This is a genomic window from Allosphingosinicella sp., assembly GCF_036403745.1.
In the GTDB taxonomy this organism is placed as follows: Bacteria; Pseudomonadota; Alphaproteobacteria; order Sphingomonadales; family Sphingomonadaceae; genus Allosphingosinicella.
On sequence record NZ_DASWQI010000083.1, the window covers coordinates 1 to 54,259 of the forward strand.

Here is a 54,259-nt window from a genome sequence, read left to right on the forward strand (position 1 = left end):
CGCCGCGCTCAAGATCGCCCACGCGTCGGCGCTTCGGCTGCTCGAATCGCGATTCTCGGGAAACCCGGTGCTGGGGAGCTGGCAGGCGGTGATCGACTATCTGCGCGCCGACATGGCCTATCTTGCGGTCGAGCGGGTGCGGGTCCTCTACCTCAATTCGAAGAACATGCTGATCCGCAACGAGCCGCTCTCCGAAGGTTCGGTCGACGAAGCGGCGGTCTATGTGCGCGAAGTGATCCGCCGCGCCTTGGACCACGGCGCCACCGCGATGATCCTCGTCCACAACCACCCCAGCGGCGACCCGCAGCCGAGCGCCCAGGACATCAAGCTCACCCGTGAGATCGCCGACGCGGCGCGGCCGCTGCACATCTCGGTCCACGACCATGTCATCATCGGCGCCCGCGGCGAATGCTCGATGCGCTCGATGGGGCTGCTCTAGGACGGCGCGAGGGCGACGTCCGGCGCGGACCTGGATACCCTGTGCATCGCCCAGCGCACCGCGACGCCGATCACCAGCAGGACTAGGCACCACAAGTCCGCCTCGAGGCCCGAGCCGTAGATCGCGAACAGGATGAAGAGGAAGGCGACGACGAGGGCGGCGCGCGATCCCACCGACCTGCTGAGCCGCCACGCCGACAGGACCCCGGCGAGGTAGACCACCAGCACCGCCGCGGTCGACAGCAGGATGATGAAGCTGAACAAAGTCTCGCTCGCCCGGCTGCTGTTGGCGAGGATCAGCAGGATGCTGAGGACCGCTGCCACCAGCTGCGACCCTATTGGCGTGCCGGCGCCCCGCGTCCACGTCATGAACGCCGGTAGGTCGCGCCGCAGGCCCATTGCGTAGCCGAGCTCGCCGGTCGCGAGGATGACGCCGTTGAGGCTGCCGAAGGCGGCGACGGCGATGGCGAGCGCGGCAATTGAAGCGATGCCGCCGCCCCATTGCAGCGAAATCGCATCCGCGAACGGCGCCGGCGACGCTGCGACCAGCTTTGCCGGCAGGAGCAGCTGGATGCTGGTGCTGGCGACCAGGTAGAGGAGCGCGACGAACAAGGTCCCCCACAGGATCGCGCGCGGGATCGTCCGCTCCGGATCGCGCACCTTACCGACCGGCGTCGTCGCGTTCTCGAACCCGGTGAGGGCGAAGAAAGTCAGCGCCACCGCGCTGCCGAGGTTGGCGACGTTGAACGGCGCCGGCGCGAGCGGCTGGAACGGCTTTCCCGCGCCACCCTGCAGGGCAAGGATCAGCCCGACCCCGACGAGTGGCACCAGCTTGATCGCTACCGTCAGGATCGACATGCCACCGGACGCCCGCGCGCCCATGGCGTTGACGCCGGTGAGCAGGACGACGCTCCCGATGGCCACCGGGATGACGAACCCGGGGCCCGAATAAGAGGGGTTCACCCAGGACAAAGCCGAGGCGCCGGCGATGGCGATCGCGGCCTGCGCCACCCAATTGGAGACCCAGAAGGCCCAGGCGGCGAGATAGGCGGGCGCGCGGCCCAGCTCGCGCTCTATGTTCGCCTGGATGCCGTCCCCGCCGAGGCGCGACAGGCGGGCGAGCGCGAAGGCGATGCACAAGGCGCCGGCGCTGCTCAGCAGCCAGGCGGGTATCGCATTGGCGCCAAGCGGCGCGAGGCTGACCGGGAGCATGAAGATTCCCGAGCCGATCATCGTGCCGACGACGAGCGCGCTTGTCATCCACAAGCCCATCCGGCGGTCGGCTGTGTCCCCCATCGGCATCGAAGGTGTCACGAAAGCGGCGCCGTGGCAACCGCGCCGCGCCCCGGCCGCCACCGTTCAGCCTTGCCCCCTTCCCGTCCCGCTCCGGGACTGGTGAAACACGCCGCTTGCGCGGGCTGATCCAGAGGGCGAGAGCGGCGTTGTCGCGCTGCAGCGTCCCTTCCGGGCGCTCATTCTGGGACAGGGACCATGGGCCGCAAGCCGTTCTTCTACGCCGCTTTGTTCGCGATGCTGCTGCAGACCGCGCCGGCGCCGGTGCCGGCCGAGGCGCAGCAGGCGCGCACACCCTCCCCTGCCCCTGCCGTCGGCCCGAGCGCCACTCCGGAGCGCGACGAAGCCCTCATTCCTGCTCCGCAGCCCGTCGCCGTCGCCGGGCCGACGACCGTTGCCGACGTGCACGTGGTGCGCGAGCTTCCCGTCCCCGGCTGGCTGGAGACCGGCCGCTTCGTCTGGAACGACGACGGCGTGCCGGCGGGACCGACGGTCATTGTCGTCAACATCCGCGGCCGCATGCTCTCGGCCTATCGGGGCGGCATTGAGGTCGGCCGCTCGAGCCTCATCTACGGCGCCGACGACAAGCCGACGCCGATCGGCGCCTTCAACGTGCTGATGAAGGACGCGCATCACGTGTCGCGGACCTATGGCAACGCGCCGATGCCCTACACGCTGCGGCTGACCAATGACGGCGTCTCGATCCACGGCTCCGCCATGGCCGACGACCTCGCCACCCACGGCTGCATCGGCCTGCCCATGCCCTTCGCGGCGAAGCTGTTCGCCTCCGCCCACATCGGCGACCGCGTCCTCATCTGGCAAGGCTGAACGGGGGCAGCCGCCAGGGCCGCCCCCCTCCAGAGGCCTTAGCGGCCGCGGCGGGCGTGGCTCCGGCCGCCGCGCTGCATGCAATTGTCGCGGACGGTGCGCGAGCAGGCCGGGTAGGACCGGCCGCCTTCATTGCCCATCGCCGGGCCGCCCTGACCCGTATAGCCGGCGCTGCCGCTGTTCCAGGTGGCGGTGCCGTTGGCGCTGGTCCCCGCGCCCATCGACGAGGCGGTGCTGCTGGTCGATCCGGTCGTGCCCCAGCCGCTGTCGGCGCTAGAGCCCGCGGTGGTCGAGGATGTGCCGGTGCCGCTCTGGCCCATCGTCTGGCCCATCGAGGTGCTGCTGCCGGTGGTGTTCGACATGCTGCTGCCGGGCTTGTTCATGTCGGCGTTCGATGTGCCGCTGGTCTGCGCGAGGGCCGGAGCGGCGATCATCATCGCGGCGCCGAGCATCAGGGACTTCAACATCGTGTCTCTCCTTGGGTTCTGTTCCACGGCCGCATCCTGAAAAGGCGCGCGGCGATAAGCTGACAACGAAGCGTCGGGAGGGCCCGTTCCTGTCCTTCGTCGCGCCGGAAGGGCGATGCGCCTGCGGCATCCCAATGCAGGTTAGCCGGCGGCGGCGGGCGGCATAACGGAGGTGAAGGAACCGCCGCGGCGTGTTACGCTCGCACCATGTCTTCCCTCGACCGCAGAAGCCTCCTCCTCGGCGCCGGCGCGAGCCTCGGCCTCGCCTGCTGCGGCCGCAGCGACTCGCGCCCGGCACCCGGATCGACCGGCAAGACGGGACGGCTGATCGCCGCCGCCCGCGCCCAGATCGGAATCACCACCCGCTACGACCCCGCCTACACCGTGATCGCCTTTCCCGGCGGCGACGTGCCGCGCGGCCGCGGCACCTGCACCGACGTCGTCGTCCGCGCCTATCGCGACGCCTTGGGGCTCGACCTCCAGGCGCTGGTCAACGCCGACATGCGCGCCGCCTTCGCCGCTTACCCGCACGGCTGGGGCCTGAAGGGACCGGACCGCAATATCGACCACCGCCGGGTCCCGAACCTCAGGACCTGGCTCCGCCGCCACGGCGCCGCCCTTCCCGTTCCGGCCGATGCTTCCGGCTGGCGCCCCGGCGACATCTTCACCTCGCTGGTCGGCGGCACCGGCACCCATATCGGCCTCGTCTCGGACCGGCGCGGACGGGCCGGGTGGCAGATCATCCACAATATCGGCGCCGGCACCCGCGAGGAGGACGCGCTCCTCGCCTGGCCGATCACCGGCCGCTACCGCTGGGCGCTCGACTGAGCTATCGCCCCGCCGGCAATCCCCCCGCGAAAGGCCGCCGATGATCCCCCGCTATTCCCGCCCGGAAATGGCCGCCCTCTGGACGCCGGAGTCGCGCTTCCGCATCTGGTTCGAGATCGAGGCCCACGCGCTCGACGCCATGGCCGAGCTCGGCATCGTGCCCAAGGAGGCAGCGGAGACCGTCTGGTCCGCCGACCGCAACTCGCCGCCGTTCGACATCGACCGCATCGACGCCATCGAGGCGGAGACGAAGCACGACGTCATCGCCTTTCTGACCCACGTCGCGGAGCGGACCGGGCCGGAGGCGCGCTTCCTCCACCAGGGGATGACCAGCTCGGACGTGCTCGACACCTGCCTCGCCGTCCAGCTCGCCCGCGCCGCCGACCTGCTCATCGCCGACCTGGACGGCCTCCTCGCCGTGCTCAGGCGCCGCGCCTACGAACACAAGCAGACGCCAACCATCGGCCGCAGCCACGGCATCCACGCCGAGCCGGTCACCTTCGGCCTGAAGCTTGCCACCTATCATGCTGAATTCGCCCGCAACCGCGCCCGGCTCGTTGCGGCGCGGGAGGAGGTCGCCACGGCTGCAATCTCCGGCGCCGTCGGCACCTTCGCCAACATCGACCCGCGGGTCGAAGCGCATGTCGCCGCCAAGATGGGCCTCGCGATCGAGCCGATTTCGACCCAGATCATCCCGCGCGACCGGCACGCCATGTTCTTCGCCACCTTGGGCGTCGTCGCCGCCTCGGTCGAGCGGCTCGCGACCGAGATCCGCCACCTGCAGCGTACCGAAGTCCTGGAGGCGGAGGAGTATTTCTCGCCCGGGCAGAAGGGCTCCTCGGCGATGCCGCACAAGCGCAACCCGGTGCTGAGCGAGAACCTCACCGGCCTCGCCCGAATGGTCCGCGCCTATGTGACGCCGGCGCTGGAGAATGTCGCTTTGTGGCACGAGCGCGACATCAGCCACTCGTCCGTCGAGCGCTATGTCGGCCCGGACGCCACCATCACCCTCGACTTCGCCCTCGCCCGCCTCACCGGATTGATGGACAAGCTCCTCGTCTATCCGGAGCGGATGCAGGCCAATCTCGACCGCATGGGCGGCCTCGTCCACTCGCAGCGAGTCCTCCTCGCTTTGACCCAGGCCGGCGCCAGCCGCGAGGATTCCTACCGCCTCGTCCAGCGCAGCGCGATGAAGGTCTGGGAATCGGACGGCCGCCTCTCCCTCCTCGACCTGCTCAAGGCAGACCCGGAGGTGACGGCGCTTGTCCCGCCGGACCAGCTCGAGGAAAGCTTCGACCTCGCCTACCACCTCCGCCATGTCGACACGATCTTCGCGCGCGTGTTCGGCGGCGAGGGCTGATCAGCGCATCCTGCTCTCTTCCGGCGGCAGGGATCGGTCGCAGCGAACCCCGACGACGTGTGACGCGTTTCTCCTCGGACCAGGACTTTCCATAACTAAGCTCAGCGCGACAAGTCCGAGAGCGGGTGTTCGGACCGGACGCCTGGTGCCGGGCCGTTATGGACACGCATGCGAAGCGGCGGAAGGTTCGGGCCTTCGCGCCGCCGCGCCCGTAACGAAGGACTTCAGCCTCGCTCGCGCTTTTTCATCGGGCAAAGCATCTTTGTGTAATGCCAGCTGATGTGCGTCAGCCGGGTCCCCTGCATGCAGGTGCTGGGCCCGGTAAACGGCGTACCCGTCCCGGCGATCGCCCGGTCGACCGCTGGGCGCGGACGCGCTGGGGTGATGTCGTAGACACGGGCGCCGTCGCGAACGACAAGGCAGCCGCCCTCGACGCCGCGCGCCGTGCACCCGGAGAATTGCACCGTCTTCGCCTCCGCCGCGGAAACTCCGACCAACGAAACAGCCGCCGCGGCGGCCAATGCCCACTTCCTCCTAGTCATCGGCTAACCCTCCATGTACCGGCCGGAGGGCGGTCATCGCGACGATAGCACGGTGGGGGGGACGGGGCCGCAAAGGTTGCATCCGCAACGGCGGGCAAAACGGTGACTGCGGGAGTGACGCGCACCTACGGACCGCGACGATGATCCGAGCGTTACCCCGTCGATCAGATCGAAAAGGGGACCGTCATGACCAAGCTCAGCACCAAGCAGCGCGACAAGCTCGGCGACGGCGCCTTTGCTTTCCCCAAGGAGCGCAAGGAGCCGCTGGAGAATGCCAGCCACGTCCGCAACGCCATCGCGCGCTTCAATCAGGTGACGGGCGTGAGCGACGACGAACGGGACGCGGCGTGGGAGCGGATCAAGGCGGCGGCGAAAAAATTCGGGGTCGAGGTCAGCGAGACGAGCTGGCGGGAGATTGGGAAAAGTTAGAGCTGGGCCCGGGAAGGCTCAGGTCAGCTCTCCCGCAGGGAAGCGAGTCCCTCCCGCGTTGCGACAGCCGCCGGCGTCAGCTTCGCTGCGTCCGCCCCGGCCTCGCCCATCAGGTGAAAGACCTCACGCCCCACTGCCATCAGGTAATCGGCAAGCGGATGTCATCACCTGATCGACGCCGCCGACGCAGAGCAGGACGGCCAATCGGTCAATCGTGCCGGTGGAGTGGCCGATCGTGGAGATTGGCGAGGGGGGCATTCAGCGGCTCCTTCGGCGCGGCTGTAATCCCTCACCCTGGCGCTTCGCGCCCGTCCCTCTCCCCTGCATGGAGAGGAATTAGCAAAGGCGGTGAGGGCCGTCATGGGGCTAAACCCCATGACGTCGGACGGGTCCGCCGAGCGACCCGCCGGCCGGCTTTGGCCGTCTCTTCACGCAGCTCCGGCGGCGCGGCTCGCGCCGGCGTCGCCGCGTTCGGCGGCCTCAGCCTACGCCGCTTTGGCCTGCTGCGTGCTGTCTTCATCCCCAGGGATCGGCCTCTTGTCGAACACCGCATCGACCAGGCCGAATTCCTTGGCTTCGTTGGCACCGAAGAAGCGGTCGCGCTCGACGGCCTTTTCGATCTCCTCGATCGGCTGGCCCGTATACTTGGCCATCAGCTCGTTCATCCGGTGCCGGATGCGGAGGATCTCCTTGGCCTGGATCTCGATGTCGGAGGCCATGCCCTGGGCGCCGCCCGAAGGCTGGTGGATCATGATGCGGGCGTTGGTGAGCGCGACGCGCATGCCCGGCTCGCCGGCGCAAAGGAGGAAGGCGCCCATGCTCGCCGCCTGGCCGATGCAGACGGTGCCGACGCGGGGGCGGATGTACTGCATCGTGTCATGGATCGCCATGCCCGCCGTGACGACCCCGCCCGGCGAGTTGATGTACATGAAGATGTCCTTCTTCGGATTCTCACTCTCCAGGTACAGAAGCTGCGCCGTGATCAGCGTCGCCATATGGTCCTCGACGCCGCCGGTGACGAAGACGATCCGCTCCCGCAGCAGCCGCGAATAGATGTCGAAGCTGCGCTCGCCCCGGTTCGACTGCTCGATGACGATGGGAACGAGGCCGGCGATGATGTCTGCGTGATCGGGCATGGGGGGACGCGTCCTGTTGAGAGATTGGATAGAGCGAACATCGGCGCTCCCGCGGGAACGTTCAAGGGCCCTCGCGGGTCGGCGCTTTCCCCAAGGCCATGTTCACGCTTCCCTTACCCGTCGCTGCCATAGCAGCCGCCGAAGCAAGACACGGGCGATGACGATGAGCGGATTGGGGAATTTCCTGGCGGCGGGGGCGGAGGCGGGCCGCGGCGGCGGGCATTCGGCGGTCGGCGCGATCCTAGATGCGGTGCGGCAGCATCTCGGCATGGAGATCGCCTTTGCATCCCGGTATGTCGGCGACGAGCGCGAGTTCACGCATCTCAGCGCCGACATCCCCCTGCCGAGCGCGCCCGGCGATCGTGAGCCGGTCGATCAATCCTATTGCTGGCACATTCTCAACGGCCGGCTTCCCGAGCTCATCCACGACGCGGCCGACTTTCCCTTCGCGCAGACGCTGCCGATCAGCGCCGCGCTTCCCGTGGGGGCACATATCAGCGTGCCGCTCCGCCTCGCCGACGGCAGCGTCTACGGCAGCTTCTGCTGCCTCAGCCGCAGCCCGGACCGCTCGCTGACCGAACGCGACCTCGCCACGGTGCGCGCCTTCGCCGACCTCGCCGCGGCGCAGATCGCGCTCGGCGAGGACGAGGCGCGGCGGCGCGCGGCGATCGTCGCGCGGACCCGCACGGCGATCACCGGCGGCGAGCCGACCATCCACCTGCAGCCGATCCACCGGCTCGACGCCGGCGCGACGGTGGGCGCCGAGGCGCTCGCGCGCTTTCCGGACTGGCGCGACCGGCCGCCGAACCTGTGGTTCGAGGAGGCGTTCGACGTCGGTCTCGGCGTGGCGCTGGAACTGGCGGCGGCGGAGCGGGCGCTGGCGGCCCTGCCGTTCGTCCCCAAGGGCCAGTATCTGTCGGTCAACGTCTCGCCGGCGACGTTGCTTTCCGGGCAGCTCGAGGCGCTGGTGAAGTCGCATCGCCGGGACCGGCTGGTGATCGAGATCACCGAGCATGCCCGGGTGGCGGACCATGACGCGCTGCGGCGGGCGCTGGCGCCACTGCGCGACCATGCCCGCATCGCGATCGACGATGTTGGGGCGGGTTATGCCGGCCTGCAGACGATCATCGCGTTTGCGCCCGACATATTGAAGCTCGACATGAGCCTGACCCGCGGCATCGACGGTGACCCCGCCAAGCGGGCGCTGGCGGTGGCACTGGTCCGCTTCGCCTCCGAGATCGGCAGCACGATCGTCGCCGAGGGGATCGAGCGGGAGGCGGAGCGCGACGTGCTGCTCGGCCTCGGCGTCGCCTACGGTCAGGGCTGGGCGTTCAGCAAGGCGATGCCGGTGGTGTCGGCCCAGCAAAGGATGCTCGGCTTGGACCTGACGAGGGCACAGGACGTAGCCGATCCCGCCGCGCCCCCCGAAGCGCTCCTGAAGCGCGCTGGCCGCTGCTGAGCCGATCCTCGGCTACGGCCCTTCGTGCAAGGGATCGGTGCCGGGCGGCGGGATGTCGTCGAGCTTGTCCCGATTCTCCTGCGCTTCCCGCTCGATCTCCTCGTCGTCCGAGGGTAGGTCCTGCTGCTCGCGGCCCATTGTTCTTCTCCTTCTGCCGCTTCCAACGCGCGCCGACGGAACCCGCTCCGGGAAAGGCCGGTTCAGAGGAACATGGCGCTTTCGGCACGGCAGGCCCACGACGCGGCGGGGCAAGGCGAGGAGACCATCGGCTGGACCCTCGAGCGGGGGCAAAGGAAGGAGCTGCTCCAGCAATTCCCGCCGGCCTACGAAAAGGTGATCGCCGACCATGTCACCCTGCGCTCCAAGGCGTCGTCAGGCGCGGCGCTGCCGGTGGAGAACTTGGGAGAAATCGTCGGGCGGGCCGACGACGGCGCCGGCGTGGAGGCGCTGGTGGTGGCGATCGGCGGCGGCGTGGACCGGCCGGACGGAAGCACCTACCATATCACCTGGTCTCTCGGCGAAGGGCGCGAGGCGAAGGAGTCGAACGATGTCATCCGCGACCATGGCTGGACGCCAATCGACCTGCCGATGCCGGTGAAGCTGCGCCCCGCGCGCCTGCGCTAAGTGGAACGCCAGCTTTACCTGGACTGCGACGGCGTCCTCGCCGATTTCGAAAAGGGCGCAACCGCCATCCTCGGCCTGCCGCCGCGCGCCTTCGAGAAACGCTACGGCGCCGGACGGTTCTGGGCGAAGCTCGCCACGGCGCCGGATTTCTATTTCAGCCTGCCGCTGCTGCCGGACGCGACGCGGCTGTTCGAGGCGGTGCGGCACCTCGATCCCGTCATCCTCACGGGGCTCCCCGGCGGCAATTGGGCGGCGGACCAGAAGGTCAGGTGGGCGGCGCAGCATTTCCCCGGCACCCGCATCGTCACCACGCTGGCCCGCAACAAGCGCGACCATGGCAAGCCGGGCGACGTCCTCGTCGACGACATGCTCCGCCACGCGCATCTGTGGGAGGAGATGGGCGGCGTCTTCGTCCATCACCGCAGCGTCGACGAGACGCTGGAGCGGCTGAAGGCGTATTTCCCGATCGCGGCTTGAGGGTCCCCGGCAGCCACATCTGATTTGCATCAAGCCGCGGCGCGCGCTATGCCGCCGACCGGCGCCGCCGTAGCGGAAGAAGCGCCATATTTTCAGATAGTTGGAGAGAGAGCCTCGTGAACAAGAGCCTTGCCTTCGCCGCCTCGGTCTTCGCGCTCGCCGCCGCGGGCCCTGCCCTCGCCCACGAGCCGCACGAGTGCCTCAACGAGGATTGCACCATCCAGTCGTTGATCGCCCCGGCCCAGCAAGGCGGGAAGGCGACGGAAGCGAATATCGATCCCACGAAAGAGGTCCATTACGGCACCTGGGGCTTCGACGTCGCCGGCATGGACCGCAATGTGAAGCCGGGCGACGACTGGTTCCGCTTCGTCAACGGTACCTGGGCGGCGCACACCACCATCCCCGCCGACCGCACCTCCTGGGGCGGGTTCGCCATCCTGCGCGACATTTCCGAGGCGCGGATCAGGAAGCTACTCGAAGGCTACAGCCCCGCCGACAAGGCCCACCCCGACCGCGCCAAGGCCGCGATCCTCTATCGCAACTTCATGGACGAGGGCGCGATCGAGCGCGCCGACGCGGCGCCGCTCCTCCAGCGCCTGGCGCCGATCCAGGCGGCGCGCTCGCGCGACGACATCGCCCGCATCATGGGACAGTCGGTCGGCGGCTTCGGCGGCAGCTTCTTCGGCCCTGGCGTCTCGGACGACGCCAAGCAGCCGGACATCTATTCGCTCTACCTGCGCCAGGGCGGCCTCGGCCTGGGCGACCGCGACCAGTATCTCGACCCCAAGTTCAAGCCGCAGGTCGAGCGCTATCGCGCCTATGTCGCGCAGATGCTGGGCATGGCGAACTGGCCCGACGCCGACAAGGCCGCGGCCAACGTCGTCGCGCTCGAGACGCGGCTCGCCGAGGCGCATTGGAGCCGCGCGCAGAACCGCGACCGGGACAAGACCTACAACATCATGACGCTGCGGGAGCTGCAGGAAAAGGCGCCGGGCTTCCCCTGGGCGACCTGGTGGCAGTCGGCTGGAATCGGCAAGGCCGAGCGCGCGATCATCTCCCAGAACACCGCCTTCCCGAAGATTGCCGCCGTGTTCGCGGACACCGACGTAGACACGCTCAAGGCGTGGGAAGCGTTCCGGATGAGCGACGAGCTCGCACCGATGCTCTCCAAGCGCTTCGTCGACGCGCGCTTCGCCTTCCGCAACAGGTTCATGAACGGCCAGGCCGAGCAGCAGCCCCGCTGGAAGCGCGGCGTCTCCTTCGCCGAGAACGCGATCGGCGAGGGCATCGGCCGCGACTATGTCGCCACCTATTTCCCCCCCGAATCGAAGGCGAAGATGGATGCGCTGGTCGGCAACCTCCGGACCGCGCTCGCGGGACGCATCCGCAACCTCGCCTGGATGGGGCCTGAGACGAAGCAGGAAGCGCTGGCCAAGCTCAGCCACTTCAACGTCAAGATCGGCTATCCCGACAAGTGGCGCGACTATGGCGCGTTCGAGGCGGTGCCGGGCGACCTCGTCGGCAATGCCGAGCGCGCCTCCCGCTTCGAGTGGAATTACCGCCGCAACCGCATGGGCAATCCGGTCGACAAGGCCGAGTGGGGCATGACCCCGCAGACGGTCAACGCTTACTATAACAGCGTCAAGAACGAGATCGTCTTCCCCGCCGCCATCCTCCAGCCGCCCTTCTTCGATCCGAAGGCGGACCCGGCGATCAATTATGGCGGCATCGGCGGCGTCATCGGCCACGAAATCAGCCACGGCTTCGACGACCAGGGCCGCAAGTCCGACGGCGAGGGCCGGCTGCGCGACTGGTGGACCAAGGAGGACGGCCAGAAGTTCGACGTCCAGGCGGCGAAGCTGGGCGCCCAGTTCGAAGCCTATCAGTTCGCCGAACTGCCGGGAATGCACATCAACGGCAAGGCCTCGATGGGCGAGAATATCGGCGATCTCGGCGGCATCCACATCGCCATGGACGCCTATCACGCGTCGCTGGGCGGCAAGCCGGCGCCGGTGATCGGCGGCTTCACCGGCGACCAGCGCGTGTTCCTCGGCTGGGGCCAGGTGTGGCGGACGCTGCAGAAGCCCGAGGCGCTGCGCCAGCAGCTGGTCAGCGATCCCCATTCGCCGGGCCAGGTGCGCGCGGTGGCGCCGCTCCGCAACATGGACCTCTGGTACGAAGCCTGGGGCGTGAAGCCGGGCGACCGGCAATATGTCGCGCCCGAGGACCGGGTCCGCATCTGGTAAGGACAGGGCGCCGGCGGTCATCGCCGGCCCCCTTTTTCTTGGAGAGCCGCCGGTGCCGGAGCGCGTCGCCTACAAGATCCTGACCGAGGAGCAGATGCGGGCGCTGGACGCGGACCGCTTCCAAGGCGCGCCGATCGACATCGCCGACGGCTACATCCACCTCTCCACCGCCGAACAGGTGGCGGGAACGCTCGACGCGCATTTCGCGGGGCGGGAGGACCTGTTCCTCGCGGCAGTCGACCTGGATGCCGCGGGCGAGGCCGTACGTTGGGAAAGCTCGCGCGGCGGCGTCCTCTTTCCGCACCTCTACGCCCGCCTGGCCAAGGCTCTGGTCCTGGCGAGCGGCCCGCTGCGGCGCGACGCGGCGGGGGACCCCATCCTGCCCAGGTGAAATTTAATCCACGTGCTTGCGCGCCTTCCCGCGCTGCGGCTATTTCCGTGCCAGCGGGAGACGGGAATGAAGCACTACCGGGTCAACAAGCTGGCCAAGCCTGAAGGCCATGTCGTGAAACGCAAGGACATCTTGGCGAGCAACGACCACGAGGCGGTGCAGCGCGCCGAGGGCGATCCCGATTGCCCCGTCTGCGACGTCTGGCACGCCGGCGAGAAGGTCGGCTCGATCACCTGACGCGTCGAGTACCCCGGCTTGGCGGGACGCCGCCGCGCGGCGCCCTTTCTACCTCCGGATCAGCGGCAGACGCGGACGCGATGTCCGTGACGCCACACGACCTTGGTCGGGCAGCCCGGCGTGGCGGCGTCGGCCACCGATTCGATGTCGCGCCCGGCGCCCCGCACCGTGTTGCAGGCGGGCAGCGTCGCGAGCAGCGACGCGGTGACGGCGATGGCAGCGGCTTTCTTAAGCACGGCTCGAACTCCTTACGCGGAACAGGTCTGGAGCCAAGCCAACGAGCGTGCGGTCGAGAGGTTGCGTGCCCCAACACACGCAAGCGCGGCACCTGCGGTACAAGGCGTTCGGAAAAACGGAAAATGGTGGGCGTGGCAAGGATTGAACTTGCGACCCCTGCGATGTCAACACAGTGCTCTACCACTGAGCTACACGCCCACCGAGGTCCGGCCGAAGCGCTGCTTCGCCGGAACCGAGCGGCCATGTAGCGGGCCCCAGGCGGCGGCGCAACCGGCTTCGCTCCGTAAAACGCGGCGGCTACAGGCGCCCGTGCTGGTCTTCGGACTGGAAGATGCGGTCGACCTCGAGCACCAGCTCGCGCAGGTGAAAGGGCTTCGAGAGCACCTTCGCCGACGGCGCGTCGCGGCCTGCCTTGAGCGCCACGGCGGCAAAGCCGGTGATGAACATCACCCGCATGCCCGGCGCGATCCCCGCCGCCTTCTGGGCGAGCTCGATGCCGTCCATCTCGGGCATGACGATGTCGGTCAGGAGCAGGTCGAAATGCTCCGCCTCGATGAGCGGCAGCGCGGCGGTGCCGCGGTCGACGGCGGTGACGTGATAGCCGGAACGCTCGAGCGAGCGCGCGAGATAGACCCGCATCGACTCGTCGTCTTCCGCCAGCAGGATCCTCGTCATGGCCGCTCCCAAAGCCGCAGGCGCCCGATGCGCTTGAGGCGGCTTCCGGCACCGATATGACGCATGCGCGGCGCCTTTTCCAGCGCCGGGCGGAGCTTATCCCCAGCCATCGGCGTTGCGTGCCAAATCCGGACTGCTTAGTCTCGAAATGCGAATGACCATATTCACCCCAGCCGCGACCCCCTTCCGCCGCCTCGGCCCCGAGAGCCCGGCCACGCCGGTGGTCCTCTCCGTGCCCCATGCCGGGCGCGACTATTCGGACGCCTTGCTCAACGCGTCGCGGCTGCCGCGACCCAAGCTCGAGGCGCTCGAGGACCGGCTGGTCGACCGTCTGGTGTGGCGCGCCGTCGCGGCGGGCGCCCCCGCCTTCATCGCCGACGTGCCGCGCGCCGAGATCGACCTCAACCGCGACGAGCGCGAAGTCGATCCGGCGATGGTGGTGCCGCGGCCTCGGCCGAGCCCGCTCGCCGACACGGCCCGCACCCGCGGCGGTCTCGGCCTCGTCCCCGCCCGCCTGGCCGGCGCCGGCGCGATCTGGCGCCAGCGGCTCGGCGCGGACGAGCTGGCGCGGCGGATCGAGCGGGTCCACCGCCCCTATCACGCCGCGCTGGAGGCGGCGCTGGAGGCGGCTCGGGCGCGGTTCGGGATCGCCGTCCTGCTCGATTGCCATTCGATGCCGCCGCGGCGCGCGGAGGGCGGGGAGCCGCCGGTGGTGCTCGGCGACCGCTACGGCACCAGCATCGCCCCTGCCCTCGCCGATGCGGCCGAGGCAGCGGTGCGGCAAGCGGGCTACCGGGTCGGCCGCAACAGCCCCTATGCCGGCGGCCACATCACCGCGGTCCACGGCCGCCCCGCCGAGGGCCTCCACGCCCTCCAGATCGAGATCGACCGCTCGCTCTACCTCGGCCCGGACTTGAAGGAGCCCGGCCCCGGGTTCGACCGCGTCGCGGCGCTCATCGCCGACGTCGCCGCCGCCCTCGCCGCCCGCGCGCTGGCGCCGCCGGACGCCATCGCCGCGGAATAGCCGGCGCGCCCGCCCTTGGGGCGTTGCAGGCAACAAAAAAGCCACCTCGCAAGAAGCGAGGTGGCCCAGTTCAGGGAGGAAGCGTCCCGAGGGACGCGACGCACCGCCGTAAAGGGGGAGAAACGACGGCGCGTCAGTACCAATGTAGGAAAAGGCCCTTTGGTTTCAAGGCGGTGGCGGATTTTTCGAAGCCCCGCGCAGGCGCCGTCATCCGCCACAGCGGCCCGAACAAAAGCGCTTTAGAGATGAATTCGAGGGGGGGCCTGCGCCCTCCTAGCGCAGCATCCGCGGCACCATGCGCCCGAGCACCTGGCGGTGCCCCTGGAGCTGGTGGGTCAATGCGCCAGCGATGTGGAGGAGCAGCAGGGCCAGCATCGTCCAGCCGAGATATTCATGATATTCCGCGAACTCCCGGCCCGTCGCCTTGCTGACGCCGAGCGGAGGGATCTTGAACAGCCAGAACCAGTTCGTCGCGCGGCCGTTGCCGGAGCTCAGGATCCAGCCGGTGACGGGCAGCGCGATCATCAGGCCGTAGAACAGCCATTGGGTGAGCGCCGCGAGGGTCGCCTCCCACCGCTTCAGCACCGCGTCGGCGCGGGGCGGACGGTGGGTGAGCCGCCACGCCAGGCGGGCGAGGCTCAGCGCCAGCACGGTGAAGCCAATCGACTTGTGCAGCGTCATCAGCACGGGCGTCGCGCCCTTGCCGAAATCCTCGTGGAAGAAGCCGAGGAAGAGGTTAGCGACGATCAGCGCCGCGATGATCCAGTGGAGGGCGACCGCGACGTTGGTGTAGCGGTCCGTCTCCATCCCGGTCATCGCCGGCGCCGATGCCATCAGGCGTTGCCCGCCGGAGCCGCCGCGGCGCCCGCCTGCGGGACCTGCGGCCCCTTGCCCTGCATCATCTGCTTCGCGAACACGTCGCGGATCAGCTGGACCGAAAACAAATGGGCGTAGATCAAGGCGAGCATCCCGTTCTTCTGCAGCTTGGACGATTCTTCCTCGGAGAGGTTCCGCAGCTTCTCCTCGTCGACCATCTGGAAGCCGCGATAGAGGAAGGGCTGCTCGGCGCCATTGGGCTGGATCGAGACTTCGCCCTCCATCAACAGACCGGTTTCCTTCAAATCGTTCATGAAGTTGACGGTGCGCTGGGCGGAGAGCTCGAACTCCTCGCAGAAGCGCAGGATGTTGTTGGTCGTCTCGCTCGGCTTGTCGCCGTCGAACAGGGGCTCGCCCTCGTCGAAGGCGCCGACCAGGCCGCTGGTCGGGTCGAAGCAGAGCGACAGCTCCTGCGCGTCGGGCTGCAGGCGGGCGAGCATGTACGGGTAGCGGCGGACATAGGCCGGGACGTAGACGTCGTCCTGCACCTTGCCGTCAGAATCGACGAAGACGTTGACGCCGTCATTGAGACCCATCAGCGCGAGCGGCACGTTCCCCTCGCCGCTCGAGAAGACGATCGGATAATTGCGCTGCGCGGAGACGAACTCGTCGATCGTGATCGGGATGGCGTGGGCGTTCGACAGGAACGGCGCGCGGTCGGCCGACTTGTTATGGTGATTGGGGTGCATGTTGCTCGAAAGCGGCTCGAGGCCGCCGTAGAAGATCGGCAACGCGTTGGGCGCGGGCTGGCTCGCCATGACTGAGGTCTCTCCATTCGGTTGAGAGCCGCCGCCCCCGCGGCCGCTCGTGTCGCCGCACCGTCTATGGGGCTTGGGCCCGGTGCGCAAGCACAAGGCTGCATGAGGCCCATCTATTTGCGATCACGTGCCTTTGCGTTACGCTGGAGCGGCGAGGATTGCGGGGATGACGATTAATCGCATGTTCAAGGGTCCGGCCCGACATGCCTCGGCCATGGACAAGACGGGATGCTGAAGCCGGTGGGCGCCGTTCTGCTGCTCCTCGCCGCGGGCGGGGCTGCGCCGCCGCGCCCGGCGCAGGCGCCGCCGCCGGGTTACGGAACCGTCATCATCCGCGAGCAGATCGTCGTGCGCATCACCCGCGGCCCCGCCGGGCCTGCCCTCGCCGCCTCCGCGGAGTGGAAGGAGAAGAAGGGCCCCAAATGTGTCCCCGCCAAGATGCTCGCCGGAGCGGCGGTCAGCGGGCCGCAGAGCGTCGATTTCCTCCTCCAGGGCGGCGGCCGGGTCCGCGCCCGCTTCGAGGCGGACTGCCCAGCGCTCGGTTATTATTACGGTTTCTACATCGCGCCCAATCCCGATGGCATGGTCTGCGCGGAGCGCGACGCGATCCGCTCGCGGATCGGCGGGCAGTGCGACATCCACAAGTTCCGCAGCCTGAAACCCCGCTGAGGCGCGGCTTTCCTTGACAATCGAGCCTCGTTTGCCCAAGCGGCAGGCGGTTGCGGCACCCCGGCGGCCCGCATCGTTTTTTCCGGATTTTTTATGAGCTTTGCCGATCTCGGCCTTTCCGACGAATTGCTCCGCGCAGTGGAGGAATCGGGCTACACCGAGCCCACCCCGATCCAGACCCAGGCGATCCCGTCCGTCCTGATGATGCGCGACATCATCGGCATCGCCCAGACCGGCACCGGCAAGACCGCCGGCTTCGTGCTGCCGATGATCGACATCCTCGCCCAGGGCCGTAGTCGCGCGCGCATGCCGCGCTCGCTGATCCTCGAGCCGACCCGCGAGCTCGCCGCCCAGGTCGCCGAGAATTTCGAGAAATACGGCAAGTACCACAAGCTTTCGATGGCCCTGCTCATCGGCGGCGTCTCGATGGGCGACCAGCAGAAGGCGCTCGCCAAGGGCGTCGACGTGCTGATCGCGACGCCGGGCCGGCTGATGGACCTGTTCGGCCGCGGCAAGATCATGCTCAACGATTGCAACCTCCTCGTCATCGACGAGGCGGACCGCATGCTCGACATGGGCTTCATCCCCGACATCGAGGAAATCTGTTCGAAGCTGCCGTCGCAGCGCCAGACCCTGCTCTTCTCCGCGACGATGCCGGGACCGATCAAGAAGCTCGCCGACAAGTTCCTGTCGAACCCCAAGACGATCCAGGTGGCGCGGCCCGCCACTGCCAACGCGTCGATCGACCAGCGCCTCCTCAAGGTCGACGCGCGCAAGAAGAAGCAGGTGCTGACCGACCGCCTGTCGGGTAACGACGTGCGCACCGCCATCGTCTTCTGCAACCGGAAGACGACGGTGCGCGAGCTCCAGCAGAGCCTGAAGCGCGCGGGCCTGCGCGCCGGCGAGATCCACGGCGACATGGAGCAGGCCGAGCGCATCCGCGAGCTCGACCGCTTCAAGGACGGCGACATCAATATCCTCGTCGCCTCCGACGTCGCCGCCCGCGGCCTCGACATCAAGGACGTCAGCCACGTCTTCAACTACGACGTGCCGTGGCATCCGGACGATTATATCCACCGCATCGGCCGCACCGGCCGGGCGGGCAAGACCGGCATCGCCATCACCCTCGCCACCAGCGCCGACGCCGAGGCGATCGACGCGATCGAGAAGCTGACCGGCGCGAAGATCCGCCCGGTCGACGCCATTGCCGGCGCGGCGCCCGTCGAGCCGGAGGCGGATGCCCCGGCCGAGGAGAGCGAAGCGCGTCCGCGCCGCAGCCGCGAGCGCGGCGGCCGCGGCCGCTCGGCCCCTGCCGAAACCGCCCGCGAGGAGCGGCCCCGCCGCGCCGAGCCCAAGCCGCGGCCCGAGCGCAAGGAAGAGGCCAAGGCGCCGCCGCCGGAACGCAGCCGCGAACGCGCGCCCGAGCCGAGCGAGGAGCGTCCCCACCGCAGCGAGCGGACGCCGCGACCCGAGCGCAAGGAGGAGGCTAACGCGCCGCCGCCGGAGCCTAAGCGCGAACGCGCGCCCGAGCCGAGCGAGGAGCGTCCCCGCCGCAACGCCGGCCGCGCCCGCCCCACATCCCAGGCCGAGGCCGATGAGGAGGGCTGGAACGGCCCGATCCCCGGCTTCCTCGGCCAGAGCTTCGGCACCTGATCCCACCCGGCGGCGGCTGATCGTCGCCGACGCCTGCCGCGACGCGAGGCCGATTCGCACGGCCGGCGCGGCTCTGCTACGGTTCCCGCGCCCAGGGGGGACCCACGCGATGACCAGAGCCACCAGAACCCTCATCCTGCTCGCCATGATCGAGATCTGCCTTGCGGTCGGCTGGGTCTATCTCGCCAACGCCGCCGCCACTTCGCACGGGGCGAGCCCCGACGCGGGGCGGGTGATCGGCCGGACGATGGGCACGGTGATGGGCGTCATCCTCGGCCTCGCCCCCTTCCTCTACCTCCTCGCGCGCAGCAACGACCGCAAGGCGGCAGCCCGGCGCCAGGGCGACTGAGCCGCCGCTCGCGGGCTAGTCGCGCAACGGGAGGCAGACCTCCCCCTCCGCCGCCTGAACGCCCCCGGTGATCCCGTAATGCTCGACCACCTCCGCCGGCATGCAGGCGCGGCGGCCGTCGGGCGCCACGCTCCACTGGACGAAATAATAGCCTTTGTCGGTTCGCTCGAGGAAGGCGAGGAAGCGCTTGCGGCCGATCAGCCCGGTACTGGCATGCCGCCAGATGCGGTGGACGACCACGTCCGGCGGCAGCCGCGGCCCGGCGAACCGCCGCACGATGCGGGCCGAATGCGCAAAAATCGGCCGCCCCAGGTCGATGCTGAGGGTGCCGTCCTCGGACGGCGTCTCCTCAGAGAATGTGTCGATGTAGGTGCCGTCGCCGATCTCGATGTAGGCGAGCGTGATCTCGCCAGAGCCGGGCGGCGTGTGGACCTCGACGGTCGGGGCCTGGGCCGCCGCGATCAGCAAGGCGAGGGCGATGCGCAATCGCCCTCCCCCCGCTTACCGGCCCGGCGCGGGCGCCGGCGGGGCGCCGGGGGCCGCCTGCGGGTTGCCGCGCAGGCCCATCGTCTCGAGCAGCAGCCGGCGGTCCGGCTCCGAAAGCACCTGCAGGTTGCGGATCGTCGCGTCGGTGCCGACGCGGGCGAGCTGGGCGCTGATGTCGTCGAGGCGGCGGAGGTCCGCGCCGACCCGCGCGACGTCGACCGGATTGGCGGCGGCGGCGGCGCGCAGCTCGGCGACGGCGGCCTCGCCCTGGGTCTGCAGCGTGCGGCCCTGGGCGGCGCCCTGCGGCGCACCGGCGAGGATGGCGCGGACGCCGGCGTCCGAAAAGCCGCGCTGGCGCAGCGACTGCTCGAACTGCGCCATCTGCTCGGCCTGGGTGGGCGGCGCGGCGGGCGCCGTCGCGGCCGGGGCGGGCTGGGCCGCGGCGGCGGCAGCGAGGAGGAGAGACAGGATCATATTTCGTGGGGCTCCTTGGTCACCATCCAGCTCTGGCCCTTCGAGACCAAAGCCTGGAGGTCGGGGGTCTTGCCGGCGCTGGCCTCCGCATTCTGGCGGACGACGGCGCTTTCGAAGGTGGGGGCGGGATCCTCGTAGAGAACGCCCAGCGCCGTCGGCCAGCCGCCGCCCAGGGGCATTTCGACCAGCATGTGCGCGACCGAGCGGTTCTTCGGATCGTGGACGAGCACGCCGGCCGCCTGCCAGTCGCCGCCCTCGACGTCGACGATGGCCAGCGCCAGCCGCTCGCGGTCGAGCGCAATGCCCTTGGTGCCGGCGGCGAACAGCATCGGCTCTCCCGCCTTCAGCCACAGCTGGTTCCCGGCATGCTCCTTGGCGGTGAAGGGCGCGAAGACGTCGTCATTGTAGACGATGCAATTCTGGTAGATTTCGACGAACGAGGCGCCCTTGTGGGCATGCGCGGCCTTGAGCACGTCGGGAAGGTTCTTGTGGACGTCGATGCCGCGCGCGACGAAGCGGGCGCCCGAACCCAGCGCAAAGGCGCACGGGCTGGCGGGCCGGTCGACCGAGCCGAACGGCGTCGACGGGCTGCGCGTGCCCACCCGGCTCGTCGGAGAATATTGGCCCTTCGTAAGGCCGTAGATCTCGTTGTTGAAAAGCAATATCTGGCAATCGAGGTTGCGCCGCAGCACGTGCATCGAGTGGTTGCCGCCGATCGACAGCGCATCGCCGTCGCCGGTGATGATCCAAACGTCCAATTCGGGATTGGCGAGCTTGATCCCGGTCGCGAAGGTCGGCGCGCGGCCGTGGATGGTGTGGAAGCCGTAGGTCTCCATGTAATAGGGAAAGCGGCTCGAGCAGCCGATGCCGGAGACGAACACGACATTCTCCGGCCGCACGCCGAGCTCCGGCATGGTCCGCTGCACCGCCTTCAGCACCGCGTAATCGCCGCAGCCGGGGCACCAGCGCACCTCCTGGTCGGTCGCGAAATCCTTCGCGGTGAGCTTGGTCATCTCGTTCATGTCTGCTGTCCTAACGCCCGCACCGACGCACGGGCCTCTTCACGTTCGGGTGTCCTGTTCGGCGGTAGCGGCTTCCCGGCGTTCTGCCAGTAAGACCGCGCGTCCCGGAGCGACATCTGATTTGCTCCGCCCGCGAAGTCCACGTCGTCCGCCTGGGCCGGATCATCCTCCCAGTTGCAGACGAGGCAGATCTCATAGCTTCCCCCTTCGGCGAAGCGCGTCTCACCGCAGCAGGGGCAGGCATGATCAGGCAAGGGCTTCCTCAATGGCCGCTTCGATCTCGGCGATCTTGAAGGGCTGGCCGCTGGTCTTGGTGAGCGGCCGGGCGTCGACCAGAAACTGGTCGCGGAGCAGCGTCTTCAATTGCCCCGTGTTCATTTCCGGTACGATGATCCGGTCGTAAGACCTTAGCAGGTCTCCGAAATTCTTCGGCATCGGCCAGATGTGGCGAAGGTGGATATGGCTGGCGTCGAGGCCCCTGCCCCGCGCCCGCCGCACCGCCTGGTGGATGGGCCCGAAGGTCGAGCCCCAGCCGACCACCGCCAGCCGACCGCCCGGTTCGCCGAGGCACACGTCCTGGCCCGGGATCGAATCCGCGACGCCGAGCACCTTGGCGGCGCGGGTGTCGGTCATCTTCTGGTGGTTGTCCGGCGCATAGTCGATGTGGCCCGTGCCGAAATTCTTCTCGATGCCGCCGATCCGGTGGGTGAGGCCCGGCGTGCCCGGCTTCACCCAGACGCGGGCGAGCTTGCCGTCGCGGGCGTAGGGGCTGAACGGCGCGTCCTCGCTTGGCTGATCGTCGTAGAACTCGACCGGAAACGGCTGATATTGAGACATATCCGGCACGCGCCACGGCTCGGCGGCATTGGCGATATAGCCGTCCGTCAGCAGCATCACCGGCGTCATATACTGGACGGCGATGCGGCACGCCTCGATGGCACAGTCGAACGCGTCGGCCGGCGAGCGGGCGGCGATGACCGGCATCGGCGCGTCGCCGTTGCGGCCGTAGACCGCCTGGTAGAGATCCGACTGCTCGGTCTTGGTTGGAAGGCCCGTCGAGGGCCCCCCGCGCTGGGAGTTGACGATCACCAGGGGGAGCTCGGTCATGATCGCCAGCCCCATCGCCTCGGCCTTGAGCGCGATGCCCGGCCCCGACGAGGAGGTGACGCCGAGCGATCCGGCATAACTCGCGCCGATCGCCGAGCCGATGGCGGCGATCTCGTCCTCCGCCTGGAAAGTGGTGACGCCATATTCCTTGAGGCGCGAGAGATGGTGGAGGATCGCCGAGGCCGGCGTGATCGGATAGCCGCCGAAGAACATCTTCAGCCCCGCGAGCTGGGCGCCCGCCACCAGCCCGAGCGAGATCGACTCCGCCCCGGTGACGGTCCGGTAGAGGCCCGGCGCCGCCGGGGCCGGCTCGATATGGTGCTGGTGGAACTGGCCGCCGATCTCCGCCGTCTCGCCATAGGCATGGCCGGCGTTGAGGGCGGCAATATTGGCTTCGGCAAGCTCCGGCGCCTTGGCGAACTTGGTGCGCAGCCATTCAATCAGCGGCGCCCGGTCGCGGTCGAACATCCAGAGCGCCAGGCCCAGCGTCCACATGTTCTTGCAGCGCAAAGCCTCCTTGTTGCCGAGGCCGAACGGCTTCACGGCGTCGAGGGTGAGCTGCGAGATGTTGAAGGCGATGACCTGCCATTTGGCGAGCGAGCCATCCTGGAGCGGATTCGCCTCGTAGCCGGCCTTGGCGAGGTTGCGGGCGCCGAACTCGCCCTCGTCGGCGATGATCAGGCCGCCGGGCTTCAGGTCTTGGGCGTTCACCTTGAGCGCGGCGGGGTTCATCGCCACCAGCACGTCGGGCGCATCGCCCGCCGTCTCGATCGCGGTCGATCCGAAATTGATCTGGAAGGCGGAGACGCCGAAGGTCGTCCCCTGCGGCGCGCGGATCTCGGCCGGGAAATCGGGGAAGGTCGCCAGGTCGTTGCCGGCCAGCGCCGTCGACAGGGTGAACTGCCCGCCGGTCAGCTGCATGCCGTCGCCACTGTCGCCTGCGAAGCGGACGACGACCGCCTCGGGCGCGGGATGGGCGCCGGCTTCTTCGGGTGTGAGGAGGTGCGTGGCCGTCGCCAAGATCGCTTATCCTTCGATGTGAACGGGTTCGTCTCTACCCGCCGCTGTGTTCGGCCACAACAGGTGGCGGCGCGGCGGGCTTCGCCTATGGAGCGGCGAGATAAGCAATCCCGATTCGCTTTCCAACGGAGTCTGCTGGTGGCAATCTACGTCCGGCCCGACGTGCGCACCTTCCTCGATTATCTGAACACCCTGCCCGGGCCCAAGAGCCACGAGGTCGGACCGAACGAGGCGCGGACGATGATGCTCGCCTCGCGCCACGTCGCCGACGCGCCGGTGGGGGAGCTGGCGGTCCTCCGCGACCTCGCCTGCCCCGGCCCGGACGGCAACACGATCCCGCTGCGGCTCTACGATGCGCGCGAGAGCCGCGGCCCCTCCCCGCTCATCCTGTTCATGCACGGCGGCGGCTTCGTGCTCGGCGACCTCGACACGCACGAGCCCTTCTGTGCGGAGATGGCGCGGGAGATGGACCTGCCGGTTCTGGCGGTCGCCTATCGCCTCGCCCCCGAGCATTCCTTCCCCGCCGGACCTGAGGATTGCATCGCCGCCGCCCGCTGGGCCGCTGCGAGCCCGGAAGAGCTCGGCCGGGAGGTGACCGGCCTCGTCCCCTGCGGCGACAGCGCCGGCGGCAATCTCGCCATCGTGATCAGCCTTGCGCTCCGCGACGAACCGGCCGCGGCGCCGGTGCTGGCGCAATGGCCGATCTACCCCGCCGCCGATCCCGAGCAGGGCTATCCCTCGTTCGAGGATTTCGGCGAAGGCTATCTCCTCACCCGCGACGGCATGGACTGGTTCGACCGCTGCTACCGGCCCCGCAAGCGCGACTGGCGCTACTCGCCTCTGGTGAAGAGCCAGGCCGGCATGCCCCCCACCCTGATCCTCACCGCCTCGCTCGACCCGATCCGCGACCAGGGCCGCGCCTACGCCGCCGCCTGTGCGCAGGCCGGCGTCGACACCGTGTTCCGAGAAGCGAAGGGCACCATCCACGGGTTCATCAACCTGCGCCGCGCCCTTCCCTCTTCCCAGCAGGATATCGACGCCTGCTTCGCAATATTGAAGCGGATGCTGAAGGAGGCGACGTCGTCATGACCGAGACCAGGGACCCAGCCACCCTCCCCTACCGCCCCGGCGCGGGGGTCATGCTGCTCAACCGCGAGGGGAAGGTGTTCGTGGCCCAGCGGATCGATTCGACGCTGGAGGCCTGGCAAATGCCGCAGGGCGGCCTTGATCCCGGCGAGACGCCGGAGGACGGCGCGCTGAGGGAGCTGGAGGAAGAGACGGGCATCCCCCGCGACAAGGTGGAGATCGTCGCCGCAGCGCCCCGGCCCCTCACCTACGATCTGCCCGCCGACCTTGTCGGCAAGCTCTGGAAAGGCCGCTGGCGGGGCCAGGAGCAGCATTGGTTCCTGCTCCGCTTCCTCGGCGAGGACAGCGACGTCAACATCGCCACCCCGGAGCCTGAATTCCGCGCCTGGAAGTGGATCGACCCGGAAGACCTCCCGAAGATGATCGTGCCGTTCAAGCGCGAACTTTACGAAGCGGTCCTCGAAGCCTTCCGCGACCGGCTCTGAGCCGCCGTCAGCCGCCGAGCTCCTCGCGCTCCCCCTTGCCGCGGTAGAAGTCGACCGCCAGCCACAGGCCCTGCGGCAGCAGATAGGCCCACCCACCGGCCAGGTAGACCTTGCCGTCAAAGGCGCCGAACGCGAACCAGGCGTAGCAGAGCGCGAAGCTGACGAGGTGCGCAGCCCACAGCCGCGGCATGCCCCCGTCCCAACGCCGCATCAGCCACAATGCGGCGCGGCTGAGCACCAGGGTTTCGACAAATGCGAGGGCGAAGAAGACGAGCATGGCGCGCATCCTGTCACGCGCCATCGGGCTTGGGAAGCGGGCGTCCCGGGGGTTACGCCGCCGCTTTTCCTCGGCTAGAGCTTCGCCTCATGCCGGAGGTGTTACGAGACGAGGCGGCGGTGCTCAGCATCGCCGCGGCTGCGCCGATGCTGGGCCAGGTCGAAGCCTGGGCGCGCGTCAACAGCGGCTCGGCCAATCTCGAAGGTCTGGCGCGCATGGCGGACCTCCTCGCCGGCGCCTTTGCAAAGCTTCCCGGAGAGGTCCGGCTGCTCGATCCGGCGCCGGTCGAGGCGATGGAGGCGGACGGCTCGCTGAAGCCCGTGGCCCATGGCCGGAACCTCCACTTGAGGGTGCGCCCGGAGGCGCCGGTGCAGGTGCTGCTGACCGGCCACATGGACACGGTCTACGGCGCCGACCACCCGTTTCAGCGGCTCGAATGGCTCGGCGCCAAGATGCTGCGCGGCCCCGGCGTCGCTGACATGAAGGGCGGCCTCGCCGTCATGCTCGCCGCCCTTACCGCGTTGGAAAGCTGGGAGGAGCGGGAGCGGATCGGCTACGAAGTGGTGATCAATTCCGACGAGGAGGTCGGCTCTCCCGGTTCCGCCGCCCTCATCGCCGACGCCGCACGGGGGAAACGCGCAGCCCTGACCTACGAGCCTTCCGCGCTTCCCGACGGGACCCTCGCGGGAGCCCGCCCCGGCAGCGGCAATTTCTCGCTCCACGTCCGCGGCCGCAGCGCCCATGCCGGGCGCAATCCCGAGGAGGGCCGCAATGCCCTCGTCGCCGCCGCCGACCTCGCCTTGCGCCTCGATGCGGCGAAGCGGCCGGGGCTCAGCGTCAACCCGGCGCGGATCGACGGCGGCGGGCCGAACAACGTCGTTCCCGATCATGCAGTTCTTCGCATAAACATGCGGCCAGCGGCGCCCGCCGACCAGGACGAAGCGTCCGCCGCCCTCCACGAGGCGATCGCCGCCGTCTCCGCCGCACGCGACGTCCGCATAAACATGCACGGCGGCTTCGGCCGTCCACCCAAGCCGCTCGACGCCGGCGCCGAAAAGCTCTTCGATCTCGTCCGCCGCTGCGGCGCGGAGCTCGGCCAGCCCATCGCCTGGCAGGCGAGCGGCGGCGTGTGCGACGGCAACAACATCGCCGCCTGCGGGGTGCCGGTGGTCGACACGATGGGGGTACGCGGCGGCGCCATCCATTCCGCCGACGAATATCTGATCGTCGAGAGCCTGGCCGAGCGCGCCCAGCTTTCGGCCCTGGTGCTGATGCGGCTCGCTTTGGGGGAGGAATTGTGAGCTTTCGTGTGCGCCCGGCGGGCAATGACGATTTCCAGGCGATCTACGAGATGGCCAAATTGACGGGCGGCGGCTTCACCAACCTCCCGCCTGACCGCGGCGCCCTGGTCGAAAAGCTGATCCGCTCCGAAAAAGGCTTTGCATCGGACGCCACCGAGCCGACCGACGACCTGTTCCTCTTCGTGCTGGAGAATGCCGACACCGGCCAGATCCGCGGCACCTGCCAGCTCTTCTCGACGGTCGGGACCGAGGCGCCTTTCTATTCCTACCGGATCGGCACCCTCACCCAGACGTCGAAGGCGCTCGGCAAGACCTTCCGCGCCCAGATGCTCAACCTCACCACCGACCTTGAAGGCTCGTCCGAAGTCGGCGGCCTGTTCCTCCACCCGGGCGAGCGCGCCGGCGGCCTCGGCCTCCTCCTCGCCCGCAGCCGCTATCTGTTCATGAAGCTCCACCGCCCGCGCTTCGCCCGCCGGGTGATCGCCGAGTTGCGCGGCGTCATCGACGAGAGCGGCGGCTCGCCCTTCTGGGACGCGATCGCCGGCCGCTTCTTCGCGATGAACTTCCAGGAAGCCGACGAATTCAACGCCGCCCACGGCACCCAGTTCATCGCCGACCTGATGCCAAAGACGCCGATCTACACCGCCATGCTCCCCGAGACCGCAACCCACGTCATGGGCATCCCGCACCCCTCCGGCCGCGCCGCGATGCGAATGCTGGAGCGCGAGGGCTTTCGCCAGGATTGCTATGTCGACATCTTCGACGGCGGTCCGACGATGGTCGCCAACACCGACGACGTCCACACCATTCGGGACTCGAAGGAATTGGTCCTCGGCGCGGTCGCGGATCAGGTCGAAGGCCCCGGCATGATCTTCGCCGCCGGCACCCTGCGCCACTTCGCCGCCGCCTGCGGGAATTTGCGCCACGAGCCGGATGGCACCGGCACCCTCGACCGCCGCACCGCTGCCCTGCTCGGCATCCAGCCCGGCGACACCTTCCTCGCTATGAGCCGCTGATGCCGATCGCCGAGATCAATTTCGACGGCATCATCGGGCCGAGCCACAATTATTCCGGCCTCAGCCTCGGGAATATCGCCTCGGCCACCAACAAGGGCCTCGTCTCCCACCCCCGCGCCGCGGCGCTGCAGGGGCTGGAAAAGATGCGCCACAATATCCGCCTCGGCCTCGCACAGGGCCTCCTCCTCCCCCACCGCCGTCCGGACCGGGCCTGGCTCACCAAACTCGGCACGACGATCGAGCACGTCCCGGCATCCCTGCGCCCCGCCGCTTTCTCCGCCTCGGCGATGTGGGCCGCCAACGCCGCCTCCATCTCCCCCGCCCCCGACACGCGGGACGGCCGCTGCCACCTCACCGTCGCAAACCTGCGCACCATGGCGCACCGCAGCCACGAATGGCCCGAGACCCTCGCCCAGCTGCGCCTCGCCTTTGCCGCCGACGCCTTCACGGTCCACCCGCCGGTCCCGGCGACCTTCGGCGACGAGGGCGCGGCCAACCACATGCGCCTCAGCGCCAGCCACGGCGCCCCAGGCGTGGAGGTCTTCGTCTACGGCCACCGCGGCGGCACCTACCCGGTCCGCCAGCACGAGGAAGCGAGCCGTGCCGTCGCCCGCCTCCACGGCCTCGATCCGGAGCGCGCCCTGTTCGTCTGCCAGTCGGAAGCGGCCATCGCGGCCGGCGCCTTCCACAACGACGTGGTGGCGGTCGCCAACGAACATGTCCTCTTCTGCCACGAACAGGCCTTCGAGGACCGCCCCGCCTTCTACGCGGACCTGAAGCGCCTGCTCCCGGAGGCGGAGATCGTCGAAGTCCCGGCGAGCGCCGTCACCCTCGAGGACGCGATCCGCTCCTACCTCTTCAACGCCCAGCTGGTGACGCTCCCCGACGGCGCCGGCATGGCGCTGATCCTTCCCGAGGAAGCGCGCGATACCCCCTCGGTCTGGCGCTGGCTCGAAACGATGGTGGCCGGCAACGGCCCCATCCGCCGCCTCCACGTGGTCGACGTCCGCCAGTCCATGGCCAATGGCGGCGGCCCCGCCTGCCTGCGGCTCCGAATCGTCGCGGACCCGGCGACGGTGGACGCGCGATTCCTGGTCGATGAGGCGAAGCTCGACCGGCTGGCCGAGGTGATCGAAGCGCACTGGCCCGAAGCCATTGCACCGAACGATTTGCTTGAGCCGGCCCTCTGGGCGCAGCTGGACGGAGCCCGCGCCGCGCTCCTCCAGGCGCTGGACCTCGCCGAGCTCGCCTAACTGCCTCCCCATCGGGACGATGGGGAGGGGGACCACCGAAGGTTGTGGAGGGGTATTCCCATCCGCGGCGGAGGAGCACTTTCCACGACGAACTCAGTGCGGCAAATACCCCTCCACCACCCTTTGGATGGTCCCCCTCCCCATGAGCTTCGCTCATAGGGAGGCAAGGTTTAAGCCTCGTCCGGGCTCCAGAAGATGTCGACCGGCGATTCCACGGTCGAGAGCAGCCGCCCGATCGGAGCCGACGATAGCGGGCCCTCCTTGATCGCCTGCTCGAGCACCTCCCTTTTCTTCGCCCCGGAAATGACGATCATCATCGCCCGCGCACCGGTCAGGGTCGCTGCCGTGAGGGTGACCAAATCCCCCTCTCCGCTCTTCACGCCGACCGCCCGCCGCCCGCGCGGCGCATCGAGCACACGTCCCACGTCGCTCCCGGCAATGAGACCGGCGGTGCCGCCCTGCTCATCCATGCCGAGGCAGACGAAATCCAGCGGCCAGCGCTGCAGCGACAGCCGCGCATCCGCCAGCCGCGCCGCCTCCGCCGGATCGCCGAGCGCGCTCTCGTCGACCACCGACACGATGTCCGCGCCCTTGGCGCCGAACCAGCCTTCCAGCATGCGGTAGCGGCTCTCCGGCGCCCCCAGCCCGACCAGCCGGTCCGCCGTCGGCACCAAAGTCACCTTCGCCCATTCGAAGCCCTTGGACTTGGCCAGCGCCGAGAAGAGCGGGTCGAGCCCCGCCTCGCCCGGCAGCGCCAGGCGCGCATCGCCATGCGCTTCGATCGCGCTTTCGATGACGAAGCCGATATCGCCCGCCGCCTGCGCCGCAAGCTCGGCCGCCGAGTCGAACTCCCACCATTCCAGCTCGTCCATTCGTCCCTCTTCTCGCTTTGCGTGGTGTCCGGAACCGTGCGCGCGCCACGCGGGTTCCTTCCTGTTGCGGGGGCCGTAGAGGAGTTCGCCCATGCCTGCCAAATCGAAAGCGCAGCAAAAGGCCGCCGGCGCCGCCCTTTCCGCCAAGCGCGGCGACACGCCCAAGAGCAAATTGAAAGGCGCCTCCAAATCGATGGAGGAATCGATGAGTGAGAAGCAACTCGAGGAATTCGCCGCCACCAAGCGCAAGGGCAAACCGGAGCATGTGGGGTAGGGCATAGCCTCCCCTCCCGGACCGCCCCTGCCAGACGCTCCTTCCGCACCTCACCTTCCGGATTTCCGGGAGGGGAGTAGGCGCTAGCCTTTCCCCCAGCACCCCTTATCCTTACCGCGTGTCCACCCGACCCCCCGACGGCCGCATTCTCGCCCGCCGCCTCATCGAGGCGCTGCCCGAGCCGAGCCTGATCGTCGCCGACGGCCGCGTCCTCGCCGCCAATGGCGCGGCCCGCGCCGCCCTCGGCGATCATGTCGACAACTCGGACATCCGCCTCGTCCTGCGCCAACCGGCCGCGCTCGAGCGCCTGCTCGGCGACGCGCCCGCCGCGGCGGACGAAGTCGAGCTGGTCGGCCTCGGCGGGCCGGAGCGGCGCTGGATGATGGCGGTGGCGCCGCTCGCCGTCGGCTGGCGCTTCGTCCGCCTCACCGACCGCAGCGAGGCCCACGCCGCGGAGCGCATGCGGGTCGATTTCGTCGCCAATGCCAGCCACGAGTTGCGCACGCCGCTCGCCACGCTGGTCGGCTATGCCGAGACGCTGCGCGCAGAGGGTGAGGCGCTCGATCCCGAGACCCGCGCCCGTTTCACCGCCATCGTCGACGACGAGGCGCGGCGCATGCAGCGCCTCGTCGAGGACCTCATCTCCCTCTCGCGCATCGAAGGCGAGCGCTTCAGCCCGCCGACCGACGCTGTCGAGATCGACTGGTTGTTCGAGGAAGCGAAGCGCAATTGCGCCACCGCCGCCGGAGACCGCGGCTGCCGCGTCGAGATCTCCGTCGCGGCCGGCCTGCACCCGGTGGCCGGGGACCGCGCCCAGCTCCTCCAGCTATACGACAACCTCGTCGGCAACGCCCTGCGCTACGGCAAGCCCGGCAGCACCGTCCGGCTGGAAGCGGCCGCGGACGGCGCGACCGTCCGCACCCGCGTCTCCGACGAAGGCGAAGGCATCGCCAAGGAGCATATCCCCCGCCTCACCGAACGCTTCTACCGCGTCGACGCCGGCCGCAGCCGCGCCCAGGGCGGCACCGGCCTCGGCCTCTCCATCGTCAAACACATCGTCGAACGCCACCGCGGCCGGCTGAGCATCGACAGCGAGCCGGGGGTCGGAACGACGGTGACGGTGATCCTGCCGGTGGCGGCGTAGCTCCTCCCTGTCGCGAAGCGATGGGGAGGGGGACCATGCGCAGCATGGTGGAGGGGCCTTACCGAGTCTGAGAAGGCCCCTCCACCACCCTCCGGGTGGTCCCCCTCCCCATCCGCTGCGTGGACAGGGAGGACTGGAGTAGCCCCACCCCCCATTGTCACAAAAGAGTCTCCAGATTTTCCTATTTCCCTAGCCACCGGGGCGGGCCGGCGAATCGGCCGTCCGGAGGGAGATTCCACCTTGCGCACTTTCGTCCTCGCGGCTCCAATCGCCGCCTTCGCTCTCGCCGCCTTCGCCCTCGCCGCCTGCAGCCAGAGCGGCGGCAACCAGAGCGCTTCGCAAGCCGCGGGCGGCGCCAACGCCATCACCGGCGCGGGCTCGACCTTCGTCTATCCCGTCGTCGCTGCTTGGTCGTCCGACTACAGCAAGTCGGCGGGCGCCAAGGTCAATTACCAGTCGATCGGCTCGGGCGGCGGCATCTCGCAGATCAAGGCCGCGACCGTCGATTTCGGCGCCTCGGACAAGCCGCTCGACCCCAAGGAGCTCGCCGCCGCCGGCCTCGCCCAGTTCCCGGTGGTGATCGGCGGCGTCGTGCCGGTGGTGAACATCGCCGGCATCGCGCCCGGCAAGCTCCACCTCACCGGCCCCGTCCTCGCCGACATCTTCGCGGGCAAGGTCTCGAAGTGGAATGACCCGGCGATCGTCACATTGAACGCCGGCGTCCCGCTGCCCGACGCCAAGATCGCCGTCGTCCACCGCTCGGACAGTTCGGGCACCAGCTTCAACTGGACTCACTACCTTGCGCAGGTCAGCCCCGCCTGGAAGGCGGGCCCCGGCGAAGGCACGTCCGTCTCCTGGCCCACCGGCGTCGGCGGCAAGGGGAATGAGGGGGTGGCGGGCTATGTCCGCCAGATCCCCAATGCGATCGGCTATGTCGAATATGCCTATGTCGTTCAGAACAAGATGAACTGGGCGGCGGTGCAGAATGCGGCGGGCGTGTTCGTCTCCCCCGGCACCGACAGCTTCCAGGCCGCCGCGGCCGGCGCCGACTGGAAGAACGCGCACGATTTCTTCCTGGTGATGACCAACGCGCCGGGCGCCGGCGCCTGGCCGATCACCGCCACCACCTTCGTGCTCATGCACAAAGAGCCCAAGGACAAGGCGCGCTCCGACGCCGCGCTCAAATTCTTCCGCTTGGCGCTGGCCAACGGCCAGGACCAGGCGAAGAAGCTCGATTACGTGCCGCTGCCGGCGCCTCTGGTCGCGCAGGTCGACGCGTACATCGGCGCCAACATCAAGTGAGCGATCCCGCCCACCGGCGCGGCGCCGGCGGGGAGAGGCTGTTCGGCCTCACCACCGCCGGCGCCGCGTGGCTCGTCCTCCTGCTCCTCCTCGGCACCGCGGCGTCGATGGCATGGGGCGGGCGGCAGGCCTTTTCGACCTTCGGTTTCGGCTTCCTTACCAGCCGCGAATGGAACCCGGTGGAGGGCCATTTCGGCGCGCTGGTGCCGATCTACGGTACCCTCGTCACCTCGGCGATCGCGCTGATGATCGCCGTCCCCGTGTCGGTCGGCATCGCCCTGTTCCTCACCGAGATCGCGCCGCGCTGGGCGCGCGGCCCGATCGGCATAGCCATCGAACTGCTCGCCGCCATTCCCTCCATCATCTACGGCATGTGGGGCCTGTTCGTCTTCGCGCCCTGGCTCGGCGCGCATGTCCAGCCCTGGCTGATCGAGCATCTCGGCAACACGCCGATCCTCGGACCCTTGTTCGAAGGCGCGCCGATCGGCATCGGCATGCTGACCGCCGGCATCGTGCTCGGCATCATGATCATCCCCTTCGTCGCCGCCGTCGCCCGCGACGTCTTCGCCGCCGTGCCGCCGTCGCTGCGCGAGGCCGCGGTGGCGCTGGGTTCGACGCGCTGGGAAATCCTCAGCCGCGTCACCCTGCCCTACACGCGCTCGGCGATCGTCGGCGCGGTGTTCCTCGGCCTCGGCCGCGCATTGGGCGAGACGATGGCCGTCACCTTCGTCCTCGGCAACGCGCACGACCTCTCCGTCTCGCTGCTGATGCCGTCCAATTCGATCGCCGCCACCATCGCCAACGAATTCACCGAGGCCGACACCGATCTCTACCGCTCCTCGCTCATCGCGCTGGCCTTCCTGCTCTTCGTCGTCACCTTCATCGTCCTGTCGCTCGCCAAGCTCCTGCTGAGCCGGATGGACCGCAGCCTCGGGCGCACCCACTGATGTCCGCGCGCCAGCTCCGCCGCCGCATCGCCGATCTCGCCGCCTTCGCCTTCGCCTGCGCGGCGACGATCTTCGGGCTGATCTTCCTGTTCTGGATCCTGTGGACCACGTTCCGCTACGGCGTCGCCGCGCTGAAGCCCTCGCTCGTCACCCAGATGACCCCGCCGCCGGGCGAGGATGGCGGGCTCTTGAACGCCTTTTACGGCAGCGGCGTGATGGTGCTTCTCGCGGTCGCCCTCGGCACCCCGATCGGCATTGCCGCCGGCACCTACCTCGCCGAGCACGGCCGCTTTTCGCGCCTTGCCGCCATCGTCCGCTTCGTCAACGACATCCTCCTCTCGGCGCCCTCGATCGTCATTGGCCTGTTCGTCTACGAGCTGGTGGTGCGCACCATGGGCCATTTCTCGGGCATCGCCGGCGCGCTGGCCCTCGCGATGATCCTCCTCCCCATCGTCACCCGCACCACCGACGAAGCGCTGCGCCTCGTCCCCGACACGATGCGCGAGGCGGGCTTCGCGCTCGGCCTGCCGCGCTGGAAGGTGACGGGGCAGATCCTCTACAAGGCGGCCCGTGCCGGCATGCTGACCGGCATCCTCCTCGGCCTCGCCCGGATCAGCGGCGAAACGGCGCCGTTGCTGTTCACCGCCCTCAACAACCAGTTCTGGAGCGCCGACCTCGCCCAGCCGCTCGCCAACGTGCCGGTGGTCATCTTCCAATATGCGATGAGCCCCTACGACCAATGGCACGCTCTGGCCTGGGCCGGCGCGCTCACCCTCACCGCCTTCGTCCTCGCCCTCAACGTCTTCGTGCGCATCCTCGCGCGCAAGGGAAATTCCAGATGAGTTCCGCCCCGCCCGCCGCCGGGCTCCACATCGCCACCGGCGCCGACGCCGAAGTGCACGGCGCGCCGACCGCGCTCGCCATCCGCAACCTCGATTTCTTCTACGGCAAGTCGCAGGCGCTGACCGGGGTCGAGCTCGACGTGCCCGCCCGGGCCGTCACCGCCATCATCGGCCCGTCGGGTTGCGGCAAGTCGACCCTGCTGCGCACCATCAACCGCATCTTCGAGCTCTACCCGGAGCAGCGCGCCGAGGGCGAGATCATCTTCGAGGACCGCAACGTCCTCGACCGCAAATTCCCACTGTCCGAACTGCGCCGCCGCATCGGCATGGTGTTCCAGAAGCCGACCCCCTTCGCCTCCTCGATCCGCAACAACGTCGCCTTCGCCCTTTCCTATTACGAGAAGCTCTCGAAGGCCGAGACCGCCGCGCGGATCGAGGATGCGCTGCGCCAGGCGGCTTTGTGGGACGAGGTGAAGGACAAACTCGATGCCAGCGCCCTTTCCCTCTCCGGCGGCCAGCAGCAGCGCCTGTGCATCGCCCGCACCATCGCGGTGAAGCCGGAAGTGATCCTCCTCGACGAGCCCACCTCCGCCCTCGACCCCATCTCGACGGCCAAGATCGAGGAGCTGATCCACGAGATGCGCGCCCGCTTCACAATCGTCATCGTCACCCACAACATGCAGCAGGCCGCCCGCGTCTCGCAGAAGACCGCCTTCTTCCACCTCGGCAGCCTCGTCGAATATGGCGACACCTCGCAGATCTTCACGAATCCGCGCGCGCCGCGCACCAAGGACTATATTACCGGCCGGTACGGCTGAGAGGGACGCAACATGGCCACCACCGGAAACACCCATACGCTCAAGGCCTTCGACCAGGAGCTGGACGCGCTGCGCGCCCTCATCAGCCAGATGGGTGGCCTCGCCGAGCATGCCATCCGCGAATCGATGCGCACCCTCATGCAGCGCGACCTCGAAGGGGCGCGCGCGGTGGTCGAGGACGACCGGAAGCTCGACGCGCTGGAGGCGGAGGCTGAGGGCCGCGTCGTCCAGCTCATCGCCCTCCGCGCGCCAATGGCCGACGACCTCAGGGAAGCGATCGCCGCGCTGAAGATCGTCGGCGTCGTGGAGCGGATCGGCGACTATGCCAAGAACATCGCCAAGCGCGTCCCCCAGCTGGGCGATGCGCGCGACCGGATCGAGCCGGTCTCGCTGCTCCCCGAAATGGCGCGGATCGCCGCCGAGATGGTCCACGACGTTCTCGACGCCTTCGTCGAGCGCGACGCCGACAAGGCCCGCGCCGTGTGCGAGCGGGACCGCGCCGTCGACGATTTCTACAATTCGATCTTTCGGGCGCTCCTCACCTTCATGATGGAGGACCCGGCGAACATCACCCCCTCCACCCACCTCCTGTTCGTCGCCAAGAATATCGAGCGGATCGGCGACCATGCCACCAACATCGCCGAAATGGTGTGGTTCGCGGCCACCGGCGAGCGCCTCGCCGACCGCCAGCGCGGCGCCGACCCGCTCGCGCCGGCGTGAGGGCCACGGCATGACCCGCCCCCGCATGCTGCTGGTCGAGGACGACGCGATCCTCGCCGATCTCCTCGTCTGGCATTTCGAGCGCGAGCAGTTCGACATCGCCCGCACCGGCGACGGCGAGGAAGCTTTGCTCCTCGCCGAGGAGCAGGTCCCCGACATCGTCATATTGGACTGGATGGTCGAGGGAGTCTCCGGGATCGAAGTGTGCCGCCGACTCCGCCGGTCCGTGAGCACCGCCAACGTCCCCATCATCATGCTCACCGCCCGCGGCGAAGAGAGCGACCGAGTCCGCGGCCTCGAAACCGGCGCCGACGACTACCTCACAAAACCCTTCAGCCCCCGCGAACTCATAGCCCGCGTCCACGCCGTCCTCCGCCGCGTCCGCCCCGCTTTGGCCGGCGAGACCCTCCATTATGCCGACCTCGAAATGGACGTCGCCCACCACAAGGTCCGCCGCGCGAGCCGCCTCGTGCCCTTGGGCCCCACCGAATTCCGCCTGCTCCGCCACTTCCTCGAGCATCCCGGCCGCGTCTTCTCCCGCGAGCGTCTCCTCGACACCGTCTGGGCCCATGACAGCGACATCGAGCTGCGCACCGTCGACGTCCACGTCCGCCGCCTTCGCAAGGCGCTCAACCATGGCGACCAGACGGACCTCATCCGCACCGTCCGCTCTGCGGGCTACGCCCTCGACGCGGAGACCTGAGCCCGCGCCCCACCGCCGTCAGAGCGTCACAGAGTCAGCGTCGCCACCCGCAACCCGGGCCCGTCCACAGCGCAGACCAGCGCATCCACGCGCTCGAAGCAGCCGGTCAGCGGAACCGGCAAGGTCGCCCGGGACCAGGTCTCTCCGCCGTCGGGTGAGTAAAGCACCCACCCCTTCTCTCCTTTCTCCTCAAACACGAGTGTGAATCTGCCGAGACCGTACGGCCCGCGGAACCAGGCACCTTCCTCGACGGCTTCGATGTACCGCTCGAAGAACACCCGGCTCCAGCTGCGGCCGCCGTCCGGCGTGCGCCAGATCGACGCATAGCCTTGGCTGTCCCCGGCCATGAAAGAATGGCGCTGCACAAGGGCGAAGCCGCGACCGTCCGGCCGGAAGGTGAAGCCATCGACCGCAGCTTCGCATCCTGTCTCCTCCGGCGTCGGCGAAAGGCGAGGGATGCCGGTCCGTGCCCAGCTCTGTCCGCCGTCCGGCGTGGCAAGGACGATCGTCTCGTGGGCCGCGCACCCGGCCACGACGAAGCGCTCGCCGCCGGCATAAGCTGCTGCGTCCGGCCAGAATTCCTCGGGCAGCGGCGTGGTCGTCCAGTGCAGTCCCCGGTCGGCAGTCACTTCGAACGTGGTCTTGCCGGTGAAGGGATTGTGCGTGAAGGCCGCCCCCCGCCCGCCGCCGCGATTGATGATGGCGTCGCCATAGTCGGGCACCGGCAAGCGCCGCCAGCGTCTCCCGCCGTCCACCGTGAAGGCATAATGCGGCTCGGCCCCAACCCCGTTCGGCACGGCAGTCCACCCGTCGCTGCGGGTCGCGAAGGACGCGATCGTCGCCACATTGTGCGAGTAGCTGCCCCGAACCTGCCGCCACGTGCGCCCGCCGTTGCGTGAGCGGAGGATCGTCCAGTCCCCCAGCCCCGCCTGCCCCGGAGGCGTGAAGCCCGCGCCCCAGAGCGATTGCCCGTCGGCAAACTGCACCGCTCCGAGCATAGTCGCCGAACAGCCGCCGCACCGCCCCCGGGCGACAGTGACGCGAAACGGCAACGGGCCGGTCTCCGCAGGCGCAGGGGCCGCCCCGCTGGGAACGCCCACCAGGAAAAGCGCAAGCGCGGCTAAGGGTTTGGAGACCATCGGTGCATCATGCCAGCGCCGCCGCGGCTGGCAAGCTCCGTTCGTCTAGCGCCCCGTGCCGCCCTTCCACTCGAGCATCCGGTCGAGGCTGCTCACCACCGTCGGGTGATAGGCGTTCCGCGCCGTCGCATAATCGTGCCGGGCGATCGCCATCCCCCATTCTCCCTGCGCCCTCAGCGCGCGGTAAACCGGGAAGATCAGCAGTCCCCGGCCGACGCTCGGCAGGAAATTCGCTATCGAGGCCCTCGCAGGATCGTAGCGATTGCCGATCGCCAGCACGAGCCACGCCGAGCGAATGTAGGCATTCGAGGTCGTGGAGAGGTTTAACCTCCGGTCGAGCTCGCCGAGCCGCGCGGCGCTCTGGGTGCGCGGCAGCCCGTTCAGGAAGCGCAGCCACTCCTGCGTCGACCAATTCTTCGTATCCACAGATGCGATCGGCGCGCCTGCATTCACCCGCGCCAGCATTTGGTCGATTTTGGCGAGGGTCGCCGAGCGGACATGGACCGCATTGCTCGGCAGCCCGGGCTCGTAAGCCCATCGGTCAAGCTGCAGCTTCGCCTCGAGCGCCGCGTCGCCCCGGACGAGGTTGGCGCGCAGGTCCGCGAGGAACCCCGCAGTGGTCTGCGGCTGGAAGGCATGGCGGTCGAAATAGGACCGGAGATAAGCGTCCCACCGCGGCCTTCCGACCGTATATTCGATGGTCCTGAGGAAGGTCGAACCCTTGCTGTAATCGAGCTCGCCATACGTCCCGCCGGGCTTGCCGTGCAGGCGGGTCGCGTCGGGATCGGGAGCGGCCTTCAAGTCGCGCTGGAGATTGTCCCACAGGAGGTCGGCGAGGGTCGCCGCGCGCTCCTTGCCGTACAGCGCCTCGTCGATCCGGTTCTCGAAATAGGTGGTGAAGCCTTCGTTCAGCCAGCTATCCGACCAGGTCGCATTGGTGACGAGATTGCCCGACCAGCTGTGCGCCAGTTCGTGCGCGATCACGTCGACGTTCGATTTGTCGCCGGTGAAGATGGTCGGCGTCGCGAACGTCAGGGTCGGGTTCTCCATCCCGCCGTAGGGAAAGGAGGGTGGCAGCACCAACACGTCGTATCGCCCCCAGCGATACCTGCCGTAGAGCGCCTCCGCGGTGCTCACCATCCTTCCGGTGTCGGCCAATTCCGCTGCGTCGCGTGCCAACACCGACGGCTCGGCATAGACGCCGGTGCGACGGTCGATCGCCTGGAAACGGATGTCGCCGACCGCCAGCGCGATCAGATAGGGCGGGACGTTGCGGTCCATGCGAAACCGGTAGCTGTGCCACCCCTTCCCGGCCGGCTCCCCCGCCGGGGTCAGGCGCTCGGCGCTCATCACCACGACGAGGTCGGACGGAACCGTGATCTTCGCGGTCCAGCTCTGCCGGATGCCCGGACTGTCCTGCGTGGGGATCCAGCTGCGATTGTTGATCGCCTCGCCCTGGCTGAACAGATACGGGCTCGTCTTGCCCGCGGTCAGCGCCGGCGCCAGCCAGCCGAGCGCGCTGGCGCCCGGATCGGACTCATAGGCGATGACGATCCGCCGCGTGGTGCCGATCTCGACCGCGAGCGGCGCGCCCTTCTCCTCGTCATAGGCGCCCACAGACCATTTCAGCGGCTTCCCGGCGGCATCGGTGATGGAAGAGATGACCAGCTTGTTGTCGTCGAGGATGATCTCGCGCGCGTCCGGCCGCGCCAGGATATCGAGCGCCGCCGTGCCGCGCATGACATGGCGCGTGAAGTCCGCGGTCAAATCGAGGTCGACATGCGTGACGCGCGCGATCTGCGGCGCCGCATAGGTCAGCACGTCCTTCGCTTCGGGCGTCGTCAGGATCGGCGACGGCGCATCCGGCGCGGCATGGGCCACGCTCGCCGCCGCGAGGGCCGCAAGCAGGAAAAGGCGAGTCATCAGCGATCCTTCCGCGACGTGGGTGAAAGGCGCTTCGAACCTTTGCCCCCGTGTTGCAAGGCCTGCGCGGCGCGTGAGCTCCCACGCGAGCCGGCGCTAGGAGTGGGCGCCTGTGCCATTCGGTTGTAAGCGGCGATCGGACGTGGTGAAGGAGCCGAGATGACGCTGATACCGTTCCACGGCGCCGCGCCGCGCATCGACCCCACTGCCTTCGTCGCGCCCGGCGCGGTGCTGATCGGCGACATCGAGATCGGCGCCGAGGCGAGCATCTGGTACAATTGCGTGCTGCGCGGAGACGTCAACCGTATCCGCATCGGCGCGCGCACCAACATTCAGGACGGCTCGGTGATCCACGTCGATTCGCCGCATCCGGGCGCCGAGGCGGGCCACCCGACGATCATCGGCGAGGAGGTGCTGATCGGCCACCTCGCCATGGTGCACGGCTGCATCCTCCACGACCGCGCCTTCGTCGGCCTTGGCGCGATCGTCATGGACGGCTGCGAGATCGAGAGCGGCGGCATGCTCGCGGCGGGCGCGATGCTGACGCCGGGCAAGCGCATTCCGGCGGGTCAGCTCTGGGCCGGCCGCCCCGCCCGTTACCTCCGCGACCTCAGCGAAGCGGAGCAGGCGGCGAACCTCGCCGGCGTGTTCCATTATGTCGAGCTGGCGAAAGCGCACCGCGCGGCGCTTGGCTAAAGTCGGACGCCGTGCGGGAGCCTAGCGGCTGAGCGAGGCCTCCAACCGCCGGATGCGGGCGGCCTGATCGGCGGCGATGCGCTCGATCTCCGCGGTCGCGGCGTGGAGACGCTCGACGTCGGCGGGGGCGAGCGGCGTCTGGCGGGCGCGGGCGGCGGCATAATCGTCGAGTTCACCCGAGACGCGGGCCAGCGGGGCCTGGGCGGCGACGGCGCGCGACACCGCCTGCTGCGCGATCACCCAGCTGTCGGAGCCCGGCGCGCCCGCCCTGGCGGTGGCGGCGGCGGCGGTCTCGTAGGCGCCGGTAAAGGCGCCCTGGGCGGCACGGGCGGCGGCGATGAATCGCTCCGCGCGCGTGCCGACGGACGCATCGGCGGGAAGCGGCGGCCGGACCTTTGGCGGCGACATCTGCTCGGCGGCATAGTCCCGCTCCGCCGGCCGCTGGGCGAGCGAGGGGAAATCGCCCTCGTTCGACGCGCAGCCCGCCGCGAGCGCGGGGAAGGCCAGGAGGGTCAACTGTGCGTGCTTGCGCCGGAACATCGCCTTCGCCCTATCCCCCGGCGCAGGCGCCCGCAACGGGCTTGCGCGTCGTCCACCTTGCCCCTATGTCGCCCACTCCCAAGCGCCCGTAGCTCAGCTGGATAGAGCATCAGACTACGAATCTGAGGGCCGGAGGTTCGAATCCTTCCGGGCGCGCCATTTTCCCAACAGCTTCGCCGAACAGTCGCGTTGCGCGGGCGCTTGCCCCCCGGACGCGGCGGCGGCATTGCCGCTGGCATGTTCGCGTTGCTTGCCGCCACCCTTCTGCAGTCACCGCCGTCTGCCGACGACGAGGTCCATCGCCGCCCGACACAGGAGCACCGCGCCGCCTCTCGCACGCCGCGCGATGCGGACGACGACGATGACGAGGAAGGGCGCGTCGATCCCGCCGATCCGATCGTGGTGACGGCGCACCGGCTCGACGCGGCGCGTACTGGCGTCGACGCCGCCTTGGGCGCCACCGTCTATTCCCTGACCAACGAGGGGGTGGAGAACCGGCCCGGCGGCGAGACGGGGAGCGTCGCGGCGATTCTTTCCCAGACGCCCGGCGCCGTGCCGGTGGGGACCGGCCTCGCGATCCGCGGCTCGCGGCACACGCAGGTACGGATCAACGACGTCATCGTGCCGGAGGCGATCTCGGACCCAGCGGAACATCTCAGCGCGCGCCTGGCGGAGGCGGTGCGGGTGATGACCGGCACTCTGCCCGCCCAATTCGGCTTCGCGCCCGGCGGTGTCATCAGCGTCACCACCAAGAGCGGCGTCTACCAGCATGGCGGGCAGCTCGAGATGTTCGCCGGCACCGACGGCCTCATCGAGCCCGCCGCGGAATGGGCCGGCGCCGTCGGAGGCGTCAGCCTGTTCGCATCCGGAAGTTATGAGCGCGAACGCACCGGCATCGCCGATGCGGGCGGCCATATGACGAACGACGTCCGTCGGGGCGCCGAGGGGCTGCTGTTCGCCGACCATGTGCTGAGCGACAGCGACCGGGTCTGGCTGATCCTGGGGGGATCGCGCGAGCGGCATTCCATCGGCGCCACCGGCATCCCGGCGGGAACGGCTGCCGGCGACGACGGCTATGCGGTGGGAAGCTTCCAGCACAGTTCGGGCGGGCTGACGTTTCAGGCCTCGCTGTTCGCCGCCCATGCAGTCGACGCGGCGCGGTTCGCAGTCGCGACGCGGGAGCGGCGCACGTCTTTCGGGACGCAGATCGACGCGGCCCAGCAACTCGGCTCCGCGCACGTCCTTCGCGGCGGAATCCTCGTGAGCCGGGTCTCGGTCCGCGAACGCGATGGCCGGAGCGATACCAGCCTGCACCGCACCGCCTCGAGCGTTTATCTGCAGGACGCGTGGACGATCGCCCCCAATGTCACCTTCAACCCGGGCGTCCGGGTCGAGTGGCTGAGGGGTGGGGGGAAGCGCGCTGCGATCGAACCGCGCGCGAGCATCGTCTGGACTCCGTCTCAAGGCCTCAGCGCCCATCTCGGCTATTCCCGATACGCCGCGGCAGCGCCGCTCGGCGAGGCGGGGGGGGCCGCTTTGCCGGAGGAGCGGGACGATTATTTCGATGCCGGCGTCCAGCGCAAAGTCGGGGCATTCACGTTCGGCGTGGATGCCTATGTGCGGTCGGCGCGCAACTTCATCGTGGCGCGGGAGACGCCGGGCGAGGCGGCCGCCGCGGCGTTCGGCTTCAGGCGGGCAGAGCTGCGCGGGCTTGAACTCTCCGGGACCTTCGCGCGCGGACCGGTGACGGCCTGGGCCAACCTTGCCTTGTCGCGGTCGCGGGGGCGGTCGATCGTCGCGAATGCCGGGCTGCCTCCAGCCGGTGTGATCGCGGCCGCCGGCGACCGCTGGCTGCGCCTTGGCGAGGACCGCCCGGTCGTGGCGTCCGGCGGCTTCACCTGGCGCCTCGACGAACTGAGTCTCTCCGCCGATGCGGTCGCGTCGAGTGGTGCCGTGGGGAGCAGCACGGCGCCCAACGCAGCGCGGTCGCCTTTTTTCGCAGTCTTCGGCCTCGCCGCCGTCTACCGCGTACGGCTCCTCGAGCGGCCGGCCGACCTGCGGCTGGACCTCACCAATGCCGGCGGCGCGCGCTACGTCACCCGCGACGCTTCGGCGCTCGAAGGGGGGTGGACGACGCGCGGGCGCGGCCGGGCCCTGACCGTCGGTATCGAGCAGGGCTTCTAGGTCACCAGCGAGGCCGGCCCGAACCTCCTACCACTCCTACCAGGGCGTGTCCTTGCCGCCGTTGCGGACGCCGCACGCCGGGTCGCCCATATTGTAGTTGCAGCCGGCATCGCCATTGCCTTGCTTGCGGTTGAGGCCGAGCCGCTCCTGCCGGCGCATCTCGTCCCATTCCGCCGCCGTGTGGCATTCCTTGATGGTGGCGAGGCGCGAGCCGATCGGGGCGCGCATCTGGCAGACCATCTTGTTGGGGTCGTCGTTCTTGTGCCGCGGCGTCGAGGCCGAAGCGATCGTCGCGGCGCCGCCGGCGGCGAGGATGCCTGCAAGAAGAAGCTTCATCATCGGCCGAACTCCCTTCGCCTGCGAAGCTGCCCTAGTTTCAAGGCTGCGGCAAGACGCATGGGAAGGCGGTGAAGACGAACGGCCGGGGCCGTTCGCCTTCCCCTGAGACAAGCCTATTTGATCGTCTGCGCCATATAGGCCTCGACCCGCTTCACCAGCGGCGCCGGCAGCGGGACGTAATCGAGCGCCGCGGCCTGGGGCTGGCCCTTCTCGAGGGACCATCGGAAGAATTTGAGCGCCTGCTGGGTGCGCTGCGGGTTCTTCGGCTGCTTGTACATGAGGACGAAGGTGGTGGCGGTGATCGGGTACGAGTTCGCCCCCGGCGCATTGGTCATGACCAGGTAGAAATCCTGCGCATGCGACCAATCGGCCGACGCCGCGGCGGCCTGGAACGAGCGGGCGTTCGGCGCGACGAAGCGGCCGGCCGAATTCTGCATCACCGCGTACTTCATCCTGTTCTGGATGACGTAGGCATATTCCACGTACCCGATCGAATTGGGCACGCGGTTGACGTAGGCGGCGACGCCCTCATTGCCCTTGCCGCCGATGCCGGTCGGCCATTGCACCGACGTCCCCTCGCCCGCCTTCATCCGCCAGATGTTGCTCACCTGGCTGAAATAGTGGGTCATGTTGAAGGTGGTGCCCGAACTGTCCGAGCGGTGGACGACGCTGATCTGGGCGGCGGGGAGCTTGAGGCCCGGGTTGAGCTTGCGGATCTGCGGGTCGTCCCAGCGCTTGACGTCGCCGAGGAAGATCCCGGCCATCAGCGGCCCGGAGAGCTTGAGCTGGCCCGGCGCGATGCCCGGAATGTTCACGACCGGGACGATGCCGCCGATCACGATTGGGAACTGGGCGAGGCCGGCGGCGGCGAGCTCCTGGTGGGTGAGCGGCTTGTCGGTGGCGCCGAAATCGACGGTGCCGGCCTTGATCTGGGCGATGCCGCCGCCCGAGCCGATCGACTGGTAATTGACCTGCTCGCCGCCGAGCTTGCGGAAGTCGCCGGCCCATTTCGACAGGATGGGATAGACGAAGGTCGAGCCGGCGCCGGTGATCTGCGCGAGCGCGGCGGTAGCGCTGCCGGCGGCGAGCGCGAGAGCCGCGGCGAGCGGCGCCGCCTTGCGTGAGAAGCTGGTCATATTACCCCCTGGGGATGAGTCGTCGGCGAAGCGGCGAGGCGCCGTCCGCGGGGCCGAGTCGTAGCCGCGGGGCGTGACGGGGGCGGGACTGGCATATGACTGTTTCGCGTCAGCCTCTTGCCTCAGGACATATCGCGATTCCCCGATCTGTCACAAAGGGCCCGTACGACTCGGCGCCAGCCGGGGCGAGGCCGAGTCGCTCGAAGAGGGGAATGCTTCACATGACCATCCGTACGTCGCTGCTCGCCGGAGCGGGGCTCTTGGCCCTCATGCCCGCCGCGCCCGCGCTTGCTGCCGCCAAGCCCGCGCACCGCCCGGCCGGCGACACCGCCGCGATGAAGGCGGAGCTCGAGGAGCTGCGCTCCGAAGTGGCGGCGCTGACGGCGCGGCTTAACGCGCAGGAGGCGGGCCAGAAGCAGGCCAGTGCCGACGCCCAGGCCGCGCAGCAGGCCGCCCAGGCCGCCGCCGCCCAGTCGCAGGCGCTCCAGGCCCAGGTCGCTGCCGCCACCGCCGCGGTGCCCGGCCAGGTCAAGGAGGCGCTCGGCAAGCAGCCCAAGCCGAAGCCGAGCTGGGCGGACGCGACGACCTTGACGGGCCGGATGTTCTTCAACGTCAGCCATATCGACCAGAAATCGGACGGCGCCACCGTCGGGCGGAGCACCGCCTTCGACGTCAAGCGTTTCTATCTGACCGTCGACCACAAGTTCAACGACATCTGGTCCGCGAGCGCCACCACCGACATCAACCTCATCGCCAACACCAACACCGTCACCGGCACCGCCAATTCCGGCACCGCCCAGCCGGGCCAGGGGACGACTGCACCGACCCCTTTCCCGAAGACGGTCGGCGAGACGCTGTTCCTCAAGAAGGCGTTCGTGCAGGCGAAGTTCGACCCCGCCTTCACCGTCCGCGTCGGCGCGGCGGACATGCCGTGGATCCCGTTCGCGGAGGACGTCTACGGCTATCGCTATATCGACCAGACGCTCACCGACCGCACCGGCTTCGCCTCCTCGGTCGACTGGGGCGTCCATGCGCTCGGCACCCTCGCCGAGGGCCACGTCAACTACGCCGTGTCGGTGGTGAACGGGGCGGGCTACCGCAACCCGCTCCGCTCGGAATCGGTCGACGTCGAGGGCCGGGTCAGCGTCAATTATCACGGCTTCGTCGCCGCCGTCGGAGGCTATGCCGGCAAGCGCGGCGCCGACACCTTCACCCCGTTCAGTCCGACCAATAATGCGGTGACCCCGGTCCAGACCGGCACCAACGTCCAGACCCTCCACACCGCCACCCGCGTCAATGCGCTGCTGGCTTATACGAGCGACGCCGTGCGGGTCGGCGGCGAATATTTCTACGCGCGCAACTGGAACCAGGTGACCAAGGTGCCGAGCGATACGTCGGACGGCTGGTCCGCCTTCGCCTCCTACCGCCCGGCACCGCTCGTGGGCGTCTTCGCCCGCTACGACCGCGTGAAGCCGACCCGGGATCTCTTCCCCGCCATCACCGATCAATATTTCAACGTCGGAATCTCCTACCAGCCGGTGAAGCTCATCGAGTTCGCTTTGGTCTACAAGCGCGACCAGGTGAACCACGGCTATTTCGCCCCCGGCAACAACAACCCCTCCAACTTCGCCTTCCCGATCGGCGGCCGCCAGAGCGGCACCGCCGACGAGATCGGGGTGTACGGCCAGTTTCGCTTCTAGCGGGGCAGCGGGGGGAATGCCGCTGCGCTTTCGCTTGCCAAGGTGTTCGGCCGGGGGGCAGCTATGGCCCGAGGAGGATCGCGTCGTGGGTGCAGTTGTGAAGATCGCCGTGACCGCCGCCGGTCTGGCGATCCTGTCAGCCGACGCCGGGGTCGCGGCCGACGTTCCGATGAAGATCGGCACATACGGCCTCCAGAGCGAACGATTGTCGGGTGAGACGACGCTGGTGGCGAAGAATGCCCAGGTCCTTGGCGAGGTCGCGGTGGTCGCGACGGTGGATGTCGATGGACGGGTGATCGACGCCGCGGTGGACGACAATTTCAGCAAGCTCGATCCGGCGCCTGCCCTCGCGGCGGTTCGCAGCTGGCGCTTCCGGCCGCAGACCTTCGACGGCAAGCCCGTGATAGCGGTTGGGGTGGTGAGGATCGCTTACCGCGTGCCGGAGGAGCGCGAGGCCGTCGCGCCGCCATTTCCGGATGCGGCGGCGGCCGATACGGAGATCGTCCTGGAGCGGAGCGCCTGCTACGGACCCTGTCCCGACTATGCGGTCAGCATCAGGGGCGACGGGACCGTCCGATTCAGCACCGGCGGCGCGGCGTTCAAGGGGACTGCCGGGGAAGTACACCTCGCCTACATGGGGAACAACGTCTTGCTGCCGGGCGCGCATATCGCGCACGTCGATCCTGCCACCGTCGCCCGCCTCGTCGCGAAGTTCCGCAACGCCCGTTTCTTCGGGCTCAAGCCGTCCTATGAAGCGTCGATCACAGACTCTCCGACTTACAAGCTGACCGTTCGCGCCGGCGGGAAGACCAAAAGCGTCACGGACTATGTCGGAACTTGGGCCGGAATGCCGGAGGAAGTGTCGGCGCTGGAAGACGCGGTCGACGAAGTTGCCGGCAGCGCTCGTTGGGTGAGCGGCAACGCCACGACGATCAAGGCGCTGGAAGGAGAGGGATTCGACTTCCACTCGGCCGCGGCTGCCGAGCTCGCGGCCGATGCGATGCAGCTCTCATCATCACCCCCTCAGGTTCGTGAGGCGGGGAGGCTTGCTCTGGCCCTGATCGAGCGCGGAGCACCGCTCGGCACTGCCGTTCGCGTCGAAGGAGGCGTGCCGCCCATCGGGACCGCGGTCGCGCCTGCCGCCGACACCACTGGCGCGCTCCTTGCGTACTATGCGGCGGTGAGGGGGGACGAGGCGCTGTTCGATGCACTGGAGCGCAGGGGTTGGGTGACGCGGCTGCCGCGCGCACTGCGCACCCAGGCTCTCGCCTACGGGGCCGGGTGCAGCACTGTCATCGCCAAGGCGCTCGTGCGTGCGGGTGCCGATCTAATCCAGAAGGGCTCGGGCACGCTGCTCACCGCCCTTCGCAGTGGCTACGGGGTTTGCCGCGACGCCGGAGAGGCGCGCGTGCTGGAAATGGCGGAGACGGCGATCGGGCTGGGCGTGCCGCTCGAGGCGCGCGACGATTTCAACTGGACGGCCCTGATGGGCTGCGACTCCCCGGCGCTTGCACGGCTTCTCATCGCCCACGGCGCCAACGTCAACGCCCGGGCCGCGGAGGGCAAGACGCCGCTGCTGGCGACGGATGACGACCGGGTGGCCCTGATCCTGCTGCGGGCGGGGGCCGATGCGACCGCGCGGACCAAGGACACGAATGTGCGGCGGGAGGCGGTAAAGGGGCATATGCCGGCAACCCTGGGGTGGCTGGACGCGCACGAAATCCAATGACGCTGAGAGCGCGAGGGCGATCGGCTCTCGCATTCAAAGCCGATTACCTCCCGTGCTACTCCGCGGTTGCCGCAAAGAAGCTGATGGCCGCCACCTGCCGGCCGGCCGTCCAGACGAAGGCTTCGATGGTGCCGCGGGAGGGACAGGTCCAGTGGACGACCACGGCGGCACGGGCTTCTGCTCCGCCGGTCGTGTGATAGTCGGTCGAGGCGTCGGTGCGGCGGCATCCCCGGATGTGCTCGACGAACGCTTTCAGCTTGGAGGAAACGGGTTTGAGCCCGCGCTGGTCGGAGATGAGGACGTCTTGGGTCAGCGTTGCGCGGGCTCGGTCGAGGTTCCCCGTCGCCACGGCGTCGAGGAATAAGCGGGCAGCGACGGGCATGTCGGGCGGCGAACCATTTGGTGTCGCCAGCGCCGCCACCAAAAGCGAAATTGCGTTCATGCTCTTCCCTCCCTGGCGCTACGACCTCGGTGCGCTGGCGCCCGGACGTTGCTTGCGGAAGTGCCTAGGGCTGAAGGTGTATCACGCCCGCGGCCGTCGAACGGAACCCGCACCCTTCGTGAAAGGACGAGAGGTGCGGCTCATGGCTGCGGGCATTACCGGACATGGCGGGCGATTGCGACGCTGCCACGCTTGCGTCCTCCCTGTCCGCGCAACGGGCCGCACGAAATGCGGTGGAGGGGCCGTTCTGCGGCCGCGAGGCCCCTCCACCGCGTTTCACGCGGTCCGCCTCCCGATTGGCTTCGCCAACCGTGAGGACTGCGAGGCTCGCCCGTAAGAAACCCTCCCCTGCCGCGACTATCTGCAGGAGAAGGGGTGTGGATGACGCAGGATGAGCGATATCTGCAGGCGATGGCGGAGTTCGGGCCGGCGCTGGGGCGCCTGGCCCGGGCGTACGAGGCCGATACCGACCTGCGCCACGATCTGCTGCAGGACGTGTCGCTCGCGCTGTGGCGGAGCTTTGCGGGCTTTGCAGGGCAATGTTCGCTGCGCACCTGGGTCTACCGCGTCGCGCACAATACGGCGATCTCGGTGCGGGTGCGGCGGCGCAAGGGGCGGCTGGTCAGCCTCGACGAGCTGGCCGACATTGCGGCGCCCGACGACCCGGAAGGCGCCGTCGGCAAGGCGCGCGTGCTGGAGCGCCTGCACGGCCTCATCCGCCGCCTCGCGCCGCCGGACGACCAGGTGATGCTGCTCTATCTGGAAGACCAGGACGCGGCGGCGATCGCCGAGATCACCGGCCTGTCGCCGGGGGCGGTGGCGACCCGCATCCACCGCGTGAAGCAGCTCCTGACGCGCCGGTTCCAGCAGGACGACGACACATGACCGACCCCAGGACCATCTGGAAAACCCAGCCAAATGAGGAGAATGCCATGAGCGATCTCGCCGCAGTCCGCGCCCGCGCCGCCCGCTACGAAACCGGCGTCCGCCTGCGCAATGTCGCGCTTTATGCCTATTCGGCGTTCAGCATACTCGTGTCGCTCTGGCTCGTCGCGCGGGGGGCGTTCCCGGCAATGCGCACTCCGATGCTGCTGATGGTCGCGGCGCATCTGCTCGTGCTGTGGCAGATCAACCGGCGGATCAACGCGCGCCGCCTCCCCGCCGAGATCGCGGCCCGGCCGGCGCTCGACTTCCACCGCGGCGAGCTGGCGCGCCAAGCCGAGGGCCTATCGCATGCCTGGCTGTGGTACATGCTGCCGTTCCTCATCCCCTTCCTCTGGGAACTCGGCATCATGGCGAGCCGCATCCACAGCGGCGAGGCGCCGCCGGAAGCGCCGCGGCTGCTCGTCGTCTTCATCGTCGTGGCCGTCTGCTTCTGGACGGCAGTGCTGCTCGCCTTCGCGCGCGCGGCGCTCAAGGCGCAATTGCAGATCGCACGGCTGGACGCGCTGAAGGCGGAGTAGCCGCCGCGCGTCCCCGCTGAGGGAGGATCAGCGCGCCGGCAGCCAGCTGCGCCAGCCTTCGAGGATGGGGAGGATGCTGGCATGGTCGTCGGTCCAGCCGGCAAAGCCCGGGCGCGGGCGCAGGGTCACCCAGTTGCGCCGGTCCGCGCCGCTTGCATCCTCGAGCCGCTGCAGCGCCTTTGGGTCCGGCGACATCGCGATCCAGATCGAGATGCTCATGTTGTGGACCACTTCCTCGATGCTCGGCTCGTACTGGAAACCCGCCGCCGCCCAGCCGTCGGCCTTGGCACCGGCGGCGAGCACCGGCGCGAGGTTCAGATAGCGGTTCGAGATGTGGACGAGGAGCAGGCCGTTGGGGGCCAGCGCGCGCCGGTAGACGCCGAGCGCCTCGCGGGTGAGGAGGTGCATCGGCACGGCGTCCGAAGAGAAGGCATCGACGGCGAGGATGTCGAGGCGGTGCGCGGGCTCGCGCGACAGGCTGATGCGGGCGTCGCCGATCACGATCTTCGCCTGCGGTGCACACCCCTTCAAGAAGGTGAAGCGGGTCCTGGCAATCCGCACCATCGCCGGATCGATCTCGAACACCCGCCAGTCCTCGGTCGGGAGAGCATAGCAGGTGAGCGTTCCCGCCCCGAGGCCGACCACGCCGATGCGGGCGTTGGGGCCGTAGAGGACAGGCGCCGAGGCCATGGCGTGTCCGACCCCGGAGCCGCGGGCATAATAAGAGGTGGGGACCAGAGCCTCGCCCGGCAACGCGCTCTGGACGCCGTGGAGGGTGGTGCCGTGGGTGAGGATCCGCGCCGGCGGAAAGGCGCGGCTGTTGACGGTGTAGATGCCGAAATAGGAGCGGGTGCGAAGGCCGCGCTCCGACTGGTAGAGCTTCTGCCAGCCGCCATAGCTCAGCATGAGCGCGAGAAAGGCGAGCGCGAACGGCAGCCGCCGGCCGATGAACAGCAAGGCGAGGAGCGCGATTCCGACGCTGAAGATCGCCGCCCAATTGGTGTCGATCCAGTCCGCCACCCGCATGTCGCCGGCGTAGGAGAGGCCGAACGCGACCGCGAGAAGCCCCCAGCCGACCGCGCGCGGCATCCGCTCGATGATCGGAAACAGGGCCCGCTGCGGCACCAGCAAGGCTGCGGCGAGCATCAGGATCGGATGCTCATAGGCCCAATCGTAGAGGATCGGCGCCAGGATCGCGCAGAAGATGCCGCCCACCATCCCGCCGGCGGCCATGGCGAGGTAGAAGCCGGTGAGCCGGTCCGGCGCGGGCCGCAGCCGGTAGAGCGCGGTGTGGAGCGCGATCGCCGTCACCAGCAGCACGCCGAGGCCGATCGTCGCGTTGAACAGGGGCTGCGCCGCCCCTTCGCTGAAGGCGAAGCCGCCGCCGATCAGCAGCACGATCGGCGCCACCCGGGTGAAACCGTTCGCCGCCCGCCGCCGGTCGGCAAAGGCGATGGCGAAACTCAGGAGATAGAGGCCGAGCGGCACCACCCACAGCATCGGCACGGCGACGACGTCGGTGGTGAGGTGGGTGGTCGTCGACAGCATCAGCCCCGAGGGCACCGCGGCATAGCCCATCCACAGCAGGATGCGGCGCAGCGGCGGCGCCGGCGTCGTCGGCCGGTGCCGCTCCTCCACCGCATGTGCGGGGATGGTGAGGGCGCAGAGGCCGACGAGGAGGACCAGCAGCGCGTAACCGCCGGTCCAGAGCAGGCTCTGCTGCTTGAGCGTCAGCAGCGGCTCGACCAGCAGGGGATAGGAGAGAAGGCCCGCGAAGCTGCCCAGGTTCGACGCGGCGTAGAGCGCGTAAGGCTCGCCCCGGGCGCTCTCCAGCGCATACCAGCGCTGCATCAGCGGCGCCTGGGCCGAGACGATGAAGAACAAGGGCCCGATCGACAGCAGCAGGAACCATGGCGCCCACACCGCCGGCGAGACGCCTTCGGGCAGCGTCTCCGCGAGGAGCCCGATCGGCAGCCACAAGGCCGCCAGCGCAAACAGGCCGATATGAATGCCGGCCTGGAGCCGCGGCCGCACCCGGGTGACGAGGTGGGCATAAGCGTAGCCGGCGAGCAGCAGCGCCTGGAATACGACCATCGCGCTGTTCCAGACGGCGGGCGCGCCGCCCAGCCGGGGCAGCGCCATCCGCGCCACCATCGGCTGGACGAGGAAGAGGAGGAAGGAGCCGGTGACGATGGTCGCGACGAACAAGGGCTTGGCGGCGCGTTCGAACAGCCCCCGCTCCGCAACCACCGCCTCGCTCATGCGCCTTGCTCCCCCAGCAATCCCGCAACGTTGCGCTCCAGCGCCGCCAGCGTCTCGTCGATATGCTCCAGATGGGTGCGGAACGACAGGATCGCGCAGCGCAGATAGGAAGCGCCGCCGATTCGGGTGCCGCTGAGGAACACCCTCCCCTCCTCCTGGATGCGGCGCAGGAGTGCGTCGTTGAACGCGTCCGGGTCTCCGGATGCCGGGACGTAGCGGAAGGCTACGACCGACAGGTCGGGCGCCGGGCCCGCATGCCACCCCTCCATTGCCGAAAGCCGCGCGTGGAAGTAGCGGGCGAGGCCGATCTTCTCCGATTGGGCGGCGCGGAAGGCGGCGACGCCGGCGAGCTGCAGCGGCAGCCACAGCCTCAGTCCGCGGAAATGCCGCGTCAGCTCCGGCGACAGGTCGGCGGGCGACGGGCCGACCGAACTCTCGCCGAGCGGCTGGAGATAGTCGGCCGTGGCGCTGAACGCGTCCGACAGGAGCTGCCCGTCGCGCACCAGCACCGCGCCGGTGCCGTAGGGGAGGAACATCGTCTTGTGCGGATCGAGGGCGAGGCTGTCCGCCCGCTCGATGCCGGCGAGCCGCGCGCGCCCCTCCGGGCACAGCATGAACAGCCCGCCATAGGCGCCGTCGACGTGCAGCCACGCGCCATAGCGGGCGCAGAGGTCGGCGATCTCCGGCAGCGGATCGACGGCGCCCGTATCCACCGTCCCGGCCGACGCGACGACCAGCCACGACCGCACCCCGTCCGCCTCGTCCCGCTCCAGCGCCTCCGCCAGCGCCTCGATGCGCATGCGGTGGCTCTCGTCCGTCGCAATCCGCCGGCGCGGCGCCCGCCCGCGGCCGGCGATGTGCAGCGCCTTGTCGACGCAATGGTGGACGAACTCGGTCGAATAGACCGCGCCACCGCCGTCCGGATCGCGCGCCTCCCGCGCCGCGACGATGGCCACGAGGTTGGCGATGCTCCCGCCGGAGGTCAAAGTCCCCGCCGCCGCGGCCGGGAACCCGACAACTTCGGCGAGCCAGCCGGTCAGCGCATTCTCCATCCGCACCGCCCCCGGCGCGGCGGAGGCGAAGCCGGCATATTTGTTCGACGCGGCGGCGAGGAAATCGCCCATCGCCGCGTGGAACAGCCCGCCGCCCGGTATGTAGCCCATGAAGCGCGGCGAGGCGGTGGTGATGCCCGGCGCGTCGACGCATTCGGCGAGGTAGCCGAGCGCCTCCTCCGGCGCCCTCGCCTCCTCGGGGAATTCGGGGGCGAGCCGCTGCGCGAAGACTTCGTCGCGGCTGCGGTAGGACGGCCCCTCGGCCAATGCGGTCCAGAAGGATTGCGCGTGCGCGACGGCGCGGGCCATCAGCGCCTCGCGCGCCTCCTCTCCCGGTTCGAGCGGCGCCGCAGCCGCCCGCAGCGCCTCCAACGCAGCGCGCGTCTCGTCCATCAGCGGGCGAGCAGCCGGGCCGCGTGCGGCGCGTGGTAGGTCAAGACTCCCGAACAGCCGGCGCGGCGAAAGGCGGTCAGCGTCTCCAGCACCAACGCGTCGCGCTCGCCCGCGCCGGCCGCAACCGACGCCTCGATCATCGCATATTCGCCCGACACCTGGTAGGCGAAGACCGGCACTTCGAACCGCTCCTTCACCCGCCGTACGATGTCGAGATAGGGGAGGCCCGGCTTCACCATCACCGTGTCGGCGCCCTCCGCCAAATCCATCGCCACCTCGCGCAGCGCCTCCTCGGCATTGGCATAATCCATCTGGTAGCTCTTCTTGTCGCCCTTCAGCAGGCCGCGCGATCCCACCGCGTCGCGGAACGGGCCGTAAAAGGCCGAGGCGTACTTGGCGGCATAGGCCATGATCTGGACGTTGCAGTGGCCGCGCTGCTCGAGCGCGTGGCGGATCGCGCCGACCCGCCCGTCCATCATATCGGACGGCGCGACGATATCCGCGCCCGCTTCCGCCTGCACCAAAGCCTGCTCGACCAGGATGGCGGACGTGACGTCGTTCATCACATAACCGCGCTCATCGACGATCCCGTCATGCCCATGCGCTGTGTACGGATCGAGCGCCACGTCGGTGAGGATTCCCACCTCCGGCACCGCCGCCTTCACCGCCCGGATCGCCCGGCAGATGAGATTGTCGGGGTTCAGCGCCTCGCCCGCATCCTCGGTGCGCAGCTCCCGCGGCGTGTTGGGAAACAGCGCAATGCACGGGATGCCGAGCTCCCGCGCCTCCCTTGCCCGCGCGACGATCCCGTCGACCGACCAGCGCGACACGCCGGGCAAGCTGGCGATCGGCTCCTCCACCCCCTCCCCTTCGGCAATGAACAAAGGCCAGATCAGGTTCGACGGCGTCAGCACCGTCTCGGCGACCATCGCCCGGCTCCAGGCGGAAGCGCGGGTACGGCGAAGGCGGGCGGCGGGAAAGGCTGCGGACATGGCCAAGGCTCTAGCGCGCGCTCCCGCGTTCGGGAAGCGGGGGCGGCGAGCAGCTTCCTTGTTTCGCCTGCGTATCGGTGGCATTCTCCCGGCAGCGGAACACGGCCGATGCGCCGACGCCGGC

The 54,259-nt window shown here is 69.1% G+C and carries 59 protein-coding genes and 2 tRNA genes; 35 read left to right on the top strand and 26 right to left on the bottom strand.

Annotated features, from left to right (window positions below):
• On the top strand, positions 1-439 hold a 439-nt coding region (locus VGC56_RS15505; RefSeq protein ID WP_464126320.1), incomplete at its 5' end, for a JAB domain-containing protein.
• Here VGC56_RS15505 and VGC56_RS15510 read toward each other — a convergent pair.
• Positions 436-1,752 (bottom strand): APC family permease, encoded by a 1,317-nt coding sequence (locus VGC56_RS15510; protein ID WP_464126322.1) that lies wholly within the window; start codon positions 1,750-1,752, stop codon positions 436-438. The genes VGC56_RS15505 and VGC56_RS15510 overlap by 4 nt on opposite strands.
• Positions 1,753-1,929: 177 nt before the next feature.
• Between VGC56_RS15510 and VGC56_RS15515 the strand changes: the two genes are divergently transcribed.
• A complete protein-coding gene (locus VGC56_RS15515) occupies positions 1,930-2,559 on the top strand; it encodes a L,D-transpeptidase family protein (RefSeq protein WP_464126324.1) in 630 nt (209 codons plus the stop codon).
• Positions 2,560-2,597: 38 nt separating this feature from the next.
• Here the strand turns inward: VGC56_RS15515 and VGC56_RS15520 are convergent, their stop codons facing one another.
• The gene (locus tag VGC56_RS15520) at positions 2,598-3,026 is read right to left on the bottom strand and encodes a hypothetical protein (RefSeq protein WP_464126326.1); all 429 of its coding nucleotides are present in this window, start codon (positions 3,024-3,026) and stop codon (positions 2,598-2,600) included.
• Positions 3,027-3,233: 207 nt separating this feature from the next.
• On the opposite strand from VGC56_RS15520, the gene VGC56_RS15525 reads away from it, so the two are divergent.
• Positions 3,234-3,854 (top strand): DUF1287 domain-containing protein, encoded by a 621-nt coding sequence (locus VGC56_RS15525; RefSeq protein WP_464126327.1) that lies wholly within the window; start codon positions 3,234-3,236, stop codon positions 3,852-3,854.
• A gap of 40 nt (positions 3,855-3,894) precedes the next feature.
• Positions 3,895-5,214, top strand: a complete 1,320-nt coding sequence (purB, locus tag VGC56_RS15530; RefSeq protein WP_464126329.1) for an adenylosuccinate lyase — start codon at positions 3,895-3,897, stop codon at positions 5,212-5,214.
• 224 nt (positions 5,215-5,438) lie between these two features.
• Here purB and VGC56_RS15535 read toward each other — a convergent pair whose 3' ends face one another.
• A complete protein-coding gene (locus tag VGC56_RS15535; protein WP_464126331.1) occupies positions 5,439-5,756 on the bottom strand; it encodes a hypothetical protein in 318 nt (105 codons plus the stop codon).
• A gap of 186 nt (positions 5,757-5,942) precedes the next feature.
• On the opposite strand from VGC56_RS15535, the gene VGC56_RS15540 reads away from it, so the two are divergent.
• Positions 5,943-6,185: a DUF6582 domain-containing protein gene (locus tag VGC56_RS15540; protein ID WP_464126333.1), complete on the top strand. Its 243-nt coding sequence runs from the start codon at positions 5,943-5,945 to the stop codon at positions 6,183-6,185.
• A gap of 485 nt (positions 6,186-6,670) precedes the next feature.
• Here the strand turns inward: VGC56_RS15540 and clpP are convergent, their stop codons facing one another.
• A complete protein-coding gene (clpP, locus tag VGC56_RS15545; protein ID WP_464126334.1) occupies positions 6,671-7,321 on the bottom strand; it encodes an ATP-dependent Clp endopeptidase proteolytic subunit ClpP in 651 nt (216 codons plus the stop codon).
• 157 nt (positions 7,322-7,478) lie between these two features.
• Here clpP and VGC56_RS15550 point away from each other — a divergent pair, with 157 nt between their 5' ends.
• The gene (locus tag VGC56_RS15550; protein ID WP_464126336.1) at positions 7,479-8,780 is read left to right on the top strand and encodes a sensor domain-containing phosphodiesterase; all 1,302 of its coding nucleotides are present in this window, start codon (positions 7,479-7,481) and stop codon (positions 8,778-8,780) included.
• Between the two features lie 12 nt (positions 8,781-8,792).
• On the opposite strand, the gene VGC56_RS15555 is transcribed toward VGC56_RS15550, so the two are convergent.
• Positions 8,793-8,918, bottom strand: coding sequence for a hypothetical protein (locus VGC56_RS15555; RefSeq protein WP_464126337.1), 126 nt, complete (start codon positions 8,916-8,918; stop codon positions 8,793-8,795).
• Between the two features lie 72 nt (positions 8,919-8,990).
• On the opposite strand from VGC56_RS15555, the gene VGC56_RS15560 reads away from it, so the two are divergent.
• The 5 genes from VGC56_RS15560 (at position 8,991) to VGC56_RS15580 (ending at position 12,755) form a co-directional block, all read left to right on the top strand.
• Positions 8,991-9,404: a hypothetical protein gene (locus VGC56_RS15560; protein ID WP_464126338.1), complete on the top strand. Its 414-nt coding sequence runs from the start codon at positions 8,991-8,993 to the stop codon at positions 9,402-9,404.
• Entirely contained in the window at positions 9,405-9,881 is a 477-nt protein-coding gene (locus tag VGC56_RS15565; protein ID WP_464126339.1) for a hypothetical protein, read from the top strand. It abuts the gene before it with no gap.
• A gap of 116 nt (positions 9,882-9,997) precedes the next feature.
• Positions 9,998-12,127 carry a M13 family metallopeptidase gene (locus VGC56_RS15570; RefSeq protein WP_464126340.1) on the top strand — a complete coding sequence of 710 codons (2,130 nt, stop codon included), beginning with the start codon at positions 9,998-10,000 and terminating at the stop codon, positions 12,125-12,127.
• A gap of 52 nt (positions 12,128-12,179) precedes the next feature.
• Positions 12,180-12,518, top strand: coding sequence for a DUF952 domain-containing protein (locus VGC56_RS15575; protein WP_464126342.1), 339 nt, complete (start codon positions 12,180-12,182; stop codon positions 12,516-12,518).
• A 66-nt stretch (positions 12,519-12,584) separates the two neighbouring features.
• Positions 12,585-12,755: a hypothetical protein gene (locus VGC56_RS15580; RefSeq protein WP_464126343.1), complete on the top strand. Its 171-nt coding sequence runs from the start codon at positions 12,585-12,587 to the stop codon at positions 12,753-12,755.
• A gap of 59 nt (positions 12,756-12,814) precedes the next feature.
• On the opposite strand, the gene VGC56_RS15585 is transcribed toward VGC56_RS15580, so the two are convergent.
• The 3 genes from VGC56_RS15585 to cpdR all read right to left on the bottom strand — a co-directional run bounded on the left by VGC56_RS15585 (position 12,815) and on the right by cpdR (position 13,667).
• Entirely contained in the window at positions 12,815-12,991 is a 177-nt protein-coding gene (locus VGC56_RS15585; RefSeq protein ID WP_464126345.1) for a hypothetical protein, read from the bottom strand.
• Positions 12,992-13,115: 124 nt separating this feature from the next.
• Positions 13,116-13,190: transfer RNA gene (locus VGC56_RS15590), tRNA-Val, on the bottom strand.
• Between the two features lie 99 nt (positions 13,191-13,289).
• Complete coding sequence (gene cpdR, locus VGC56_RS15595; RefSeq protein ID WP_464126347.1) at positions 13,290-13,667, bottom strand: cell cycle two-component system response regulator CpdR; 378 nt, start codon at positions 13,665-13,667, stop codon at positions 13,290-13,292.
• Between the two features lie 154 nt (positions 13,668-13,821).
• On the opposite strand from cpdR, the gene VGC56_RS15600 reads away from it, so the two are divergent.
• Complete coding sequence (locus tag VGC56_RS15600) at positions 13,822-14,691, top strand: N-formylglutamate amidohydrolase (protein WP_464126349.1); 870 nt, start codon at positions 13,822-13,824, stop codon at positions 14,689-14,691.
• A 273-nt stretch (positions 14,692-14,964) separates the two neighbouring features.
• Here VGC56_RS15600 and VGC56_RS15605 read toward each other — a convergent pair whose 3' ends face one another.
• Positions 14,965-15,525: a cytochrome b gene (locus VGC56_RS15605; RefSeq protein ID WP_464126351.1), complete on the bottom strand. Its 561-nt coding sequence runs from the start codon at positions 15,523-15,525 to the stop codon at positions 14,965-14,967.
• Positions 15,525-16,325 (bottom strand): SapC family protein, encoded by an 801-nt coding sequence (locus tag VGC56_RS15610; protein WP_464126353.1) that lies wholly within the window; start codon positions 16,323-16,325, stop codon positions 15,525-15,527. Before VGC56_RS15610 ends, VGC56_RS15605 begins: the two co-directional genes overlap by 1 nt.
• 228 nt (positions 16,326-16,553) lie before the next feature.
• On the opposite strand from VGC56_RS15610, the gene VGC56_RS15615 reads away from it, so the two are divergent.
• The 3 genes from VGC56_RS15615 (at position 16,554) to VGC56_RS15625 (ending at position 18,996) form a co-directional block, all read left to right on the top strand.
• Positions 16,554-16,994, top strand: coding sequence for a hypothetical protein (locus tag VGC56_RS15615; RefSeq protein ID WP_464126355.1), 441 nt, complete (start codon positions 16,554-16,556; stop codon positions 16,992-16,994).
• 93 nt (positions 16,995-17,087) lie between these two features.
• Positions 17,088-18,647, top strand: coding sequence for a DEAD/DEAH box helicase (locus tag VGC56_RS15620; RefSeq protein ID WP_464126357.1), 1,560 nt, complete (start codon positions 17,088-17,090; stop codon positions 18,645-18,647).
• A 109-nt stretch (positions 18,648-18,756) separates the two neighbouring features.
• Positions 18,757-18,996 carry a hypothetical protein gene (locus VGC56_RS15625; RefSeq protein ID WP_464126359.1) on the top strand — a complete coding sequence of 80 codons (240 nt, stop codon included), beginning with the start codon at positions 18,757-18,759 and terminating at the stop codon, positions 18,994-18,996.
• Positions 18,997-19,011: 15 nt separating this feature from the next.
• Here VGC56_RS15625 and VGC56_RS15630 read toward each other — a convergent pair whose 3' ends face one another.
• Genes VGC56_RS15630 through VGC56_RS15650 form a run of 5 tightly spaced genes read right to left on the bottom strand, consistent with a single transcriptional unit; the run spans position 19,012 to position 23,105 of the window.
• The gene (locus VGC56_RS15630) at positions 19,012-19,482 is read right to left on the bottom strand and encodes a hypothetical protein (RefSeq protein ID WP_464126361.1); all 471 of its coding nucleotides are present in this window, start codon (positions 19,480-19,482) and stop codon (positions 19,012-19,014) included.
• Positions 19,483-19,497: 15 nt separating this feature from the next.
• The gene (locus tag VGC56_RS15635) at positions 19,498-19,956 is read right to left on the bottom strand and encodes a hypothetical protein (RefSeq protein WP_464126362.1); all 459 of its coding nucleotides are present in this window, start codon (positions 19,954-19,956) and stop codon (positions 19,498-19,500) included.
• Positions 19,953-20,978, bottom strand: coding sequence for a 2-oxoacid:ferredoxin oxidoreductase subunit beta (locus VGC56_RS15640; protein ID WP_464126364.1), 1,026 nt, complete (start codon positions 20,976-20,978; stop codon positions 19,953-19,955). Before VGC56_RS15640 ends, VGC56_RS15635 begins: the two co-directional genes overlap by 4 nt.
• Complete coding sequence (locus VGC56_RS15645; protein WP_464126365.1) at positions 20,975-21,244, bottom strand: CPCC family cysteine-rich protein; 270 nt, start codon at positions 21,242-21,244, stop codon at positions 20,975-20,977. Before VGC56_RS15645 ends, VGC56_RS15640 begins: the two co-directional genes overlap by 4 nt.
• Positions 21,225-23,105 (bottom strand): 2-oxoacid:acceptor oxidoreductase subunit alpha, encoded by a 1,881-nt coding sequence (locus tag VGC56_RS15650; protein ID WP_464126367.1) that lies wholly within the window; start codon positions 23,103-23,105, stop codon positions 21,225-21,227. The genes VGC56_RS15645 and VGC56_RS15650 overlap by 20 nt, the downstream gene beginning before the upstream one ends.
• Before the next feature lie 135 nt (positions 23,106-23,240).
• Here VGC56_RS15650 and VGC56_RS15655 point away from each other — a divergent pair, with 135 nt between their 5' ends.
• Both VGC56_RS15655 and VGC56_RS15660 read left to right on the top strand, forming a co-directional pair.
• Positions 23,241-24,194 carry an alpha/beta hydrolase gene (locus VGC56_RS15655; protein ID WP_464126465.1) on the top strand — a complete coding sequence of 318 codons (954 nt, stop codon included), beginning with the start codon at positions 23,241-23,243 and terminating at the stop codon, positions 24,192-24,194.
• A complete protein-coding gene (locus VGC56_RS15660) occupies positions 24,191-24,676 on the top strand; it encodes an RNA pyrophosphohydrolase (protein ID WP_464126369.1) in 486 nt (161 codons plus the stop codon). The genes VGC56_RS15655 and VGC56_RS15660 overlap by 4 nt, the downstream gene beginning before the upstream one ends.
• A gap of 7 nt (positions 24,677-24,683) precedes the next feature.
• Here VGC56_RS15660 and VGC56_RS15665 read toward each other — a convergent pair whose 3' ends face one another.
• Positions 24,684-24,977 carry a hypothetical protein gene (locus VGC56_RS15665; RefSeq protein ID WP_464126371.1) on the bottom strand — a complete coding sequence of 98 codons (294 nt, stop codon included), beginning with the start codon at positions 24,975-24,977 and terminating at the stop codon, positions 24,684-24,686.
• A 65-nt stretch (positions 24,978-25,042) separates the two neighbouring features.
• Here VGC56_RS15665 and VGC56_RS15670 point away from each other — a divergent pair, with 65 nt between their 5' ends.
• The 3 genes from VGC56_RS15670 to VGC56_RS15680 are packed head-to-tail and all read left to right on the top strand — an operon-like array spanning position 25,043 to position 28,523.
• A complete protein-coding gene (locus VGC56_RS15670; protein ID WP_464126373.1) occupies positions 25,043-26,254 on the top strand; it encodes a hydrolase in 1,212 nt (403 codons plus the stop codon).
• Positions 26,251-27,270, top strand: a complete 1,020-nt coding sequence (locus tag VGC56_RS15675) for an arginine N-succinyltransferase (protein WP_464126374.1) — start codon at positions 26,251-26,253, stop codon at positions 27,268-27,270. The genes VGC56_RS15670 and VGC56_RS15675 overlap by 4 nt, the downstream gene beginning before the upstream one ends.
• Positions 27,270-28,523 (top strand): N-succinylarginine dihydrolase, encoded by a 1,254-nt coding sequence (locus VGC56_RS15680; RefSeq protein ID WP_464126376.1) that lies wholly within the window; start codon positions 27,270-27,272, stop codon positions 28,521-28,523. Before VGC56_RS15675 ends, VGC56_RS15680 begins: the two co-directional genes overlap by 1 nt.
• Before the next feature lie 170 nt (positions 28,524-28,693).
• Here VGC56_RS15680 and VGC56_RS15685 read toward each other — a convergent pair whose 3' ends face one another.
• Positions 28,694-29,395, bottom strand: coding sequence for a 6-phosphogluconolactonase (locus VGC56_RS15685; protein WP_464126378.1), 702 nt, complete (start codon positions 29,393-29,395; stop codon positions 28,694-28,696).
• A 91-nt stretch (positions 29,396-29,486) separates the two neighbouring features.
• Here VGC56_RS15685 and VGC56_RS15690 point away from each other — a divergent pair, with 91 nt between their 5' ends.
• The 8 genes from VGC56_RS15690 (at position 29,487) to phoB (ending at position 36,145) form a co-directional block, all read left to right on the top strand.
• Entirely contained in the window at positions 29,487-29,669 is a 183-nt protein-coding gene (locus tag VGC56_RS15690) for a DUF3008 family protein (protein WP_464126379.1), read from the top strand.
• Between the two features lie 118 nt (positions 29,670-29,787).
• Positions 29,788-30,813: a sensor histidine kinase gene (locus tag VGC56_RS15695; RefSeq protein WP_464126380.1), complete on the top strand. Its 1,026-nt coding sequence runs from the start codon at positions 29,788-29,790 to the stop codon at positions 30,811-30,813.
• A 240-nt stretch (positions 30,814-31,053) separates the two neighbouring features.
• Positions 31,054-32,115 carry a phosphate ABC transporter substrate-binding protein PstS gene (gene pstS / locus VGC56_RS15700; protein WP_464126382.1) on the top strand — a complete coding sequence of 354 codons (1,062 nt, stop codon included), beginning with the start codon at positions 31,054-31,056 and terminating at the stop codon, positions 32,113-32,115.
• Entirely contained in the window at positions 32,112-33,062 is a 951-nt protein-coding gene (gene pstC / locus VGC56_RS15705) for a phosphate ABC transporter permease subunit PstC (protein WP_464126384.1), read from the top strand. Before pstS (VGC56_RS15700) ends, pstC begins: the two co-directional genes overlap by 4 nt.
• Complete coding sequence (gene pstA / locus VGC56_RS15710) at positions 33,062-33,904, top strand: phosphate ABC transporter permease PstA (RefSeq protein ID WP_464126385.1); 843 nt, start codon at positions 33,062-33,064, stop codon at positions 33,902-33,904. The genes pstC and pstA overlap by 1 nt, the downstream gene beginning before the upstream one ends.
• Positions 33,901-34,722: a phosphate ABC transporter ATP-binding protein PstB gene (gene pstB, locus VGC56_RS15715; protein ID WP_464126386.1), complete on the top strand. Its 822-nt coding sequence runs from the start codon at positions 33,901-33,903 to the stop codon at positions 34,720-34,722. Before pstA ends, pstB begins: the two co-directional genes overlap by 4 nt.
• A 12-nt stretch (positions 34,723-34,734) precedes the next feature.
• Positions 34,735-35,442 carry a phosphate signaling complex protein PhoU gene (gene phoU, locus VGC56_RS15720; RefSeq protein ID WP_464126387.1) on the top strand — a complete coding sequence of 236 codons (708 nt, stop codon included), beginning with the start codon at positions 34,735-34,737 and terminating at the stop codon, positions 35,440-35,442.
• 10 nt (positions 35,443-35,452) lie between these two features.
• On the top strand, positions 35,453-36,145 hold the full coding sequence (gene phoB / locus VGC56_RS15725) for a phosphate regulon transcriptional regulator PhoB (RefSeq protein WP_464126389.1): 693 nt from the start codon (positions 35,453-35,455) through the stop codon (positions 36,143-36,145).
• Positions 36,146-36,171: 26 nt separating this feature from the next.
• Here phoB and VGC56_RS15730 read toward each other — a convergent pair whose 3' ends face one another.
• Together VGC56_RS15730 and VGC56_RS15735 are read right to left on the bottom strand one after the other, a co-directional pair.
• Positions 36,172-37,131 (bottom strand): WD40/YVTN/BNR-like repeat-containing protein, encoded by a 960-nt coding sequence (locus VGC56_RS15730; RefSeq protein WP_464126391.1) that lies wholly within the window; start codon positions 37,129-37,131, stop codon positions 36,172-36,174.
• Positions 37,132-37,329: 198 nt separating this feature from the next.
• Complete coding sequence (locus tag VGC56_RS15735; protein ID WP_464126393.1) at positions 37,330-39,207, bottom strand: M1 family metallopeptidase; 1,878 nt, start codon at positions 39,205-39,207, stop codon at positions 37,330-37,332.
• 159 nt (positions 39,208-39,366) lie between these two features.
• Here VGC56_RS15735 and VGC56_RS15740 point away from each other — a divergent pair, with 159 nt between their 5' ends.
• Complete coding sequence (locus VGC56_RS15740) at positions 39,367-39,903, top strand: gamma carbonic anhydrase family protein (protein ID WP_464126395.1); 537 nt, start codon at positions 39,367-39,369, stop codon at positions 39,901-39,903.
• Between the two features lie 21 nt (positions 39,904-39,924).
• Here VGC56_RS15740 and VGC56_RS15745 read toward each other — a convergent pair whose 3' ends face one another.
• Positions 39,925-40,419 carry a hypothetical protein gene (locus tag VGC56_RS15745; RefSeq protein ID WP_464126397.1) on the bottom strand — a complete coding sequence of 165 codons (495 nt, stop codon included), beginning with the start codon at positions 40,417-40,419 and terminating at the stop codon, positions 39,925-39,927.
• 106 nt (positions 40,420-40,525) lie between these two features.
• Here VGC56_RS15745 and VGC56_RS15750 point away from each other — a divergent pair.
• Both VGC56_RS15750 and VGC56_RS15755 read left to right on the top strand, forming a co-directional pair.
• Positions 40,526-40,602, top strand: a tRNA-Arg gene (locus VGC56_RS15750).
• Between the two features lie 78 nt (positions 40,603-40,680).
• Positions 40,681-42,627, top strand: a complete 1,947-nt coding sequence (locus VGC56_RS15755) for a TonB-dependent receptor plug domain-containing protein (protein ID WP_464126399.1) — start codon at positions 40,681-40,683, stop codon at positions 42,625-42,627.
• A gap of 36 nt (positions 42,628-42,663) precedes the next feature.
• Here VGC56_RS15755 and VGC56_RS15760 read toward each other — a convergent pair whose 3' ends face one another.
• Entirely contained in the window at positions 42,664-42,966 is a 303-nt protein-coding gene (locus tag VGC56_RS15760; RefSeq protein ID WP_464126400.1) for a hypothetical protein, read from the bottom strand.
• Between the two features lie 113 nt (positions 42,967-43,079).
• Positions 43,080-44,102, bottom strand: a complete 1,023-nt coding sequence (gene pstS, locus VGC56_RS15765) for a phosphate ABC transporter substrate-binding protein PstS (protein ID WP_464126401.1) — start codon at positions 44,100-44,102, stop codon at positions 43,080-43,082.
• A 221-nt stretch (positions 44,103-44,323) separates the two neighbouring features.
• On the opposite strand from pstS (VGC56_RS15765), the gene VGC56_RS15770 reads away from it, so the two are divergent.
• Together VGC56_RS15770 and VGC56_RS15775 are read left to right on the top strand one after the other, a co-directional pair.
• A complete protein-coding gene (locus tag VGC56_RS15770) occupies positions 44,324-45,802 on the top strand; it encodes a porin (protein WP_464126402.1) in 1,479 nt (492 codons plus the stop codon).
• A gap of 16 nt (positions 45,803-45,818) precedes the next feature.
• Complete coding sequence (locus VGC56_RS15775; protein ID WP_464126403.1) at positions 45,819-47,531, top strand: DUF6438 domain-containing protein; 1,713 nt, start codon at positions 45,819-45,821, stop codon at positions 47,529-47,531.
• Positions 47,532-47,586: 55 nt separating this feature from the next.
• Here the strand turns inward: VGC56_RS15775 and VGC56_RS15780 are convergent, their stop codons facing one another.
• On the bottom strand, positions 47,587-47,973 hold the full coding sequence (locus tag VGC56_RS15780; RefSeq protein ID WP_464126404.1) for a hypothetical protein: 387 nt from the start codon (positions 47,971-47,973) through the stop codon (positions 47,587-47,589).
• Between the two features lie 381 nt (positions 47,974-48,354).
• Between VGC56_RS15780 and VGC56_RS15785 the strand changes: the two genes are divergently transcribed.
• Positions 48,355-48,858 carry an RNA polymerase sigma factor gene (locus VGC56_RS15785; RefSeq protein WP_464126405.1) on the top strand — a complete coding sequence of 168 codons (504 nt, stop codon included), beginning with the start codon at positions 48,355-48,357 and terminating at the stop codon, positions 48,856-48,858.
• Positions 48,859-48,905: 47 nt separating this feature from the next.
• The gene (locus VGC56_RS15790) at positions 48,906-49,436 is read left to right on the top strand and encodes a hypothetical protein (protein WP_464126407.1); all 531 of its coding nucleotides are present in this window, start codon (positions 48,906-48,908) and stop codon (positions 49,434-49,436) included.
• A 27-nt stretch (positions 49,437-49,463) separates the two neighbouring features.
• Here the strand turns inward: VGC56_RS15790 and VGC56_RS15795 are convergent, their stop codons facing one another.
• Genes VGC56_RS15795 through hemB form a run of 3 tightly spaced genes read right to left on the bottom strand, consistent with a single transcriptional unit; the run spans position 49,464 to position 54,135 of the window.
• Positions 49,464-51,698 (bottom strand): fused MFS/spermidine synthase, encoded by a 2,235-nt coding sequence (locus VGC56_RS15795; RefSeq protein ID WP_464126409.1) that lies wholly within the window; start codon positions 51,696-51,698, stop codon positions 49,464-49,466.
• The gene (locus VGC56_RS15800; protein WP_464126411.1) at positions 51,695-53,143 is read right to left on the bottom strand and encodes a pyridoxal phosphate-dependent decarboxylase family protein; all 1,449 of its coding nucleotides are present in this window, start codon (positions 53,141-53,143) and stop codon (positions 51,695-51,697) included. The genes VGC56_RS15795 and VGC56_RS15800 overlap by 4 nt, the downstream gene beginning before the upstream one ends.
• Positions 53,143-54,135: a porphobilinogen synthase gene (gene hemB / locus VGC56_RS15805; RefSeq protein WP_464126412.1), complete on the bottom strand. Its 993-nt coding sequence runs from the start codon at positions 54,133-54,135 to the stop codon at positions 53,143-53,145. The genes VGC56_RS15800 and hemB overlap by 1 nt, the downstream gene beginning before the upstream one ends.
• Between the last annotated feature and the right edge of the window lie 124 nt (positions 54,136-54,259).

Excerpts from the sequence above, each read along its gene's own strand:
- VGC56_RS15515 (WP_464126324.1), top strand. The coding sequence starts at position 1,930 with ATGGGCCGCAAGCCGTTCTTCTACGCCGCTTTGTTCGCGATGCTGCTG.
- VGC56_RS15520 (WP_464126326.1), bottom strand. The coding sequence starts at position 3,026 with ATGTTGAAGTCCCTGATGCTCGGCGCCGCGATGATGATCGCCGCTCCG.
- VGC56_RS15525 (WP_464126327.1), top strand. The coding sequence starts at position 3,234 with ATGTCTTCCCTCGACCGCAGAAGCCTCCTCCTCGGCGCCGGCGCGAGC.
- purB (WP_464126329.1), top strand. The coding sequence starts at position 3,895 with ATGATCCCCCGCTATTCCCGCCCGGAAATGGCCGCCCTCTGGACGCCG.
- VGC56_RS15535 (WP_464126331.1), bottom strand. The coding sequence starts at position 5,756 with ATGACTAGGAGGAAGTGGGCATTGGCCGCCGCGGCGGCTGTTTCGTTG.
- VGC56_RS15540 (WP_464126333.1), top strand. The coding sequence starts at position 5,943 with ATGACCAAGCTCAGCACCAAGCAGCGCGACAAGCTCGGCGACGGCGCC.
- clpP (WP_464126334.1), bottom strand. The coding sequence starts at position 7,321 with ATGCCCGATCACGCAGACATCATCGCCGGCCTCGTTCCCATCGTCATC.
- VGC56_RS15550 (WP_464126336.1), top strand. The coding sequence starts at position 7,479 with ATGACGATGAGCGGATTGGGGAATTTCCTGGCGGCGGGGGCGGAGGCG.
- VGC56_RS15555 (WP_464126337.1), bottom strand. The coding sequence starts at position 8,918 with ATGGGCCGCGAGCAGCAGGACCTACCCTCGGACGACGAGGAGATCGAG.
- VGC56_RS15560 (WP_464126338.1), top strand. The coding sequence starts at position 8,991 with ATGGCGCTTTCGGCACGGCAGGCCCACGACGCGGCGGGGCAAGGCGAG.
- VGC56_RS15580 (WP_464126343.1), top strand. The coding sequence starts at position 12,585 with ATGAAGCACTACCGGGTCAACAAGCTGGCCAAGCCTGAAGGCCATGTC.
- cpdR (WP_464126347.1), bottom strand. The coding sequence starts at position 13,667 with ATGACGAGGATCCTGCTGGCGGAAGACGACGAGTCGATGCGGGTCTAT.
- VGC56_RS15600 (WP_464126349.1), top strand. The coding sequence starts at position 13,822 with ATGACCATATTCACCCCAGCCGCGACCCCCTTCCGCCGCCTCGGCCCC.
- VGC56_RS15605 (WP_464126351.1), bottom strand. The coding sequence starts at position 15,525 with ATGGCATCGGCGCCGGCGATGACCGGGATGGAGACGGACCGCTACACC.
- VGC56_RS15610 (WP_464126353.1), bottom strand. The coding sequence starts at position 16,325 with ATGGCGAGCCAGCCCGCGCCCAACGCGTTGCCGATCTTCTACGGCGGC.
- VGC56_RS15615 (WP_464126355.1), top strand. The coding sequence starts at position 16,554 with ATGCTGAAGCCGGTGGGCGCCGTTCTGCTGCTCCTCGCCGCGGGCGGG.
- VGC56_RS15620 (WP_464126357.1), top strand. The coding sequence starts at position 17,088 with ATGAGCTTTGCCGATCTCGGCCTTTCCGACGAATTGCTCCGCGCAGTG.
- VGC56_RS15625 (WP_464126359.1), top strand. The coding sequence starts at position 18,757 with ATGACCAGAGCCACCAGAACCCTCATCCTGCTCGCCATGATCGAGATC.
- VGC56_RS15635 (WP_464126362.1), bottom strand. The coding sequence starts at position 19,956 with ATGATCCTGTCTCTCCTCCTCGCTGCCGCCGCCGCGGCCCAGCCCGCC.
- VGC56_RS15640 (WP_464126364.1), bottom strand. The coding sequence starts at position 20,978 with ATGAACGAGATGACCAAGCTCACCGCGAAGGATTTCGCGACCGACCAG.
- VGC56_RS15660 (WP_464126369.1), top strand. The coding sequence starts at position 24,191 with ATGACCGAGACCAGGGACCCAGCCACCCTCCCCTACCGCCCCGGCGCG.
- VGC56_RS15665 (WP_464126371.1), bottom strand. The coding sequence starts at position 24,977 with ATGGCGCGTGACAGGATGCGCGCCATGCTCGTCTTCTTCGCCCTCGCA.
- VGC56_RS15670 (WP_464126373.1), top strand. The coding sequence starts at position 25,043 with ATGCCGGAGGTGTTACGAGACGAGGCGGCGGTGCTCAGCATCGCCGCG.
- VGC56_RS15680 (WP_464126376.1), top strand. The coding sequence starts at position 27,270 with ATGCCGATCGCCGAGATCAATTTCGACGGCATCATCGGGCCGAGCCAC.
- VGC56_RS15685 (WP_464126378.1), bottom strand. The coding sequence starts at position 29,395 with ATGGACGAGCTGGAATGGTGGGAGTTCGACTCGGCGGCCGAGCTTGCG.
- VGC56_RS15690 (WP_464126379.1), top strand. The coding sequence starts at position 29,487 with ATGCCTGCCAAATCGAAAGCGCAGCAAAAGGCCGCCGGCGCCGCCCTT.
- pstA (WP_464126385.1), top strand. The coding sequence starts at position 33,062 with ATGTCCGCGCGCCAGCTCCGCCGCCGCATCGCCGATCTCGCCGCCTTC.
- pstB (WP_464126386.1), top strand. The coding sequence starts at position 33,901 with ATGAGTTCCGCCCCGCCCGCCGCCGGGCTCCACATCGCCACCGGCGCC.
- phoU (WP_464126387.1), top strand. The coding sequence starts at position 34,735 with ATGGCCACCACCGGAAACACCCATACGCTCAAGGCCTTCGACCAGGAG.
- phoB (WP_464126389.1), top strand. The coding sequence starts at position 35,453 with ATGACCCGCCCCCGCATGCTGCTGGTCGAGGACGACGCGATCCTCGCC.
- VGC56_RS15735 (WP_464126393.1), bottom strand. The coding sequence starts at position 39,207 with ATGACTCGCCTTTTCCTGCTTGCGGCCCTCGCGGCGGCGAGCGTGGCC.
- VGC56_RS15740 (WP_464126395.1), top strand. The coding sequence starts at position 39,367 with ATGACGCTGATACCGTTCCACGGCGCCGCGCCGCGCATCGACCCCACT.
- VGC56_RS15755 (WP_464126399.1), top strand. The coding sequence starts at position 40,681 with ATGTTCGCGTTGCTTGCCGCCACCCTTCTGCAGTCACCGCCGTCTGCC.
- VGC56_RS15760 (WP_464126400.1), bottom strand. The coding sequence starts at position 42,966 with ATGATGAAGCTTCTTCTTGCAGGCATCCTCGCCGCCGGCGGCGCCGCG.
- pstS (WP_464126401.1), bottom strand. The coding sequence starts at position 44,102 with ATGACCAGCTTCTCACGCAAGGCGGCGCCGCTCGCCGCGGCTCTCGCG.
- VGC56_RS15770 (WP_464126402.1), top strand. The coding sequence starts at position 44,324 with ATGACCATCCGTACGTCGCTGCTCGCCGGAGCGGGGCTCTTGGCCCTC.
- VGC56_RS15775 (WP_464126403.1), top strand. The coding sequence starts at position 45,819 with ATGCCGCTGCGCTTTCGCTTGCCAAGGTGTTCGGCCGGGGGGCAGCTA.
- VGC56_RS15780 (WP_464126404.1), bottom strand. The coding sequence starts at position 47,973 with ATGAACGCAATTTCGCTTTTGGTGGCGGCGCTGGCGACACCAAATGGT.
- VGC56_RS15785 (WP_464126405.1), top strand. The coding sequence starts at position 48,355 with ATGACGCAGGATGAGCGATATCTGCAGGCGATGGCGGAGTTCGGGCCG.
- VGC56_RS15790 (WP_464126407.1), top strand. The coding sequence starts at position 48,906 with ATGAGCGATCTCGCCGCAGTCCGCGCCCGCGCCGCCCGCTACGAAACC.
- VGC56_RS15795 (WP_464126409.1), bottom strand. The coding sequence starts at position 51,698 with ATGAGCGAGGCGGTGGTTGCGGAGCGGGGGCTGTTCGAACGCGCCGCC.
- VGC56_RS15800 (WP_464126411.1), bottom strand. The coding sequence starts at position 53,143 with ATGGACGAGACGCGCGCTGCGTTGGAGGCGCTGCGGGCGGCTGCGGCG.
- hemB (WP_464126412.1), bottom strand. The coding sequence starts at position 54,135 with ATGTCCGCAGCCTTTCCCGCCGCCCGCCTTCGCCGTACCCGCGCTTCC.